The sequence below is a fragment of the Labrenzia sp. R5_0 genome, from assembly GCF_017743835.1.
In the GTDB taxonomy this organism is placed as follows: domain Bacteria; phylum Pseudomonadota; class Alphaproteobacteria; order Rhizobiales; family Stappiaceae; genus Roseibium; species Roseibium algicola.
In genome coordinates, this window is record NZ_JAGHRK010000002.1 from 1,026,130 (window position 1) to 1,083,800 (window position 57,671).

A 57,671-nucleotide genomic window follows, 5' to 3' on the forward strand; every position below is an offset into this window, starting at 1 on the left:
CTCCAGAATCTCGGGTGTTTTTCCGGGCTTAACAGCTGGAACGTTTGTCGCCAAGCCGCCCTGTGCACAATGCGCTGATTTAAGGGCTTGTTAACCATCTTCGCACACAGTCTGTTCAGATCTCCAGGAAGGAGCTGCCATGGCAAAGGTCGGAAACTACGTCCAGCGGGACTACCACAAAACTTTCAGCACGAAGCGGAAGTCGACTTGGTCTGACTACAACAAGGCCTGGAACGGGCGCCGTCAGGCGTCGTCGCAGAAAATGCAGCAGCTTCGGAACCTGGCGTCCACCTTCGCGACCATCAATACGCAGGCAGCTCAGACGAACACGTTGTTTGTCATGCAGAACCAAGGCCGGCTGGGTGGTTATGCGAACCAGACAGCCGCGATGGCCCGCATCAACGTACTCGTCTAGATTTTCCCGGCTAAACTGCCGGGCAAAGGCCCGGGAAGATGATATTTTCTCGAAAAAAATTACGTAGCGTTTTCTGCAGAAACGCGCGTTAAGAGCTTGTTCATTCCTTCGGGAGCTATGCTGTTTCAGTCTTTTGAAAAGGCAATCGCATGGCTAAGGTCGGCAACTACTTCCAACGAGATTATTCCAAACGTTTCAGCTCCAGTCGCAAGGTGTCCCTGGCCGACTACAACAAGGCCTGGACGAAGCGGCGTCAGACAGCCGCAAAGCGTATCGACCAGCTGAACAACCTCGCTTACGTGATGCAATCGATCAACACGCAGGCCTCTCAGGCCAATTCGCTGTTTGTCCTGCAGAACCAAGGCCGGCTGGGCACATACGCCAGTCAGACCGCCGCCATGGCCAGGATTAACGTGGTCGTCTAGCACACCGGGCATGACATCATCGGGCGTCCAACAGAGCCTTGTTGAACGCACTGATGATTGCCCCGCCTCAGATCGAACCGATTGTCTTGAGCTTGATCCGCGGGTGAACTTCCGCCTGGCTCATGATCGTCGTATGGGCACGGAAACGCTCGACGATGGAGCGAACGAACGGCCTGGTCTGCGGGGATGTCAGCAACACGGGAACCTCGCCCTGCTGCGCAGCCTGCTCAAACGCATCGCGGACCCTGCCGACGAATTCCTGCAGCTTGCTGGGTTGCATCGCAAGCTGGCGGTCGTCCCCCTCGCCGATGATGGATTCCAGGAAAGCCTGCTCCCATTGCGGCGATAGCGCGATGAGCGGCAGATAGCCGCCGGGCGCCAGATTGGCGGCGCAGATCTGCCTGCCAAGACGGGTGCGCACGTGCTCGGCAATGGTGTCCGTGTTGCGGGTCATGCCGGTTGCTTCGGACACACCTTCCAGAATGGTTCCGAGGTCGCGAACCGAAATCCGCTCGCCCAGGAGGGTTTGCAGCACACGCTGGACACCGGACACGGTGATCTGCGACGGGATCAGGTCCTCGACCAGCTTGGCCTGCTCGCCCTTCAGCTCCTTGAGCAGCTTCTGCACGTCGCCATAGGTCAGCAGTTCGCTGATGTTGGCCTTGATCGTCTCGGTCAGATGCGTGGACAGAACGGTTGCCGGATCCACCACGGTGTAGCCACGCAAGGAAGCATCCTCGCGATACTGGGCCTCAACCCAGGTTGCCGGCAAGCCGAACGTCGGTTCCGTGGTGTGCGTGCCCGGCAGCTTGACCTGCCCACCTGCCGGATCCATGACCATGAAGTGGTTCGGGTAAAGCACGCCGCGGCCGGCTTCTACTTCCTTCACCTTGATGACGTAATCGTTCGCGCCAAGCTGAATGTTGTCGAGGATGCGCACCGGCGGCATGATCACGCCCATGTCGCCCGCGATCTGGCGGCGCAATGCCTTGATCTGCTCGGTCAGAACATCGTTGTCGCCCGTTGCCTTGCCATTGATCAGCGGCAACAGGGCATAGCCGAGCTCGATCCGCAGTTCGTCCATCTTCAGGGCGTCGGTAATCGGCGGCTCTGGCGGCGGCTTCGGCGCAGCTTCCACGGCCTTGACCATCTCGGCCTTTGCCGCGGCCTTCTTCTTCTTCGACCCGACGGAAAAGGCCAGGTAACCGGCAAGACCTGCAAGACCGAAGAACGGGACCATGGGCATGCCTGGAAGCAGCGCCAGGATCACCATAACCGCGGCCGACATGCCAAGCGCCTTCGGATAGCCGGTGAACTGGCTGGTCAGCGCCTTGTCGGCAGCACCATGCACACCTGCCTTGGAAACAAGGAGGCCGGCTGCCGTGGAAACGATCAGTGCCGGAATCTGGGAGACAAGGCCATCGCCGATGGTCAGCAGCGTGTAGTTGTTGGCGGCCTCGGTAAAGGTCAGCTCCATCTGTGCAACACCGATGAAGATGCCGCCGAGAATGTTGATGAAGGTGATCAGAAGGCCGGCAATGGCGTCGCCGCGCACGAATTTGGACGCACCGTCCATGGCCCCGAAGAAGGCACTTTCGTCCTCGAGCGCCTTGCGGCGAGACTTGGCCTCGGCTTCGTCGATGAGGCCTGCGGACAGATCCGCATCGATCGCCATCTGCTTGCCCGGCATGGCATCCAGGGTAAAGCGTGCCGCGACTTCCGCGATACGGCCGGAACCCTTGGTGATGACGACGAAGTTCACGATCACCAGGATCGCGAAGACGATGATCCCGATGACGAAGTTCCCGCCCATGACGAGATTGCCGAAGGACTGGATGACGTTGCCCGCCGCCGCAGTGCCTTCATGCCCGTTTGCCAGGATAAGCCGGGTGGAGGAAATATTGAGACCCAGCCGCAGCATGGTCGCAATCAGCAGCACTGTCGGGAAGGACGAGAATTCCAGCGGCCGCTGGATGAACAGGCCCGTCATGAGGATCATGACGGAAAAGATGATGGAGACCGCCAGGAACGTATCCAGCATCATCGGCGGCATCGGCAGGATTAGGAGCGTCAGGATGACGAGAATGCCGGTCGCCAGACCGACGTCACCCCGGCGAAGGGTATCTACAATCTCCTGAAGGACGGGGAAACCTGCAAGACCGGTGGCCGCGGCGGGCGCAGCCGTCTGCTGCTCCGCTGCGGGGCCTTCCGGTCTGCGCTGTTCGCCTGCTGCCGTGTCCGACATTTGTGGTCTGGTTTCCTGTAACCGCCGCCCGGGTCAATCAACGGACGTGGCCTTCGTTATGGTTCCTGCCGGTGCGATCAGGCCCGGGCTTCGCCCGGTCCCGGAACGCTTATTCCTTCATCGGTATATTGATTCAGCTTGTTGCGCAGCGTCCGGATTGAAATACCCAGAATTTTTGCAGCATGTGTCCGGTTGCCCAGGCAATGATCCAGCGTGTCGAGAATGAGATCACGCTCGACATCGGCAACCGTGCGTCCGACGAAGGATCGCGTCACGGCTTCCGCCGTCTGTGCCGCCCGCTCCGCAGCGCCCTTGGAGACGCTCAGCGGCGTGCCGTCCGGCATGCGGATCGCCTCGACGCCGATTTCACCACCCGAAGCCAGCAGCACCGCGCGGTGCATGGTGTTTTCCAGTTCGCGCACGTTACCCGGCCACGGATTGGACATCAGTGCCTGACGGGCCTCGACGGACAGTGGCCGAACCGGCACACCGTTGGCTTCCGAGTAGTGCTTGATGAAGAACAGGGCGAGTTCCATGATGTCCGCCGGCCGCTCGCGAAGAGCCGGCAGCTTCAGGTTCACCACATTGAGGCGGAACAGAAGATCTTCGCGGAAATGGCCCTGACGCACGCTTTCGGCAAGATCCCGGTTGGACGTTGCCAGAATGCGGATGTTGACCGGAACCGGGCGCGTGCCGCCGACGCGGTCGATCACTCGCTCTTGGATGGCGCGCAGGAGCTTGGCCTGCAGGCGAACGTCCATTTCCGAAATTTCATCAAGCAGCAGCGTTCCGCCATCGGCTTCCTCGAACTTGCCGATCCGACGGGCAACGGCGCCGGTGAAGGCGCCCTTCTCGTGGCCGAAGAGTTCGGATTCCAGAAGATGTTCGGGAATGGCCGCGCAGTTGATCGAGATAAACGGCTTCGAGGCCCGGTTCGAGCATTTGTGCACATGGCGGGCAATGACTTCCTTACCCGTGCCGGATTCACCGGTGATCAGCACCGAAGCATCGGATGGCGCGACCTGTTCGGCAAGTTTGACCACCGATGCCATAGCATCGTCCCGATAGATCAGGTCGCCGCGTTCCTGGGCAACTGCCGCCAGAACGGCTGCGATCAGCTCCGGATCGGGCGGCAGCGGGATATATTCCTTTGCGCCTGCCCGAATGGCAGACACAGCGGCCTGTGCATCCGTTTCAACGCCGCAGGCCACCACCGGCACATGCACGCGTTCGTTCTGGAGTTTCTGGATCAGCCCGGCAATGTCGAGATGAACCTCGACCATCAGGAGGTCCGCTCCGCGCCCGGACCGAAGCACCCTCAAGGCACCTTCGATATCGTCCGCATGGGTGACCTGGGCCCCGCCCTGCATCGCGATCTTGGAAGCCGTCGTCAGCTGACCGCCGAGCGTTCCGACAATTAACAGCCGCATCCGTTACTTTCCCTATCGATCCGTCTTGATGATTTCAGTCATGGTCACGCCGAGCTTGTCTTCCACCAGGACGACTTCACCGCGGGCGACCAGCCGGTCGTTCACGTAGATATCGATGGCTTCCCCCACCTTCCGGTCGAGTTCCAGAACCGTTCCGGATGCCAGTTTCAACAGGTCCGAGACATGCATTCTGGAGTGCCCCAGAACGGCGGAAATGCGCACGGGAACATCGAACACGGCCTCAAGGTCAGCCGCGGACTGCGGTACATGCATTTCGCCATCGTCGAGCCGGCGCTGCGGCGCCTCGAGCTCGTCGAGCGGGATATTGTGATCTTGCTCGTCGCTCATGCGTCAGTTTCCTTTTCCGCCGACGTGTCGGAGGTTTTGCCTCGTCTTTCCGCGCTGCGCCCTCGCAGGTAGGAACGAATGCTGGCATCGATTTCGGCTTCGATCGCCTTGCGGTCGCGTCTGATACCGCCGTCGGCCCACTCGATATGGCAATCGCCGCGGCCGATTTCCGGCTCGCCGAGAATGACCAGCCGCCCTTCGAAGCCCTTTTCGTGAATGATCGGATCCACCTGGGCCTTCAGCGCCTCGACATCCTTCTCAGCGATGCGGATGACGAGATGCGGCGCCTTGCGCAGCGGTCCCAGGCATTCTGACACCAAAGCCACCGTCTCGGCCAGCGGCTGGCGTGCGATCAGATGGGCACACAGACGCCTGGCCACAAGAAAAGCGAGACTGATGGCATCTTTCTCGCGTTCCGCCACCTGCCCGTCCAGGGTCTCCAGCACCCGCGAAACCGCTCCGGCCAGATGATTGACTTCCGCCGTAAGCAACGTCTCCTGCTTGGTCTGCAGGTCCTGAAGCGCCTTCACCCGGCCTTCCTCGAAAGCCTGGGCCCTTGCCTTCTTCAGCAATTCCTCATGCTGGGCGACCGGAATCATCGGTATCTCCGGCTCGACGGGAGCGACCTCTTCCGGCTCTTCAGGCTCGGAAAAGTCGACGTTGAACAGAAATTTCGATGGGTTGGTCATGCGTCCCATTCTGCTGTAAGTGCCTGCCGTTTGCCGCATCAGTAGATAATTTCATCCTCGCCCTTGGACTTGGAGATCATGATCTCGCCCTTGGCTGCCAGGTCCTTAGCCTTGTTCACCATGCCGGTCTGCGCTTCGTCCACGTCGCGCAACCGCACGGGTCCGAGCGCATCCATGTCGTCCTGCAGAAGCTTTGCGGCGCGCGACGACATGTTGCCGAAGAAGAATTCCCTTGCCGTATCCGTGGAGCCCTTGAGCGCAATGGCCAGGGCGTCCTTTTCGACGTGCCTGAGCAGTGTCTGTGCACTGGCTGCGTCCAGCTTCAACAGATCGTCGAAGGTGAACATCAGGGTCTTGATGCGGTCGGCAGCTTCCCGGTTGTCCTCTTCCAGCGCAGCCAGGAAGCGCGCTTCGGTCTGCCGATCGAAATTGTTGAAGATCTCCGCCATCATCTCGTGGCTGTCGCGCCGCGAGGTGTTGGTGAGGTTCGACATGAATTCCACGCGCAGCGTCTGCTCCACCTTCTCCAGAACTTCCTTCTGGACGGCATCCATGCGCAGCATGCGGCTGACCACTTCCAGCGCCAGTTCCTCCGGCAGAATGCCCAGCACCCGTGCGGCGTGGTCGGAATTGATCTTCGACAGCACCACCGCGACCGTCTGCGGATATTCGTTCTTCAGATAGTTGGCGAGAACGTTCTCCTGCACATTGGAGAGCTTCTCCCACATGTTACGCCCGGCCGGACCGCGGATTTCCTCCATGATGATGGAGACCTTCTCGCCCGGCAGGAAGCTGGCCAGCAGCCGCTCGGTCGCATCGACGTTCCCTGTCAGCGATCCTTTGGAACTAACGCGGCGCACGAAATCCTTGAACAGGTTCTCCAGCATGTTCGGCGTGACCGGGCCGAGGTTGGCCATCGCAGCCGAAACCTGGCGCACCTCGATCTCGTCAAGCTTTGCCCAGATCGGCGCGCCATGGGACTCGCCAAGCGCGAGAAGCAGAACGGCTGCCCGTTCCGCTCCCTTCAGCTCGCGCTCTTCTTCGTCCGCGCTGACCTGCAGCTGTTTCTGGAGTTGATCGCTCACCGTCAGGCCGCCTGTTCATCCAGCCAACCGCGAACGATGGTCACCGCTTCGGTCGGATGGTCCTTGATCATGTCGCCTACCTTGGCAATCGAGCTTGCCTGCATGGCCCCTTCCTGCTTGGCCTGTTCCAGCCATTCGATCACGAATTCGTCTTCAGCCGATTCTTCCTGTGGCACTTCCGTCTCCACTACCAGCGTCCCATCCGGACCGATCATCAGCTCCTGAGGTTGCTTTTCTTCCGGTGTCACGATGCGGCGCAGCAGCGGGCGAACCACGAAGAGCAGCAGCATCACGGCAATCAGGAACAGCACACCCAGCTCGGCAAAACGAATGATGTCGTTGCGGGTGAAATCGAACAGGCTGTCACTTTCAGCCAGCAGGTCGTCCTGCGGCGGCAGGGCGAACTGCAGGTTCACGACTTCCACAACATCGCCCCGCTCGGCATCGAAACCGACTGCGGAGCGCACCAGAACAGCGATCCGGTCCAGGGTTTCCTGGGCGCGCGGTGTATAGGTGCTGCCGCCATTGCCGTCCGGCTGGTAGGTGCCGTCAACCAGCACCGCAACGGACAGACGCTTGATCTTGCCAGCTTCGACAACTTCGGTCCGGGTCGAGTGGGAAATCTCGTAGTTGACGATTTCCTCGGTAATGGACGACGTGTCGCGCTCTGCCTGCCCCTGACCAGCATCGGCGTTCGGAAGCTGGTTGGCAACTGTAACCTGCCCGTTCCGGGACACGGCGGAAGAAGCTTCTTCCTTGGACTGGGTCGAACGCACCACCTGCCCGTCCGGATCGAAGGTCTCGGTGGTCTCCGTCAGGCGATTATAGTCGACTTCCGCGTTGACGCGAACCCGTGCCCGCCCAGGGCCGACGACGGAGTTCAGAATTTCCTCGATCTGGTTGCGCAGCCGGCCTTCGACCTCGACAGTCCGCTCCTGCAGCGAATTCGTCATCAGGCCGTCTTCGTCGTTGCCCGCGCCGGAAGCCAGCAGACGGCCGCTTTCGTCGACAATCGAGACACGGTCCGGCTCAAGTCCGTCAACCGCGGTGGCAACCAGATGCTGTACCGCGCGGATTTCGCCCGGGCCGAGAGCACCACGAACGTTCAGCACGATGGACGCTGACGGCGGACGACGGTCTCTCTGGAACAGCTGGCGCTCCGGGATAACCAGGTGAACGCGGGCGGCGCGGATGCGGTCGAGGGAGCCGATCGTGCGCGACAGCTCGCCTTCCATGGCGCGCAGGTGATTGATGTTCTGAACGAAGCTGGTGGCGCCAAGAGTGTCTGAACGGTCGAAGATCTCGTAGCCGATAGAGCCGCCGGTCGGCAGGCCTTCAGCGGCAAGCTGCATGCGCAGGCGGGCGACCTGCTCGTTCGGAACGAGAATGGAGGCACCCTGGCGGGCGATCTCGAATTGCACGCCCTGGCTTTCCAGCTGGGAAACGATCGATGCGGAATCCTCAAGGGTCAACTCATTGTAGAGTGTCGTCATCTGGGGTGCCGTCACCCGAAAGATGATGAAGGCGAAGACGCCGACGAGGATGGCGGCAACTGCCCCCATTGCAGCAATGCGTGCCGCCCCCAAGGTTCTGATGAATTCTACAAGTCCGTTCACGAATGCCCGCCCGCATTTGAAACATGCCCCTGCCGTTATTATTGGAGTCGGCTGGGCACGCCACACCTTCGATGGGCAAAATTTGCCGCCCAGGTGGTTAACAAGTGGTTAACAAAACCTTTCCAATAGGGGCGGATCGGCGGGTTTCCGCCATTTCGATTAATGCAAACTGCAACTGAGGTGGGGAAAAACTGCCTACCTCATTAATTTTTGGATAAGTTCCGTACGGACAGCAAGACAAATAAAAAGGCCGGCAGAGCCGACCTTTTGATTGCGCCCCAACGGCGCATTGCAGAAACCGTGTTCCGGGTCAATTTCGATATTGCTGGACCCGGGTCGCTCGAAGCCCGGCAAGACCGTGCTTTTCAATCGAGCTTTGCCAGGAGAGGAACTCCTCAACTGTCAGAGTGTATCTCTGGCACGCTTCTTCAAGGGACAACAAGCCACCGCGAACTGCGGCAACCACCTCTGCCTTGCGGCGGATGACCCACCGCTTTGTCGAAGTCGGAGGCAGGTCCGCAATGGTAAGCGGGCTCCCGTCCGGTCCGATGACATATTTTACACGCGAACGAATGTGTTCGGTCATTGTACTCTCACACTAACCATGACCAAGGCTGATTTGAGACTACAAGATGACGCTTAACAAACGCCTAAAGCAAAATTGTGTTTTTATTAACTATAAAATCTAAATTTAGTGAATGATATTTAGGATTTCGCAAAGATAAAGGGTCCAATTCTAAATAGTATTATATGAATTCGTTAACCATATTTACCTGACCGTGCAATTTGCAAGGCAATTCGATTAACCTGAAAATTGCATCCCTCCTCCGGCCACACTTCATTCTTGTTTTTTGTGCCGGCAAATGTCCCGCTGATTACGATCAGCCCCTTGAAACATCGAGAAAACGCGAAAAACCGCCCGGGAGGCATCCGGAGCGGTTTTCAAAAAATGTGAATGTGTGGCTGATCAGGACGGCCGGGCGACCGATACCACGGAACTGACCGGAAACTCCTGGCTGCCAACCTTCAGCACCGCTTCGCCGCTCGACCAGTCCACGCTGTCGACGATGCCCGATACGGTCGTCTTGACGGTTTCCGGCCGGCTGGAGGCGTCCTTCACATTGAAGGAGATGGTGTAGAGCCCGTTCACGGCCTGCTGGCCGGAATCAGTCTGCCCGTTCCAGTAGAAGGTGCCGTCGCCTGCTGCCAGCTCGATGTCGCCGCTATAGACGATGGACCCGCTGGTGTTGCGGATCTCGAAGGTGCCAGTCGCATCTTCCGCCACATTATAGCTCCAGCTGGCCTGACTGCCCGACAGGGTCGTCGTGGAAGCATCAGCAGTCACTTCATTGCCGATATAGCTGACGTAACTCATGCTCTGGTTGCTCGTCAGCGAGGCAATGATTTCTTCAAGGTTCTGGTTCTGCTTGATGGCCTGCTCGACGCTCGAATACTGAACCAGCTGATTGGTGTATTCGGCCGAGTCCAGCGGATCCAGCGGATCCTGGTTCTGGATCTGCGTCGTCAGGATGCTCAGGAACAGTTCGTAATCGGCGATGAGGCCGGCCTGGCTGGTTGCCGAGCCGGTCTGCGACGATGCAGAGGAAGTTGGAGAAACGGTTGTCATTTTTTCACTCCTGAGGCAGCAACTCGCCCCGTTACACTTTCATGTCCAGGCCGCCGCGCTGTTCCGCGATGGTCATTCTGACAATGTCTTCAAGCATCGGATCGGCTTCCGCGGAAACCGTGCCTCCGCCACCATTCGAGGCCGGCTGATGTCCATCCCCTCCCTGTTCGGAGCCGAACTGCTGGCCGCCGTCCTGTCTCAGGGAGAATTGCAGGTTGTCTGAATCCGGGTTGAGCCCTGCCGCTTCCAGCGCGCGCTCCAGGCCGCGCTGATCACGCAGGAACATGTCCAGCGTCTCCGGCCGGTCGACACGCAGATGAGCCTGGACCTTGCCATCGTGAGAAACCTTCATCTCAACCTCGACCCGGCCGAGCTCCGGCGGGTCGAAACGCATCTGGAACCGGGTCTGACCGTCCTTCAGATTGCGCGCAATCTCTGCGGCCACCTGGGTAGCCACCTGGCCGGACTGGCTCTGGCTGGGCGCCTGCAGGCTCTCGGTCCGCATTGCCCCTGCCAGATCACCGCCGCGTACCGTTGCCGCGCCGAACTCGCCGGAAATGCTGGTGTGCTGCAATTCAGCGGGCATATCCGCTTCGTCAGCCGCAATATTCGACAGCGCCGCAGCAGCGACAGGACCAGCCAGGGCCGCGCCACGCGGCTCAGGTCCCGTTTGCTCCGCGCCCTTGGCAGCAGGTCCGGCAGCAGCATCTTGCGTATTGCCTGCCCCCTGCGGACCGGAAGCTTCACCCGTGACCGGCTTGACGAGACCCGTACCTTCCTCGGCAACAGGTTCACCAGCCAGCAACTGTTCAGACGACACCGGCTGCGGCGTTGCCTGAACCGGCTGCTGAACAGGAACGGCACCCGCATTCACGGCGGCAGCAACCTGCGTGGTGGCCGCGCTCATCGCGGTTCCTGCCTGTGCGCTCGCCTCACCCGTTTGCGTGTTCGCCGTTACCGGCTGGGCTGACGTCTCACCATCCACCACGGGTGCGGCAGGCACTGCAGGAACCTGCGTGCCTTCAGATGCCGCAGCAGCCTTGGCGACTGCCGAGACAGACGCAGCAACAGTTCCGGCAGGCGTTGCCGCGGCAACCTGGAGACCAGGCGCTTCACCAGCCCCCTGCCCCGGCGCCTGACCGCCAACCACCGCGCCGGCCTGCATATTTGCCTGGACAGGCAACGTCACAGCCGGCTGCTGGCCGGCTGGCTGAGCAGCGGGCGTTACCGACGCCCGGAATTCTTTCGGCAGTTCGCTCTGCCAGCGGCGCTCTGTCGTGACAGGCGCTGGCCGGGCAACTGCCGCCTGCGCCTCCGCCGCTGTAGCAGGTGTTGCCTGCCCGGCTTTTTCAGGCTGCGCGGCACCTGCCTCAACACCGTTCAGCGCGCCGGCAAAGCTCGGTGCCGTAGCCGGCGCAGAACCTCCGGAACCTGCACCAGCTCCAGCATCTGCCGCGGGAACAGGCGCAGCCCCGTTTGCGGCACCAGCTAAAGGCACCACTGGAACGTTGCCTGCAAGACCTGCGCCTCCCGAAAGTGCGGCACCGGGCACGCCGGCATCGGCAGAGGCGGGCGTGATAGCCGCGCCTTCGCCAGCAGGAGCCGGAACACCAGGTGCAACAGGAGCGACCGGCGCAAATTCCGCAACCAGGGCAACGTCGGCGGTTTGCGTTGCCTCATCTCCTTCAGAGGGAAGCAGACCCTGATCCGTATCACCGGGTTGCCCCGCGTTGAGCGGCGGAGTGCCGGCCACGATATCGCCGGAAAGAAGAGGATCGGTAACCGGGACCGTCGGATCCACCGCAATGGTGGGCGCAAGTTCGCCTGTCACCACAGCGGTCTGGATCTGCGCGGCAACCGCCCCCGACTTCACCGGATCGGCCGCCCGGCCGGCCTTGGCGGAAACCACGGCACTGACCTGACCCTTGTCTTGCCCTACGCCCTTCGCGGCGCCCTGCCCCGAGATCGAGTTCAGCTCGTCGGCAAATCCGTTTGCCTTGCCCCCAACAGAGGAAGCAGCCGCACCTGCAGAAGCCTGCCCGCCAGCAAGTGCGCTGCCCGCACCCGCTGCCAGCGCCCCGGCAGAAACATCCGTTGTCAGTCCAAATGGCAGCACGCTTGCCCCCAGATCCCGGCCCGCACCGGCGGGCATATTTCGTCACCGGAATAGAAAGCAAACATCGGGCCAAACGTTAAACCCTGTCAGACCCCTTGATTTTACTCATCTTTTTCAAAGACGAAGTAAAACCACCTCCGGTTTCGGGCGGCAAGCTTTGCCGGTCCGGCAAAGCGTGCCTGCCATGCGGGGGAAGCAATTGGCAGCCGCTCTCCTTATCTGTATAGTGCCGCCAACTTTGAATAGGGCCCTTGATCGCCGCCCGCCCGGCAGGGCGTGGAAGGCTCGGGACGGACAACCGCCCCGCCTGCGCGATCGGCCAAAAACTTCTGGAAGTACACTGGATGCGAAACAGTCTGGATCTGCCCGGCCGCCCGGAAGACACTCGCGTTGTCGTCGCCATGTCCGGCGGGGTCGACAGCTCGGTCGTGGCCGCCCTGATGAAGGCCGAAGGCTACGACGTCATCGGCGTCACCCTGCAGCTTTATGATCACGGCGCCGCCGTCAGCAAGGCGAAGTCCTGCTGCGCGGGCGTCGACATTCATGATGCCCGCCGTGCGGCCGAAACTATCGGCATTCCCCATTACGTGCTGGATTATGAAAGCCGGTTCAAGGAACAGGTCATGGACCGTTTCGCCGACAGCTACATCGCCGGCGAAACCCCGATCCCTTGCGTCTCCTGCAACCAGACGGTCAAGTTCACCGATCTCCTGAAGACCGCGAAGGATCTTGGCGCCGATGCACTGGCAACCGGCCACTATGTCCGCTCCGCCCAGCAGGGCAACAAGCGCGCGCTTTTCCGCCCGGCCGATCTTGACCGCGACCAGAGCTATTTCCTGTTCGCCACCACGCAGGACCAGCTCGATTTCATCCGCTTTCCGCTTGGCGGCATGCCCAAGTCGAAGGTGCGTGAGCTTGCAGCCGAATTCGGCCTGACCGTCGCCAACAAGCCGGACAGTCAGGACATCTGCTTCGTGCCCAACGGCGATTATGCCGAGGTCATCCGCAAGCTGCGCCCCAATGCGGCCGAACCGGGCCAGATCGTCCATATGGACGGCCGCGTGCTGGGTGAGCATGACGGCATCATCCATTACACCATCGGCCAGCGCCGCGGCCTTGGCGTTGCCACGGGCGATCCGCTCTATGTGGTGCGCCTCGACCCGGACGAGCGCCGTGTCGTCGTCGGCCCGCGCGAGGCACTGGCGACCCGCACCATCCTGCTGCGCGAAATGAACTGGATCGGCGATCAGCCGCTGGACGAAGGCGACGAGATCGAGCTGTTCGCCAAGGTCCGCTCCACCCGCCCGCCGGCACCGGCAACCTTGCGCATCCTGAACGGCAAGGCGTTCGTGGATCTTGCCAACGGCGAAACCGGCGTCGCCCCGGGCCAGGCCTGCGTCTTCTTTGATACGGATGACGAAACAGCCCGTGTTCTGGGCGGTGGCTGGATCCACAAGACCGAACGCACGGGCGACTGGGCGATCGATTTTCCACAGGTCAAAGCCCCGGTTTCCGCGGCCTGAGGCCAGACAAAAAACTTTGCGGCCGGACGCCAATTCAACGCTTGACGCCCGCCCGCCGCCTCACTATAAGCACCCCACGTCGCGCGGGCCACCCAGGCCCGGATCGCACGGGATGGCGGAGTAGCTCAGCCGGTTAGAGCAGCGGAATCATAATCCGCGTGTCGGGGGTTCGAGTCCCTCCTCCGCTACCATTTTTCTCAAAGCCCCTTCCAAATTTAGCGCAGACTGTGGTCACAGCGCCTTTTCTGAGTAACGCGCGTTCAATGCGTTGATCAGGTTTCGAAAATATTCTCGAACGCTGTCACCGTCGATGGTTTTATGGCTGTCTACATCCAGAAAGAAGGATACAGCGTCCAATACGCAACGAAAATTCATGTCTTCAGAAGATTTTGCAGTGTCGTTCACACCCAAAACAACATCAAATTCCTTCAGAGGAAGGCTTATTACCAAACAGCTGTCAGACTTACCCCTAAAATAGTCCGCCTCCTCTCGCGTCATTCCAGGCAAAAAATCTTGAGCCTTTTCAAGATTAATAGCTCCGTCTATCAAAAAATCCGGGCCCGAGAGAAAAAGAAAATTGGGAGTCCCATCGAGTTCAGTCGAGTAATCTCCGTAGAGCAAATATACTTGTATTACAGACTTCATAAAGCTTTGAACGTGTTCATCCTCAATATGACCCGATGCGCTTATTGGTCTGATTGAACCGCTCTTCTTTTCCGCCCCAATCCCTGTTGATGTGAAACTAAGTAGTATTCCCAGAACAAGAAATGCTTTAACGCCCCCCAAAAAGCTTGCCATAGATTAAATTCCCAAAACATCTATTTCTACATTTGGAATTGAAACAAACGACATCTCGAGTCGGCTAGTTGATCGAACCTTTGCCACGGCACTAACACCTCGTGAAGCACGGAACGTGTCACCCATTAGTCCGGAATGTTCTACTCCCTGTGTCATGGGTTGGACCGCTATGTAATCCCCGTATCGAGATCGCAACATGATCACAGACTTACTCTGCTCGCGGCCAGCAAAAGCGCAATAGCAATTTCTCAGCTACTTGTGGTCAGGCATCGCAGCCAATGGCTTGGTTTCAAAACCACCGAATTGATCAAAACCCATTTCCCATCAGGAACTACAAACGTCCTGGGAGGGACCGACTGGAGACGGTTTGTTCGTGACGGTTGATCCGAGCGAAGCAGTCATTCACGTGTACCGCCCTCGCTGGCGCTTCCGGCCCACAGCGGTCGTCAATACCTTTTGTTTCAATGGCTCCCGCGCGCCTCCATTTCGGACGTAAGCCATTCCGCTTCTTAACCTGCGAGCTGACATTGCGACAAAGCTCGCCGACGATCTAATCAGTTAAGTGTCCTATAGGTTGAGGCCCGCGTGAAAGGCTGGGTTTAGACTGTAACTAAGGTTTTCCTTGGTCTTAGCCTTGGTCACGAGCACCGACAAAAGTTTCATGTCGTAATTTACGTCATATACAAAAGTGGGCGCCGAAGCTCCGTGTTGTACGCCGAGGAAGCCATAGTAGAGTAAAAAATCAACTACCGAGCCGAGCTTTTCGGCAACGACCCCAGCGTCCATGCAGATTTTCTCGAGCTTTGCTTGATCGAATAGCGCGCCTTCTCCAATGAAGTGATATAGCAGGTTGGTATCTTCACCAAGAATGTCGGTGAGCTCCTGATCCGCCTCCGTGATTAGATCAAGTGAATAGCTCTTGAGACCCTTTTCGAGATCTTCTATCTCTATTTTCTCGTGTTCCAGACCGACTGCAAAGCCTCGACAGTGAGCCACAAGCTTTATCAGGTTACGCGGGCGCATCAATGAACGATCAATCAAGTATTGAGCCGTCTCTTCCCCCGCATAGTGGCTGACGCAAATGCTATTCCAAACCTTTGCGAAAGAGGTGTCGGGTGGCAAAACACCGTGAACGAGACGCTTACGCAACATCTCTCGGAGCAGGTCAGGATCGTGCCAGTCCAAAACGGCCCGACTTTCTTTGCCATAATCGGCAGAAGCCTCTACCAAGAGCTGATAGACGTCGTTCCGGACAAAGGCGATGCAGTGGAAATCATGATCGTTGGACTGCATCTGCCGTTGCACCTTGCGGGCAGCATCGATGAGACAGCGCAGAATTGTAACATCGTCGTCGGTCAATCCATGGGCGGACCAGCCTTTGTCGAGGTTATCGAAGAGGACCCAAACGCTCTCCTTGAACTCTAGATATGAGGAAAGCGCTTCTCTAACATCTCGGATATTGTGTTTATGAACCAACTCCGTGACTTGCGCAGACGTAAGGCGTTGTTCTTTCGTATTTCCAAACCTCTCCTTGAAGGCATCCACTAGTGAACGCGAAATGTCGAGAAGCCGTTCAGAAAAATCCCCTTCAGCGGCGTCGCCAGACTTGTAGACCTCCTGCAAACGCAGATAGGGTTCGTATAGGCGACCGTCACGCAAGTACTTTCTCTTGTCCTTTTCAAGCAGCTTGTAGCAGATCTCTAGGTAGAAAACGTATTCGAACAGTGCAGTGATAAGGTGGGTCCTGGCACCTTCGGCCAGGTAATCCAGCACGTCTTCCTTGAGCCGTATAAGCTGGTAACCTTCCGGCTTTAGATCCACCACGATGTTGCGGACATTGGCTCGTTTCTCATTTCGGACCTGAGAGAACAAAGCAGTCTTCCCTGCTCCTTTGCGGCCCACTACCAAGTTGACCTCTCCCCTCGAGGCGCGGCCGTACTGGTCTGTGCGGAGATAATATTCTCCGAGTGTCTGAAACTCGTTCTCAGCGATCGCGTCGCCGATGCTGAGTTCTGACAAGAAGTTTCCCTTTGCGATAGGCAAAGAGTCGTCGCTCTGCAGCCTCTCGGTTACGTCGAGCGCAAACTCCGCAATGTGATCGGCTATGTCATCCGGGTGCGAAAAGGTTTTTACCATGTCGCGCACGTCTAGTGGTGCCGGACCGTTCGGCGGCTGCAGGATCAGTGTCACCTTGCCCAATCCGAAGGCCATGCCCGCGACAAATGCCGCACGGATATTGTGCACCTCGGCATCGTCGAAACTCGCCGGCAGGAGCGGCACGATCACGCCCAGGCATGCAGACACATCGTCGACCGCCTTTACGGCCGAAAGACGGGATTCTTCTTGTGGTATAAAACTCTTGTACCCCAATCGGGCTTTTTTCACCCGTCCCCAAATCGCAAGCATCGGTGCGTTGGAAACCGGCGTGTTGAGCACATACACCGGCGCTTTGCTGTTAGGCGCCTTATTCAGCGGCAGAGGTCGGTCAGACTGCGTATTTTGCAAGATACCGGCCAGTGTGTCGCCCTCTGTGTAGGACTGGAACCCTAAGGTGTCGAAAATGCCAATACTAGTAATTAAGGCGGACTGACGGCCGATGTTGCTATCACGAACCAAATGTACTCGCTTCCCGAGGCCAAGTGCATAGCCAATCTCAAAAGTGACATTGAAGTTCATCACTGTAACGTCAGCCAGTAACATATCAGAATCTGCGATTTGTTCGAAGATAGGATCTGTAAGTGGTCTGCCGCTGATATCGTTTTCTTCCCACAGATGAATATCCAGCTCGCGCCTGGACAACGCGAGCTTTGCTTTAGCATCGTGAATAGCGTTTACGGCGTCTGGCTCGCTCGAAGGATAAGCAAAGAATGCTTTGACCATCTTTACCCCTAACTTGTTCTGCCTCAAATCAAGTTTGATGTAAGTAGAAAGCTAGTAGCATTCTTGTCAGCCGACAAAGAACAAAACGGAAATTTACCAAATTGTTGTGGACGCCAATAGTAGGTGGAGCTGTACGGAACTCCAAGAGCTCGTCTTGTGGGACAAGTACTCCCAGATTATGAGAGCACAATTGCTCAGTGCCATTCATCTGCGAAGGAGATGGTCACTCAGCGGCGACTATCTTGCTCACCTCCCCGAGACCCAATCGTCCCGTTCCGGACCCTTCCTGTCGTTCATTCCGACCGCAGCAAACATCCGCTCCCCGCCCACAATAGACCTACGCTCGTCGGCACCTGACAGCAGCTCAGCAATTCAGGCTGAAACACTGCCTCTATAGAGACCGCCCCCGCCATCCGATTGGACTCTGAAAATTGTCAAATTGGATATGTTGGCCAGACCAATTCCTTTCTAGCGTTCACGCAACAGCCGACTGTTCTCCTGATGCTCCTGGATCCTTCAGGCAGCGCCCCCTTTTCAATGGACCGAACATGCAAGTGCTTGACCGCGTTGAACTCTACCTTGTGAAAACACCCCTGCCCGCGCAACATGCGCCGTCGTGGATACCTGGAACGATCCGGACCCATGTCTCCATGTGCATCGTCCGGTTCATCACCGATGACGGTGTTGAAGGATGGAGTGGGTTTCCGGCTGCGGGGCGTGAGCGCGCCGGGCTGGGCGACCTCTTGGCCGGTCTCTTTCTCGGCCAGGATGCAGGCGATATCGAAAGGCTTTCCGAGCGCATCCAGATCATGGCGGCGGGTGGCAATTTCAACTGGTGGCTTGAGCCTGCCTTCTGGGACATCAAGGCCAAGAGTGCGGGCCTGCCGCTCTACAAGCTGCTTGGCGGAACGGATGACCGCATCAGGCTTTATGCTTCCTCCGGCGAGCTTCGGGACCCGGGCGCACGGCGCGAGGAAGCCGAAGCCCGGCTTGCCGAAGGGTTCGACACGATGAAAATTCGTGTCCATGACTTCGATGAGGCCGTTGATATCGACCATATCTCGGATATCGCCCGTCACATGCAGGGACGGATGAGGATCTCGGTCGACTGCAATCAGGCCTTCCGCCTGACCCAGAACGGCGATGCACCGCTCTGGTCGCTGGACAGGGCCAAACGCTTTGTCGATGCCGCCGCGGATGTCGGCCTTGCCTGGGTGGAAGAACCGCTGTTTGGCGAATGGCACGAGGAAATCGCCAGACTGACCACCTATTCGCGCGTTCCTGTCGCCGGTGGCGAACTTCATGTCATGGGCTACAGGGAACTCGCCCGGATGATGAAGATGGGCTGCTACAATATCTTCCAGCCCGATGCCATGTGGGCCGGCGGGATTACACAGTGCCTCAAGGTTGCCGCGCTCTGCAGGCAAGAAGGCATCAGGTTCACGCCGCATTGCTGGTCGAACGGCTTCGGTTTCATTGCAAATGCGCATGTCTTTGCCGCCAGCGGCTTTGCCGGTGAGGAGCTGTTTGAATATCCGATCTCACCACCGGGCTGGACACCGGAAGGCCGCGACCAGATCTTCTCGCAGCCGTTCCTGCACGAAAACGGCTGGTTTGCCATGCCGCAGACACCCGGCCTCGGCTTCGAGATCAATCAGGAAACCCTTAAGAAATACGGGCAGTGCTTCTTCAAGGCCAGCCGCAACTCCACGCACTGGATGCCCGAAGCGCTGCCTGCTCCTTAAAGGTCTCCCCTACGTCTGGTGGGCGCGGCTCCCTCGATCTTCGCCCCGAAGGCGCAGGACAGGTTTCTGCCACCTCGGTGAGGAAAACCTCCCGCGCGGAAGCATCAAGCCGAACCGTGCGTCTTTGCATGTCATGTCCCGAGGCGCTGATGAAAAGAAGCACCGCACGGCAGGTGCCGGAGCGCGCCTGTCAATCTGCACAATGGACCGGCGTGCAGGCATGAAGTAACAATTCTGGGTAGAGTTTGCCGATAGCCCCGGTCCTTGCCTCAGTCACCAACGTCGATCCTTGACGCCGGGCGGGAACGGGGCCCTTGGCAACCTGTGTCTGTCATGCGGGGAACGATGCGAAGCTGGGCCTGCCTTCTCTGTCTTGCAACGCTGCTTCTGGCAGCCTGTTCGACGTTGAACACGGACTATCCGCGCGTCGAGACGAGTGCCTTTACGGCCTATCGCAGCACCTCTCTGGGCAGCCTGTTCCGGGCCGCGGAAAAAAGCCATCCGGGCAGATCGGGTGTCTCGCTGGTCACGACAGGGCGCAACGCCTTTGCCATCCGCGTGGCCATGACGGAGCTCGCCGAGCACAGCCTCGATCTGCAATACTACATCTGGGATGCGGACCAGAGCGGGCGCATCCTCGCGCAAGCCCTTTTGCGCAGCGCGGATCGCGGTGTGCGCGTGCGTCTTCTCATCGACGACATCAATGTCAACGGACGCGATGAAATCCTCGCCAGTCTGGACGCCCATCCGAATATCGAGATCCGGTTGTTCAACCCCTTCGTGAGCCGGTCCTCGCGGGTCTTCAACCTGATCGGTGACTTCGACCGCCTGAACCACCGCATGCACAACAAGCTGATGATCGCCGACAATGCGGTTGCGCTTCTCGGCGGGCGCAATATCGGCGACCACTATTTCGACGTCTCCGAGGAATCCAACTACCGCGACCTGGACATTGCCGCGGTCGGCCCGGTGGTGCGGGATGCCTCGAGCGTCTTCGATTATTTCTGGAACAGGGACTGGTCGGTGCCTGTCGCCGCCAGCGTCAACCGGACCTTTGGCGAATCCGACCTGGAAATGGCCCGGGTGAAACTGGAAGAGACCATCGACACCGAAGGATATCCCTATCCTTTCCGCCAGAGGGTTACTGCCGTCCGCCAGTCGATGTCCTCGCTCACAAGGCAGCTGGTCTGGGCACCGGCCTTTGTCGTCTGGGACGATCCGGCCGATTTCATCGCGGGAAAAAGCGGCGGCAAGATCCTCAAGGCACTTGTCGGCAAGGTGGACGGGCTCAAACGCGAACTCCTGATGGAAAACGCCTATTTCGTTCCGACGCAGGCAGGCGCGGACAAGCTGAAGCAGCTTACGTCGCGCGGCGTGAAGGTCCGCGTTCTCACCAACTCGCTCGGTTCAAACGATGTGGTTGCGGTTCACGCCGGCTATTCGAAATACCGCGCGGAACTTCTGGAAGCCGGCATAGAGCTGCATGAGGTCAGGGCCGATTCCGCCAGGGTCCAGCAAACGCTCTTTTCGACAGACTCCAAGGCCGGGCTGCACACCAAGGCCGCAGTCTTCGACGGAACCTCGATATTCGTCGGCAGTTTCAATCTGGATCCACGATCAGCCAACCTCAATACGGAGATCGGCCTCTACGTGGAAAGCCCCGAACTTGCCCGCAGGCTGACAATGTTCCTGAATGAAGGCGTTTCGCTGAAAAACAGCTACCGGCTCGAACTGGACGACAACGGCAGGATCCTCTGGAAGAGCGAAGAAGATGGCGAGATCGTCACCTTCACCTCCGACCCGGGATCGACACTGGGCCAGCGCTTCACCTCCGGCATCATCGCAACGCTTCCCGTCGAAGGTCAGTTATAGGGGGAAAGGGGTTGCAGGCCCCACTCTGCCAACCGCCCAGCCCCTGTCGCTTCGATACAAGCTGGAAACGACGCAGGCGTTTGGCACTTCAAGCGATCTCGAACCCTGCGCACAGCGCGGTGTTGGCGACATGGCTGCGCATTGCGGTTCGGGCGGCTTCCGCGTCGCCCTTGCGCAGTTCGGCAACGATGACCCGGTGCTCAGCCAGCGAGGCCCGCATGCGCAGCGGATCCGTGATCGGGATCGGCTGGCGCTGGGTTTCCGTCAGAAGTTTCCGGACCTGATCGTAAAGGCCCGCGATCATGCGGTTCCTGCACCGCCGGGCAATCAGGTCGTGAAACTCCAGATCGGCATCCACGTTGCTAAGGAAGTCACGATTGGACCAGGCCTGTTCCATCAGGTCGGTCAGTTGCGAGAGCCGGTCGAGATCTTCCTCCGACAATCGCCCCGCTGCATGAGCCGCAATCTCGCCTTCAAGGACAAGCCGGGTCTCGAAAACTTCCTGCAGGGAATGTTCCTCGGCGAACTTCCAGTCCGACATGGTCTTGCCCGAACCGGTGCCGACGACAAACGTCCCCCTGCCCGCTTCGGTCTTGATCAGGCCGATGGTTTCAAGGGTCAGAAGGGCTTCGCGCAATGAGGCCCTGCTGACACCGAACTCTTCCGACATTTCCCGCTGCGAAGGGATCTTCTCCCCGCTCTTGAGCGCTCCGCTGAGGATCATCTCCTGAAGCTTGCGGGCGATGCTCTGCGGAACCGGCGTACGTGTAATCATTGTGTCTTTCATGGTTCGTACGGCGCGTGTGCCGTTCTGCCTTCTTTTAGCCCGCCGAAACGCGATCAGCATCATTTTAACGCTTGCATCCCGTTTGATCGATCTGTTTACTGGTCTAACTGGTCAGACCAGTCATACCAGTTAGACCAAGAATAATCACCAGGGGAATAAAATGTCTCTTCACTCCTTCATCAAAACGGCTGCAACCGTAGGCTTGCTCACGTTTTCCTCCATGACCACCGCCATGGCCGCAGACCTGACAGTCGGCGCCAACATCGGCAACGTTCCGTGGGAATTCCAGGATGAGTCGGGCAAGACCGTCGGTTTTGAAATCGATCTTGCAACCGAGGTCGCAAACAGGCTCGGCAAATCGATCGAGTTTGAAAACATCCCGTTCAACGGGCTGTTTTCCGCGGTCCAGTCGGGCCGGATCGACATGGCGGTGTCCTCGATCACCATCACCAAGAAGCGTCTGGAATCGGTCACATTCGCCCAGCCCTACTATGACAGCGACCAGTCCCTCACCGTTGCCGCCGACAGTGGCCTGAAATCGGTTGCCGACATGAAAGGCAAGGTCATCGGCGTCGACACGGGCTCTACCGGCGACATCTGGGCCACCGAAAATCTGGAGAAATACGGCTTTGGTGAAATCCGCCGCTACGAAGGCCTGGCCCCGGCCATGCTCGACCTGACGGCCGGCCGTATCAACGGCTACATTAGCGACATCCCGGCGCTGCTTTATTACACCAAGGACAAGCCGAACCTTGCGGTCGTCGAACGCATCACCACCGGCGAACAGTACTCCATGATGTTTGCCAAGGACGCGGAACTGGCAAACCAGGTGAACGACGTCCTGTCCGAACTGAAGAAGGAAGGCGTCGTGGCTGACCTGCACGAGAAATGGTTCGGCTCTCGCGCCGAAGAAACCACCTCGACAGTCACCATCCTCGACATGCCCAAGCTGTAAGCAAAGCACGCGCGGGCCGCCTTCGGGAGGGCCCGCGCCTTCCCTGATTCCAGCCATTCTTCCGGACTTTTCATGGACCTCTTCGAAACGTTCTTCAACGTTCCGGTCTTCATCCGAACGTTTCCGCTCCTCATGAGCGGCCTTGTCGTAACCTTGCAAATCGGGGCAACCAGTATCGTTGCCGGCCTCGTTCTCGGGCTTTGCCTTTCCCTTGTGCGCATGTACGGCTCACCCTGGATACGTGTACCGGCCGCCATCTATATCGACATCTTCCGGTCAATCCCGCTGCTCGTACTCCTGATCGTCGTCTACTACGCCCTTCCATTCGTCGGCATCAGACTGTCACCATTCCTGTCCGCCACGCTCGCGCTGACGCTCGTGTCCGGTGCCTATACCGCAGAAATCTTTCGGGCGGGCATTCAGGCGATTCCCGCCGGACAGTTTGAAGCCTCGCGCGCGCTTGGCCTGTCCTACAAGGACATGATGGTCGACGTCGTGCTGCCGCAGGCCATCAAGATCGTTATCCCGCCACTGACGAACAACTGCATCAACGTGATGAAGGACACCGCATTGGCCTCCGTCGTTGCCATGCCGGACCTACTCAAACAGGCAACACAAGCCCAGGCCCTTGCCGCCAACCCCACGCCCCTGATCGGCGCTGCCATCATCTATCTCGCGTTCCTGTGGCCCCTGGTTGCCCTGGTCTCGCGCTTTGAAAACCGGCTCGGGCGGAGGAATGCGTGATGCGAAACATCATCGAAATCGAGAACGTTACCAAGCACTACGGCGCCTTTGCCGCGCTCAGCGACATAGACCTGGCGATCGGCGAAGGCGAGGTCGTCTGTGTCATTGGCCCGTCCGGATCCGGCAAATCCACGCTGATCCGATGCATCAACCTTCTGGAGAGCTATTCCGACAAGGGCAGCATTCGGGTCGACGGCATTCCGGTGCAGCCCGGACCGACGCTGGGCCAGGTCCGCGCCGAGGTTGGCATGGTGTTCCAGTCGTTCAATCTTTTCCCGCACATGAGTGTCCTGAAGAATGTGATGCTGGCCCCCATGCGTGTGCGCAGGACACCGGCTGCGGAGGCTGCCACGAAGGCCCGCGAACTCTTGGCCCGCGTCGGCATTGCCGAACAGGCAGACAAGTTTCCCGGCCAACTGTCCGGCGGTCAACAGCAACGCGTTGCCATTGCCCGCGCACTGGCAATGGAACCCAAGGTGCTCCTGTTCGATGAACCGACCTCGGCGCTCGATCCGGAAATGGTGGGCGAAGTTCTCGACGTCATGCGCCAGCTTGCCGGAACCGGCGTGACCATGGTCGTGGTCACCCATGAAATGGGCTTTGCCCGCCAGGTGGCCGACAGGGTGATCTTCATGGATGGCGGCAGGATCGTGGAAACCGAGACGCCGGCGCAGATTTTCGACACCCCGAAAGAACAAAGAACCCGCAATTTTCTAAGCGCGGTCCTCAACCACTGAATTTTACTGCCTTTGCTGGAGCCAACCATGCCAAACAATGCACAACTGGACATCGCCTGGGTCCGGGATCAATTTCCGGGACTGAAATCGGACTGGGTCTTTTTCGACAATGCCGGCGGATCGCAGATCCTCAACCAGGCAGTCGAGCGGATCAAACAGTTCCTGCTCGAAAAAAACGTTCAGATCGGCGGTAGCTACGAAGTTTCGAAGGCCGCGGCGGCAGCTCTCCTGGAAGCGCGCAAGGCCGGTCAGCTTCTGGTCAACGCCTCCCGTCCTGAAGAGATCGTCTTCGGCCATTCCACCACCGTGCTGATGCAGAACCTTGTCGAATCCATGCGCCGCCAGTTGGCGCCGGGGGACGAGGTGATCGTGAGCAACGCGGACCATGAATCCAATATCGGCCCCTGGCTGCGGCTCGAGGAATTCGGCATCAAGGTGATCTTCTGGCAGCTCGACAAGGACAGCCTGACCCTGCACCTGGATGATCTCGGCAAACTGATGAACGAACGCACCAGGCTCGTTGCGGTTCACCACGTCTCCAACATCCTGGGTGAAGTCAATCCCGTTCGCGAAATCGCCGATTATGTGCATCACAGAGGTGCCAGACTGTGCGTCGACGCGGTCGCCTATGCGCCGCACCGGGCGATCGACGTGCAGGAACTGAACGTCGATTATTACATCTTCAGCCTGTACAAGACCTTCGGCCCGCACATCGCGATGATGTACGGCAAATACGACCACCTTCTGGAGCTGGACACGCTCTACCACTATTTTTACGGCAAGGACAAAGTCCCGGGAAAACTGGAAGCAGGCAATCCGAATTATGAACTTGCCTATTCGCTGACAGCCATCACTGCCTATCTGCAGGAACTCGGGAAACGATGCGGAGCCCCTGCCTCGTCAGAGCCGCGCGCCCTGATCGAGACCGCCTTTTCTGCCATCGCGGCGCAAGAGATTGCCTTGACCCAGCGCTTTCTCGACTGGGCGAAGCAACACCCGGACATCACGATTGTCGGGCGTGACACGGTTGGAAACGGCAACAGGATCGCAACCATCAGCTTCACGGCAAAAGGCTGGGCGCCGGAGGCACTGTGCCGGAAGATCGACGAATACCATGTTGCGATCCGCCATGGTGACTTCCATTCCCGGCGCCTGATCGAAGACCTCGGGCTGGCCGAAGCCGGGGGCGTCGTGCGCCTGTCCATGGTCCATTACAACACGCTTGAAGAAGTCGATCGCCTGACCAACGCCCTGGATGAAACCCTCGGTCAAGAAGCGTCCGGAACAGCACCTGTGAAAGCATCGGCATGACGGTACACTCTTTCGACACAGTGGTGCGCGGTGGCACCATAGTCACCGCAGCCGATGTCTATCAGGCAGACATCGGCATTTCGGATGGCAAGATCGTGGCAATCGGGCGTGATCTGCAGGAAGCGGCCACCACCATCGACGCGACCGGCTTGCTCGTGATGCCGGGCGGCATCGACAGTCACGTCCATATCGCGCAGCCGTCAGGCGAAGGCATTGTCATGGCGGACGATTTCGAAAGCGGAACAAGGTCGGCGCTTCTTGGTGGGAACACGACGGTAATGCCTTTCTGCCTTCAGCAGAAAGGCGACACCCTGCGCGAGGCGTTGAAGGGATATCATGCCCTCGCAGAGGGCAACTGTTTCACCGACATCAGTTTTCACATGATCGTCTCCGACCCGACGCCGCATGTGCTTGGCCAGGAAATGCCGGCACTTGCGGAAGAAGGCTATACGTCGATCAAGGTGTTCATGACCTACGAAGGCCTGCGCCTGCGTGACGACGAAATCCTGGCCACGCTGGACGCGGCCAAACGCTCCAGACAGGTCGTGCTGGTTCATTGCGAAAACGAAGATGCCATCCGCTATCTGATCGGACGGCGCGAAGCAGATGGCGACACCGCCCCGTACCACCACGCCACGTCTCGCCCGATCGCGGCAGAGCGAGAAGCAACACACCGGGCCCTGTCGCTGGCCGAAATCGTCGATACCCCGATCGTCATCGTCCATGTTTCGAACCGCGAAGCGATGGAGGAAATCTCGCGTGCAAGGCTGAGAGGCCAGAAGATCGCCGGTGAAACCTGCCCGCAATACCTCGTTCTGACGGCAGACGATCTGGATCTTGAGGATTTCGAGGGTGCGAAGTTCGTCTGCTCGCCTCCTCCCAGAGACAAGGAAAGCCAGGACGCCTGCTGGTCCGGTCTGGAAAACGGCGTGTTCGACCTTTACTCTTCCGACCACTGCCCGTTCCGGTTTGACGACCCCGGCGGCAAGAAGACCGAGAAGGGAATGCAGTCCTTCAGATGGATCCCGAACGGCATTCCGGGCGTTGCGACCAGACTGCCGATATTGTTCTCCGAAGGCGTCAAGACCGGCCGGATCGACCTCAACCGCTTCGTTGCGCTGACGTCCACCAATCACGCCAAGCTGTATGGTCTCTATCCGCAGAAAGGCACCATCGCGGTCGGTTCGGATGCCGATCTGACCCTGTGGGATCCGGAACTCAGGAAAACCATCACCAACGATGACCTCGGCCATGGCGCCGACTACACGCCTTACGAAGGCATGGAGGTGACCGGATGGCCCGTGAAGGTTCTTCTGCGCGGCGACCTGGTGATGGAAAAAGGTGTGCCCGTTCTTGGCAAGGGCCGGGGCAGATATCTTCCCCGTAAACGGAGCAATCTGATCAACGGCGAAACCAGCCTGTAAGTCCTGCCCGGCATCATCCGGCGTGTCGCTGTTGGCGGCTGATGATGCCGGGCTACAAACCGGAAAAAGAAACGCAGACCATTTCACCCGGGAAGGGATCTGGATTGACACCGACGGTCAGGTCGGCGAGGATTTTCAGATGATCCGAATGTCTGCTTTAGCCTCCCGGCTAAAAAGGCGGCTCCTGCCTGTCGACAGGCCGCCTGATCAGTTAGTGGGTGATCCGGACGCCCCGTATATTTTCCGCTGGCGCTTGTGGCCGAAGAACCCGCTCATCAACGCGTATTTACACAATGTCGTACGGGCTGACGACGAGGCAGCCCTGCACGACCACCCCTGGCCGAGCGTGTCGATCATGCTGGCCGGCACGATCGATGAGACTTTCGCTGCCCGTAAAGGCGAGAAGGTGCGCAAACTGCGTGCCGGAGATGTCGTACTCCGTAAATCCCGCTTCGCGCACCGTCTGTCTCCCGTCCTCACCGAACCGGCCTGGACCCTCTTCATCACGGGGCCGCGCGTGAGGGAATGGGGCTTTCATTGTGCCCAGGGCTGGCGAGACTGGAAGACATTCGTCGAGGCCAGAAAAGGTGGCAAATACAACGGCTGCGACGATCCATAGGATTATTCGGAACGCGTCTCGTCCAGAATGACATCGGTTCCGGCGCAACCGGTTGCCCGCTGCAGGATCAGCTCATGAATGCATTGGGCAACATGTGCGGGCGGAAGCCCGGCGCCCCCGGGCTGAAGCTGCAATTGTCCCGGTATGACGGTGTGCAGGGCAATACCCAGCCCCTCCACCTCTGGCCGCAGGGCCTGGCCGAACGCGATCATTCCCGCCTTGGCTGCGCTGTAGACAACGGCTTCACTAACGGGCCGAAGACCGGCAGTAGACGCGATCTGCACGACTACGGCGTTGTTTGAAAGCTTCAACGCCGGAATGGCGGCGTGGGTAAGAAGGATGGCGGACTGAAGACTGGTTTCCAGCACGCGCAGCAGCAGCTCCGCTGAAGACGGTGCGAAGGGCCGGAACCCATATGCCGCTGCACCATGGATCAGGACGTCGAGCCCGCCCATTGCAGTTGCCGCCTGCTGGACAACAGTTTCGGGTGTGGTTTTTGAAGAGAGATTTGCTTCAATGATGTGGGCGGTTCCGCCCCTGGCGTGTATCTCATCCGACAATTGCCGAAGAGACTCCGCACTGCGCCCAACCAGGGCAAACTCGAATTCCGGGCTGGCAAGGCGTTCGATCAACGCTCGCCCAACCCGACCACTTGCGCCTGTCAGCAAAATTCGTGACATGCGTTTATCGGTACTGATTCAACCGGGAAGCCAAAACGGCAGACCTGGTATCAGCGACCTGTGGTTTTATCCTCGTCGCAGCCAAATCCGACCACACGACCTGCTTCTTGCCCCGTCAACTGGCGCGGCGTGGAGCCGGCAAGTGCAACGGTTTCCGACGGATCAACAAACTCGATGTCGGCTTCAACTTCGGTATTGCGCTCGATATTTGCTTTCGCTTCAGACATATCTAGTGCTCCTTGTTTGCAATTTGCAGTTTCAATCCTGCACTCATACCTACTAGATTGTCCAGAGCGATCTCGCGATGTGGTGAATTTTCTGAAAGCGACTTCAGCTGTCAGGCGGCGATAGACTGATAATCTGCAACCGGAAACGATCAACAGGAAGACTGCGTGTCGAAGGCAACTGACGGGTTCGAATTTCAACGGAAGCGGCACGTTTTGGCGTGGATGCCGATATCGCGGGTCTCTGCATGACATCGAGACCAGTGCAATTGGCCGTGATCAGCATAGCCGGCTACGGGTTGGCTCTCCTGACGAACCTGCTTCTGTCCAATATGCTCGGGACAGAGCTCTTCGGAGACTATCAGGTTGCATTCGCCCTCTTGTCGCTGCTGGCCTCCCTGTCACTGTCCGGAACGGATATGGTGGCTTCGCGCTACCTGCCCACCATGCGCAAAACGGTAAACCTCGAGGGTATTCGGGCATACTGTGCCTGGAACCGCAGCCGGATACGCTTCGGCTTTTCAATCATCCTGGCAGTCTATGCAGTGTTTCTGGCAATCGCACTTGCCACACATCTGGCCGATTACAAGCGCTTCGAAGAGTATCATCTGGCTTTTCACAGTATCTGGATTGCCCCGATTGCCGCACTTTCGCTTCTGACCGACCGATATCTCGTCGCCAGCGGGTACCCGCGAACCGGGAGCATCCTGGGCTCGCTGGCCCTTCATCTTGTGCTGCTTTTCTGTGTCGCCGCGGCAGTGTACGGGCTGCGGCTGTCCGTCTCGAGCAGCAGCGTCATGATCGGTATCCTCGTGGTATCGTTTGTGTTCCTGGGGTTCCTGCATGCCCTCATCTTTCGGACCGTTGAGCCCGAGATTTACGGTGCATGGTGGACACCGGCGCGGGGCGCCTCCGCCGAACACCACAGGGCCTGGTCACGGACCAGCAATCGAATGCTGATCATGCGGGTCAATTCACTGATGTTGTGGCACCTCGACCTCTTCATCGTCGAAATCGCCTCGCCGAACGAAGCCGCCACAAGTTTATATGCTGCAGTCCTGCTGGTGGTTCGCATCATGCAGCTTATTCCGACCACCATATCCTTCATGATCCGCCCGTTGTGCGGTGCTGCCGCCGACGACCGGTCGCAATGTCCCAAATTGCAAAAGGCAATCAACGAGTCGAATGCCGTCGTCCTGGGGATCTGCTCTCTACTCCTGGTCGGGATGCTAATCGGCGGACATTTCATTCTGAATGCCTTTGGCCCTGGGTTCTCCGAAGCAACGACTGCACTCGCGATGGTTGCTGTCGGAGCCTTCATTGAGGCCTTGACGCGGCAGTCTCTCGTGATCCTGCAGACCATGGGTCACGAACAGGTCGCGACCCGCATCTCGACAGTCAGTCTCGTTATCGTGCTCGGGGGCGGGTTCATCGCCACCTACCTCTTTTCATACAACGGCATGGCCGCCGTGACCGGTTTGGTCTTGGCGGGCAAGGGTTTGATATCCTATGCTTTTGCTCGAAGGCGGCTTCCGGAGATCCGTCCTCTGAGCGTCATTTGAAACAACGCGGAGGTGTGATGATGAAGACAGACAATCCATATCAACACTTGATCGAGGCCCTTACCCCACCTTCTGGCGAAATAGATTCATTCATCGAATTGGGCAGCATTCTGCGGTCACTCGATCCGCAACGCATAAATGGCCTGTTGCTGGATCTGCTGCACGTTGTGCGCGAACGCGGCAGCTTGCCGGCACAGCGGGAAGGCAACGTCTACCTGTGCCGGACCGATCAGTTCAGCCTGATGCTGCGCTTCAGTGGACAAGGTGGCCGGCAACCGGTCTACACCGCCAACGAGTTTGATGCCTTCGTGTTGAACCTGTCACCAAATGATGTGCACATACCGCGGCTGGAGTGCGGGCTGGATCGCAACAACCTTCATCAACGCCCGCCCAGCCTCAAGCGCCAGGACAGCGACCTCGTGCTGAAGGCACATGACGTCTATGACGCCCCGGCGTTCGGCGACATCATCGACATTGCCGCCGCCACGCCGATCGCACCGTTGTTGATCGTGCATTCCCCGCCACGGGCCCACAGCACCTGGACCTTCGACCGCGAGACACTGGAGCCACTGCAGCAGGTCAGCACCGATCTGCATGCCTCGCGCATGCAGATGGTTCTCCAACTGCTTCAGGCCATGCAACAGATCGATGGACTTGAAGAACCGCTGGCCAAAATGGTGCATTCGAACATGGCGGGTTTTGCACGCTGGGATGCCTTGAAGCTGCTTCATCGCTGTGCGCCACAGCAGGCTCTCACCGCTTTGCACCAAATGGCGCACAGTGACCGCGATGCGTCGCTTCGCGAAGCGGCGCGAGCAACTCTTGCAAGAACGATGGACGGGGATGCGGCATGACCGAGACATATTTTCCCGAAGGGAACGAGACCCTGACGCTTGATCAGTTCGTTGAAAGGCTGGAGGCATCCGGCATCGTTCCGGATCTTCGCGCCTCCCGCTACACTCCGGAAGCAATGTCGCGCGTTGCCGAATGGATGGCTGCATTGGCACGCGATCCCGATGTGCTGCGCGGTCTGCTTGTCGATGGTCTGGCGGATTTTCTGAACTACCAGGTCGACAACGATTTCAAACCGTCAACCTTGATGCTGCACAAGGGCGACGGGTATTCCCTACGTGCCGTCCTGTGGATGCCGCCAAGCCCTCAACATCCCCCCGAAATCTTTTCCTATTACGAAACCCATGATCACAGCTTCGATTTCTTCACGGTCGGCGCTTTCGGTCCCGGGTACCGCACCCAGTTGTACGACTACGAATACGAGAACGTGCGCGGCGTCCCGGGAGAACTTGTTCCCTTGAGGTTTCAGGAGGAAACCGGGCTGCCGCCAGGCAAGGTGATGTACTATTACGGCAGCCGCGATATTCACACGCAGCTCCCGGCGCCCTCGATCTCCGCGTCGATCAACCTGCTCCTGCCCAAGACATATCCGGCGCACCGCCGGCAATACGAGATGACCCTGGAAGAAACGCCGGAAGGTGTCTTCGGCAAACTCATTGCCGGGAATGTCGATCGACAGGCGCAGGAGCGCGCGTTGTTCGAAACAGCAGCGGCGATGGGGGACACCGATCTTCATGAGGCCTTGCGCGACATTGCAAGACATCATGACACGCCGCAGGTGCGGGCACTGGCCTGGCAATCCCTGTTGCCCAACAGCAAGCATCTCTCCGAGGATGTCGACCTGGTCCGCGACGATGGAGATCCCCACGTTCGCGCCGCCCTTTCGCAGTGGGTGTAGAGCGCTGAGATTTACCAGCCTGGCAAAGTGGTGCCTGCGCCGCTTTGCCAGCGACCATCCGAAGCCGTGCAGGTTGGGAAGGATCAACTCCCTTTGGAACAGGTCGGAAAGTGTGGTAATCGCCAGCCAAACAACATCGGGAATGCACCATTGAGCGAACTGACCGTAGCGGAAGCAACGAACCGCGTTTATGAATCCCTGCAGGCCGACAACGAAGATATCGACCTGCATATCGCAGCTCTCAAGGAAGCGTTGAAACGCGAGGGCCAGAAGGAAGCCGTTTTTGATCCGGCAAAGCTCGTCCAGAACAACCGCTCCGGACGCAAGCTCATGCAAGCCTACTTTCGCCAGCGCGGCGTGAAGGTCACCTTCGCGGCTTCCTGACACGAAGCTGCCATCGGCCTTCCTGCCTCACTGAACCCTGTATCGATGCTCCGGACGTCCGACCGGGTAATCTCCACTGGAGCCGCCGCCTTGGTTTTCACCTGTAGGCGGCGGCGCCCTGCGAAGTCTCCAGACAGGTTTCCACCTCACTCGAAAACAGTACTGCTCTGTTCCTGTTTTCTCAGGTGGGCTTTCTCTGCATATCGAGCGCCGCTCGTAAACAGGTACCGTTTCGCAACCAGGGAAATCGCGAACACAAAGATCAACAGCGGCACCACAATGACCATGAGGGAGCCGAGCCCGTTCGCAAGTTCGCCTTGCGAAAGAAGAAACCATACGAACACCCCGGTAGTAATTACCGAAATGGCCAGTTCAACAAGCGCCATCTGAAAAGCGGCCCGCCAGGCGAAACCGCTTTCGGGGACGATTTCGTACTTTTTGTAAAAGTGTCGCCCTGCGTCGGTTGCAGCGCCAATTATGGCACCGATCTGGTTCACCGAACCGCCCACGCTGATGCCGGTTAGCGTTTCCAGAATGACACTGAAAATAGCCAGGGCGATCAACAGCCCTGTGTACACCAACGCAAATCTCACCAATCCAACAGTTTTCTGCACAATGGCCCCCAGGACTTGAAAACACTTTTTTGATAGCGCCGGGACAGGCAAGGCATACCCCATGCGGTCCCGCCCCGGCATTCCATAGTGGAGAATTCCGGCGACGGCCGTCCGGCTTATAGAAGCTAAATCTTAAGTTGTAATTTCCAGAACCACTTGCATTGACGACAAATGCGTATCCGGTGCTGCATCTTGGGGAGTGTCTCCAACAGGGCACACGTACCTGCCTGAAGTCTGGACCACGTCATCAACACGACACTTAACTTGGAAAGACGCAGTTTCTTGCTTCTTCGGCTATCGCGTGACGAACCTTTTGCTCGATCTGCTTGCGCTCCGGACCCTTGATACCTTGCTCATCCAGAAACATTGAAAGGATGCCAGTGGCCCTGTTTGCCAGGAAGTCAGCTCTTTCCTGGCTACCATCAATCGTTGTATCGAAAACAGAAAGCGCTGCATCCATTGCCGCAGCTTCACGGTCCAAGGGCCTGGACACAGTCGTTGCCGGGGTGACATCTGAATTTGTTGTAGAACCGTTTCCAAGTTCGCCAAAGCGCCTTTCTATCTCTGCATCGAATGCCGCCCAGGTTGCTTCCCGTTCGGCCGGTGTCATTCGATTTTTCGCTTCGGCCCGCGCAAGCAGGTCAACCATGTCCCGCCGCACCTGAACCAGCCCGAATGTTGGCCGGACTGCTTCATCGAAATCCGCAAGGCCCTTTTCCAGCCAAGCCGCTGCATCGAACGGATCACCGGTTTCGGGATCCCTGGCTTTGGCGGAATGCATTTTTTTCCAGAAGCCCAGCAGCCCAGTCATCAAGCAGCCCCATCCATCAACGCCTCAGGAGGTTCAAGTCCGATCTTTTGGTCCCGGATATTCCTGACTTTTCGAAGATATTTCAAAGTCCGGGGAACCTCTCCCAAACATCGAGCAGACCCATGCGTTTTCCTTCGTCGACAAGAGTGCCTGCAGCGGCGAGCTGGCCGTCAGGCATCCGCAGAAGATCATGATAGACGAGGTTGGCGCCCCCAAAGTGGGCAATAGGTTCGAGCTTGTGATTCAGGAATATGACGTAACCCGCATCGACCCCGTCGCTTGTGTCGCGAAAGGCCACGGAGACCGCGATCGTGCATTTTACCGGATCGAGAGAGTTCGTCCGTTCCTTGCAACTTCCCTCCATGTCCATCAGGTAGCTCGAGCCGCCTTTGGCGCTCACGAACGCCCGGCTGGTAGTTGGACTGGTTACAACAGCATCGTTTCCAGCTTCCTTGGCACGCCGGACATGCACACCGTAAAAGTTCTTCAGTGGCCAGAGACCGTACACGTTGCTGACGGCATCTATCAGACGGGCACGACTGACCGGCCCGCTATCTCCCTCTCGCCTCCAACGCCCGTTCGGGTCTTCCAACTTAGGCGAAAAGATGCTTGCTTGACCGCGCTTGAGAATGTCCCCTCCCTCGACTATTGAGAAATGGGTGGCGGTGTGATCGCCCAGAACAGCGAAGAAGACCTCCCTTCCGCTGACTTGACCGATGGAGACGCTGTCCAGACGTGCGCCTAGTGTTGTTTGCAGCGTGGAAACCCGGCCGTTCTTGACCACGTGCAAGAGCACACCACCGTCATTGGGGGCTTTGGCAACAGTGACCGAAAAACCGCCGGCACTGTCTCCGGCAACTGGCTCCGGACTTGCCTTGGTTCTTTCGCTCGTCAGTAGTTTGCGCTTTTTGTCCAGGTCGAAAAAGTCAATCGGTCCGAATGCTCCGGTAAAGACAGAGTTTCCTTGTTCTGCAGGCCCGGTAATGCCGCGATACTCCCTGTCCTGAGGACGGCCGACTTCTACGATGTTCGTGGTGCGGTTGGTGCTTGGATTAACGATCGTGACGTAGCGGCTGGTGTCACTGTTGCCCAGCATCGATAAGGAGCTAGAGCCTACTGAATTGAGGCCATAGAGCGTATGAATACCCTGGCGGAGATCACCATTTATCCGTTTCGAAGGCAGAAGCCTTTGCGACTTCGCCCATTCGAGAGCAGTGGAAGGTGCTTGTTGCGCAAAGGCATTGGAACCAAACAAAATAAATGCGGCCGCAAAGGCGCCGGATATTCCAATCTTCATGTACTCTCCCACACTTGGTGCAGGCAGAGTCAAGATTGAACCTGACGCCTCGTCAAGTAGCTTTTCCTCAGGAATGGGAGTGGGACGGCAGGAACCTGCTTGCAGTGCCGTTCACTGCTAATCACCAGGCTTACAACACAGATTTTGGGTGTGATGCCAAACGTGTATTCCTGGTGGCAGCGGTTCACGCAGGTCAACTAGCAGGGCACGGACACGAACGTCCGGCGACCGTTTCCGTCAACGACCAGGGCGGTCAAGGCACCGCCATGAACTGCTCCCGTATCGATACCTGTAGCAAACGGAAACATAGCCGGCCCTTGCATGAAGGGATTGTGGCCAAAAATGACGTGGCCGAAACGGCCCTCATAACTGTCTGCCCAGAATGGATCACCAGCCGTTTCATGCCCTTGAACCAGGAAAGCACCGGTGTCGGCGCTGACAAACCGCGTGCGCAGTATCTTGCGAAAGCTGCGACGGTCCTTGCCTTGCAGCTCAAGCGCTTCGTCCAGACTGCTTGGAAACGCAAGCATGTCTCCGGGAATACCGCCATGAACGGCAAGAATGTCATGCGCGTCCAACCGAAAAAACGGTACAGCGCTTTCAAGAAAGGCGACATCTTCCGGGGCGAGCTGAGCATTCAGGGACGCCAGTTCGCCGTTTCCAGCTTCCTGCTCCGCCGCAACCGTGGGGCGGACAGCCAGATTGACACGATAGCGCGCATGCAGATCTTCATGATTGCCCTCGATGAGAACGATTTCGAAGGCTGCCTCATTCTTCATTTGGCGGACCATGCGCACAACGCCGGCAGCATCGGGACCCTTGTCCACCAGATCACCCAGAAAGACGACCCTGTCGCCGGCATCGGGAGCAAGCTTTTCAATAAGCGCAGCCAAAGCTTTACTCATGCCATGAATATCGCCAATGAAGATGTGCCTGTTTGCCATGGTCTGACAGGTATAAAACGGCGCGTTTCATTTCAATACCTTGCCTGAACCACGCTCTTGCCGGACCACCGCGTGGTACACAGCCGGCAGCTCCAGGTGCCTCGATTGTCCGATCATACGGTCGGACGCACGCCTGGAACGCCATCTGTCCGAGCACGTTCAGATCAATTGGACGGAAACACTTCAAAACGCCACGAAAATATGTTCATTTTGCCTCGATCTTGAAGCCTTATTTCAGCCCAACAAATACTGATGAATGCATGACATCGAACAACAATAATCGTTTGATATTCTGGGCTGAATTTCCTTTCCGTTTTCTCCGTCGAAGCCAAAAGAGGTTTGGATGACTGTACTCATTACCGGCGGTGCCGGTTATATCGGCTCGCATTGCTGCGTGGCTTTTCTTCAGGCCGGGCACGACATCGTTGTGGTGGACAACATGTCCAACGCGAGCCAGGTCAGTCTCGAGCGGGTAGCGGCCATCACCGGTGCGAAGGTATCTCTGGAAACAGCCGATATCCGGGATCAGTCGCGGATGGAGGAAATCCTCAAGCAGTACCGCTGTACGGCGGTGGTGCATTTTGCCGGCCTGAAAGCGGTTGGTGAATCCACCAAGATCCCCCTCGCCTATTACGACAACAACGTCGTGGGAACCCATCGCCTGCTGTCGGCGATGGCCAATTGCGGCGTGAAGCAAATGATCTTCTCGTCCTCGGCGACCGTTTACGGCGACCCGCAATTCCTGCCCCTGACCGAAGATCACCCGACGAGCGCCGTCAATCCCTACGGCCGCACCAAGCTGATGATCGAGGAAATGCTGCGCGATGTCGCCGCCAGCGACCCCTCCTGGCGCTTCGGCATCCTGCGCTATTTCAACCCGGTCGGCGCGCATGAAAGCGGGCTGGTGGGCGAAGATCCGCAAGGCATCCCGAACAATCTCATGCCGTTCATCACCCAGGTCGCGGACGGTCGCCGGGAGGAGCTTTCGGTATTCGGCAACGACTACGACACGCCGGACGGGACCGGCATCCGCGACTACATCCATGTCATCGATCTGGTCGAAGGCCATCTGAGGGCACATGAAGTGCTCGGATCAGGCTCAGCCCCGTCCAATTGTTTTGCGGTCAACCTTGGCACCGGCAACGGCTACAGCGTTCTGGAGATGGTCAAGGCATTCGAGCGGGCCTCCAACAGACAGATCCGCTACTCCATCGCTCCCCGCCGGGAAGGCGATGTGGCACAGTGTTTCGCGAACACGGAATTTGCGGAAAAACTGCTCAACTGGAAGGCCGAGCGCGGCCTTGAAGACATGTGCCGCGACACCTGGAACTGGGTCTGCAAGAACCCGCGCGGCTACGAAACCGTCGCCTGACCAGGTCTGACGCCTGACATGTTTGAGCCGGCAAGCGAACTTGCCGGCTCAATTCATTGGCAGATGCCACTCGTTTCTAGGCTGAAGTGTTCTGAAACACTCTCACGGTGCGGATGCTGGTTGCAGCTCCGGCAACGTCGCCATCGTTCTTGCCGGCAAAGGGCGCGACCGCATTGCTGAGAAGCAGCAGCGCTGGCGTGTGAGCAAAATCGTTGGGTGCGTCAAAGACTTCCATGTCGTCGACATAGAAACGAAAGCCCTGCCGGGTCCAGAGCATCCCATAGCGGTGAAAGGTGTCGTCCAGCCGGATGTGCGCCCGGTAACTTGCGGCAAGCACCTTCTTTTCCGGGCGCCACCGGCGGGCTGAGACCTGAACGATGTTCGGATATTTGACTTCGGCCACATCCAGTTCGAAATGTGTGTCGCCCTCCGTCTCGCGATCGGATATCAGCCAGAAGGCATTGTTGACACCGGCCTCGCGCGCGATGCGCATCTCGCACTCGAAATAGCCGTAAGTCTGGCGGAAGGTCCGGGTCCGAACGTAGCCTCCCGTGAAAGGCCGTTTCGGATCGGCCTGATGGCCGAGTTTGAGGTCGAGTTCGCCTTCCCGCATCACCACGTTTTTCGGGTAGCGCATGGTCGGATGACCGTCCCCTCCGATGCGCATGCGGTCCCAGGTTTGCTGAAACCGGTGGAGGTCGTCGAAATCATCCTGGAAGGTCAGCTGCCAGTCGCCGTCCATCCGCTGCAGAGGGGCAGGCAGGTCGTTCGAGGTCAGAGCCAGCAAGCTGCGGGGCGACGCAAGAAGCGCCGCCCCCGCCATGCCACCGGCTGCCGCGCCGGTCAGAAACCGGCGACGGCTCAACACAGGTCCGGGTCGTGTCATGATCCCGCGAACCGGTCAGCTCGCCAGTTTCGCGCCGGCGTCCGGCGATGTCTTCTCGCGAAGCTTCAGCTCCAGGTTCCACGCGCGGCTGCGCAGGGTCTCGATCTCGCTGGTCATGAAATCGACCTCGCCCCGGAACCAGTCGGTTACTTCCTCGGTCGTCTGGTCGATCTTCACAAGGTTCGGCTTGACCAGCGGCTGCTCAGGCGGCGAGGCCACCGGTTTTGCGAGCACGTGGTTGAGCCCGTTTTCCGTCAGGAAGCGATGGTACTCGGCATAATTCAGCCGGTAGACATGCTGAACCTTGGAGAAGTCGGCACTCTCGAAGATCTTTTCCAGGTTGATCGGCATGTAGTCTTCGATCTCGACGGAAGGGATCGCGAACAGCGTCGACAATTCTCGAATGCGGGAATCGTAGGTGAAGAACACGGCGGGAATGCCCTGATGCAGGCCGATGACGTTGCCGTGGAGGCGGAAGCCGACCAGAACGTCGACATTGTCCCGCGCATCTGCCGCCCATTCATCAACGTCGAAGAATGCCTGCATCCGCTCGCTCATCAGCGCCTCGACATCCTTGTCGCCCTCCAGATTGTACTTTCCGAGGATCGAACGGATGTGCTTCTGCTTGGCTTCGCCGGTCTCGAAAATTGCCAGCGTTTCCTCGCGCTCGCCCTGGGAATAGAGACGATTGGCCGGCCGCTTGGCCACAGCCTCGATGAGCGCCCGTTGCATGCGGTTGGTCTTGGTGGCGTTGGACGCATAGTCGGCGGAAAGATACTTGTTCAGCGTCAGGCCGACACGAGCGTTGGCCGGATCCAGCGGCTTGATCTCGATGGACGGCCTCAGATTGCGGTAGAAGCTCGGGCAGCCGATGATCCGGATGTTCTTGATGCCGATGTCGTTGAAGACCTCGGCGCTGTAGACACCACGTACGCCGATCGTTTCGCATTTGTCGGCGATGATCTTCCAGGCCTCGATGCTGCCTTTCGGCATTTCCAGCTTCTTGTATTTCGCCGCCTGGGCGCCGACACCCACCGGGACGATCGGTCCCTTGAGCTTCTTCAGGAGCGGAATGACATTGCCGATATCAACCGTCTCTGTGAGGTAGTTGGATCCGCGAATGACGGTGGCGTCATAATCGTCGGTCGGCCAAAGTTTCTCGTCGGCCGCATGGGCGAACTGCACGTTGGTGATCTGGTCGTAGGCAAGCGCCTTCAACATCGCGTCATAGACGAGAACGTCGCCCGTGTTGATCCCGCCGCGTGCAAAGGTCGACAGGGGATCATCGATTTTCAGGAATGCCGACTTGTTGCCCGGCTTGACGGCAGCGCCGCCGTTGAGAACGAAGAGCTTCTTCATGTGAACTGCACCTTTCAAAAATGTGGGCTCGGGCCCTTCGATTACCGGACGGACGTCTGACGTCCGCGTTGCTGCCAGAGCGTTGCTCCGTCAGCGGCACTCCCCCGGACGGTCGTTTCGGATGAACTGGAAATCTGCGCCACCGGCGCCTTGGTTCGGCGGATGCTTTGCAGGCGATCCGGGAACCAGTTGTGCAATTGCCGCAGGAACGGCTGCAGGCTCTTTTCCCAACTGCGCTCTGCACTGCGCTGCGACGCGTTGGTCGAAAGGGTTCGAAGCAGCCTTTCCGACTTTGCCAGTGTTTCGAGCGCGGTGATCAGATCATGGGTCACCACGCCATCGTCAGAGGAGCGCAGCAACAGGCCATCAACCTTATTCTCGATCAGCTCGCTTACGGCCCCCACATCGGTGGCGACAGGCACACAGCCAAGGCGTTGTGCCTCGATGATCGTGAGCGGCGCACCTTCCCATCTGGACGGCAACACGAAGGCATCGGCCCAGGCCAGCAGTCGGCTGAGCCTTCGACTGTCATAGATCGGCGGATCGACGCGGATACCAAGTTCGGCAAACCGCTCCTTCCAGGAACCGCCTGCCCCGGCGTCCATGACGTCGGAACCGACAATGCGCCAGTCGATGTCGACACCCTTGCGCTTCAGGGCACGAGCAGCAGCAAAGATCCGCTCGATGCCTTTCTGCCTGTCCAGCCGGCCTAGGAACACAGCCCGCAGGCGGCCATCGCGGTCTTGCTGACGGTTGTCCGACAGCCGTTTGGCCTCTTCCGGCGCCATTGGGTAACCGGCGGCATTCGGAATATGAAGCAGCTTGGCAACAGGCACGCCCATGCCGTGCAGCCACTCGGCCATGTCCCGCGAGCAGGTCAGCACGCTGTCGTAGATGTGCTCATAGGCAAGCGTCAGATAGGGATGGCCCGCCGGACGGCCGAGTTCGGAACTGTCCAGCACATGTACGTAGTTGACGACCTTGACCCCACGCCGGCGAAGTTCGCCGAAAATGGCATTGGCCGGGGCAAGCTGGTTGTTGATCACCACATCAAGGCCGGACAGGAACCCGAGAACCTGTTCGGCCCGCGCGTTTTCGTCATGCCCCATCAGCAACTCGTGGCCGGAGAACATGTTGGGACCACCCCACAGAGGATAGTCGTCGGCCAGAAAGTTGATGGTGTCGAACACCCCGTCGTTGTCGGAGATGTGGTTGTAGACCGGCTTTCCGAACACATAGAGGTGAACCTCGCACCCGGCTTTTTTCAGAACCCGGGCAGCCGCGTAGGCAACCTTCTCGACACCGCCGAACGTGGCGATCGGCAACAACAGACCGACCCTGAGGGGCGCGCCCTCACGGCCAAGACGCGGCATGATCGGGGCTGCTCCCGCACTGTGTCGCAGCAGCTCGAAATACTTGCTGCGGTTCGGGAAGTAGGCAGAACGCCAGATCCAGCGTTCACCGGGCCCGTGGCGATAGCCGGACTCGCGCAGGGCCCCCAGCGTGGCCAGAAGGCTGTTGGTGGCAGACAGGGCGGTGCCCTGAATGTCTTCCGCCGAGAACGGCCCACGCACGACGACTTCGGCTATCTTCGGTGCCGGATTGGCCCCTCTCAATGTCCGGATCCAGTCGTCGGACTTGTCCTCGACACATTGCTTCATGATGTCGAGCGAGCACATCCAGCCAAGCGGCTTCTTGGCAAGTTCCTTGCCTTCGCCCAGCTCGTTCACCTCGATCGCCAGCCGGTCCTTGTCGCTTTCGAACCGAAGCGCGACAAAATGATGGGACGCCGACAGGCGCTCGGTCAGCCACAAGACGTTGTGCAGCAGACCGCAGCTTTTCAGCGCGTCCCTGTGTGCCGGCGACATCCACAGCCAGAACGGAGGCACACCGTAGGTTTCCGGTTCGGCCTGCGCTGCCCAGAAGGTCTTCACGAATTCCTCGATGCTGCGCTTCTTGTGCGCAACGACAGGATCGGTGAAGAGATCGACCAGGTAGGTATCTGCTCCGAATGCGACGAACCGTGGTGCTTCCTCGTGCTCCCAGCCAAGCAGCGTCTCGGTGGAGAACAGCTTCTTGTGCTTGTCCTTGATGTATCCAAGGATGCTGTCACGGGTTCGGTTGGAATCGCGCAACATGCTTTCGGCGCGCTGGCGGTACTCGAAGCCGAAGAAGGGATAGTTCGCTCCCTTGAAGCCATGAGAAATCGCCTGCAGCCAGAAATCCCAATCCTCGAAGCCGGACTTCATGCTCTCGTCGAAACGAACCCCGGCGTCGAGGAGGGATCTGGAGACCAGGCTGCCGGCCTCGCAGATATTGTCGAAGGTAACGTGCAGAAGGCGCGAATATTCCGCCGTGTAGTTGCCGTTCCACTCGATCCCGAACTTGTCGATATTGGGATAGACCCAATCCACACCATCACTGGATTTCATGAAGTCGAGAAGAACGCGGATCGCCGAGGGTGTGATCCGGTTGTCGGCATCGAGGAAATAGACCGCTTCCAGATCGGAGAAGCTGCGCAAGGCAAAGTCGATGCCGTAGTTGCGCGCAGAACTCAGACCGCCGTTGGCCTTCCGCAGGTAATAGACATTGTCGTAGGCGAGCGCATAGGCACGCCCCGTTTGCCCCGTTTCGGGAAAGGGGCAACCATCGTCAACGATCACGACCGCGATGTTGAACGGCGCCTGCTGGGCCAATGCCGCGTCGATGGCTTCGGTCAAAAGGACCGAGTGCTTGTAGACCGGAATGACGATGGCGACCGTGGCCGAAGCCGTGCCGGAACCGCCGAACTGTGCGTAACGCACATTCGGCAAGCCCGGTCTTGAACCAGTGTGCTGGAGCATGCCGGCCTACCCGCTCACGACAGCGCGGAAGTTGGCGAATTTCGCCCAGGCAAAATCGTTACCGGTCGTTTCGTTCATCCGGGTGGCAAAATAGACATTCTGCCAGACCCCGATCCGCTCGCCTGCAAAGGCGCTCAGATGTGCCGTCTCGCCGTAACTGACGGTTTTCCAGCCGGAAAACGCCTCGCCGACGGACTGTTCACGCTCTCCCTTGAAGAGCGCCTTGGCCGCGCCAAGGTCCTTGGCAACCACAATGGCGAAATCGATATCGGCGGCGCGGCTGTTGTCGATGAACGCCTTGGCAGACATGCGGATCACCTGCGGCGGACAAGCTGCCGGAAGTTGCCCGATGGTCATGCCTTCCGCAGGCGGGTGACAGCCGATGGCGCGTTCCGTCGGCAACGGCATGATCGCTTCGAAATCGAAGGACACCTCATCGGAATTGGCAAGGCTTGCGTGTTCCAGGATGCCCGGGGCGATCGGCATGTCGCGGAAGCCTTCGTCCAGGTTCACCTGTTGCGACTGCGCCGGAATGTAGTTGGCGTGCGGCGGCATGGAAACGCCCGGAATGCCACCCCACACCTGAAGGGCGAGGCTGTTCTTGAGGACCGACAAGCCGTTGGCGGCATCGCGCACATGGAACATTTCCACCGGCTGCAGACCACCGACGGACAGAAGCGGTACCTCGTCCTCGGTCTCTTCAACCTGCATGCGGAATTCCAGCGTTCTGCGCAGGCCCGCAGTCGAGCGCGACAGGCCGAAGATGTTCCAGCCCGTGGACAGATCGCCACTGGAGAAATGCCAGGTATCAACGATCCTCTGGTCCTCCAGCGTCATCAACTGGGCACGCAGCTTGATGTCGGGACGGCTGCCGGTCTGTTCGACATGCACCGCCACTCCGCTGACACCGGAACTGGGCACCGGCAGAATCTGGCTGACACCATCGACGGAGGCACTTGCCAGCACATTCGGATTGAGCGGGTTTTCGGCCGGTTCGTTGCTGAACAGGAGATCCAGCGGCTGCAGACCATGCCGGTTGAGGAACGCTTCAAGCGCGGCAAACCGGTTCTGCAGGTCGTCGTTCAGGCTGCGAAGTGTCTTCAGCTCCTTGCTGGACAGAACCAGGCGCCGTGCACCCGATTTCACATGATCGGCAACCAGCCCGACCATCGAGGAAACAGCCTCCACTTCACCGCCACGACCCCAACCGATAACCGGTGGCAACTGAACCACACCGCGTTGCTGCATCCATTTGTGCAGTTCGTCCTTTGCATCCATTGCAGCCGGATCCACGATCATGGCCAATGGCAGAAGCGGCGCTTCCGACACCTGGTACCGACCTGCGCTCTCGTCGGAAAACAGGGCGAAGTCGTCCTCGACACCCTCGAACCAGACCGTCTTGACCGCCTCGAGCAACGGCCCGGGAATGTCCTGCCTTGATACGCCCACGACGATCAAGGTCAGCTCCTTCAGCAGCAGCATCTCACGCGTAGCGTTGTGAACGGGAAACGTGTCTTGTGTAGCCACGACTGTCATGCAAGCCCCCATCTGAACTGTGAAGCGTCCCCCTGCCGGAGATCCGCTTGCTCAACTAATATACATGCACAAGATTTATGTTTGTTTGTGACAATAATGCGGCGCAACATAGAATTATGTAAATATATTTATCTACTTATTGCTTTTCACAAAATATAGATGCATTTCTATCGCAATATTACTCAAATAATACGAATAAAATACTTCAAAATTCGAAATGATATTCTTATCAAATCACATGAGAGCCACCACCTTCCGCTGCTGCACCGGCGCACGCTCCCGCATGACATGCGGCACATTGTTTTCGCTCAGGAAGTCACCCATGGCGTAATAGGTGGCCTCATAGGCCCGGTTGAACCGGTCAAAGAGGCCCTGATCCCAATAGTCGCTCAGGCGGAACACCTTCTCGCTGAAGACGTCGAAGCTCGGGATTCGGAACGTCTCCGCAAATTCGCGCGTGCGGCTGTCGTAGGTGAAATAAAGCGCCGGGACGCCATTGGCCAAAGCCATCAGGTTGCCATGGAGGCGATAGCCGAGCACCAGGTCGCAGGCTTTGACGCAGGCATCATAGTCCGCAACAACGTCGGAATAGAACATGGAGTTGCGGTAGAGGCACTCGATGTCGTCGTCCAGATACCACTCGCCAACCCAGGCATTCTCCCGAAGCGAGGAGATCGCCTGGTCCTTTTGCGCAGGCGTTCCAAGTACCAGCTTCTTTTCCTCCAGCTCGCCTTGCGCCATCAGAACGGTATCGAAGCGTGCCGCAACCGACTTGATCAGGTCGCGATGGAACGTGAGATACTGCCGGATATCCCTGGCGTATGCCGGCGACACTTCGCGCCGCACGGTCAGGCCGACTTTCCGGATACGGTCGATCTCGGGCAGCGTGATCCTCAGACCGGGTTCGTTGTGGCGAAATGCCGTCGGGCAACCGATGATCCGCGTGTTGGAAATTCCGATGTCTTCCAGCACCTCGGCGGTGTAGGCACCGCGAACGCCGACAGATGTCGTCGAACCTGCAATCAGGCGCAGGACATTCTTCGTGGCATCCGACAGCACAAGCTTGCCGTCCACCGGCGCCTGGGCACCAATTCCGAAAGCCAGAACCGGAAGCCCGAGCCGGCGCAGCACCTGCTCCGCCATTTCCCAGTCCATCTCGCCGTGAATGTAGTTGGACCCGCGCAACACGACATAGTCGAATTCATCCCGCAACCGGTCGACTTCCGCCGGGTTGAATTCACGGATCGTCAGGGTTTCGAGCCTGTCGTACTTCAGCAGTTTCAGCGAGGAATCGAAAACGAAGGCATCGCCGATATTGTGATAGTGGTTCAGGTTGCGCTGAATGTCCTGATGGCTGTACCAGCGGACATTGTTGTGATCGTAGACTTCGCCGGACGGTATCATCACCAGAACGCGTGTCATTCCATATTCCTTTGTCTTCTCAGGCGCTTTGCTTGAGGGTACCGGGACGAGACGCGAGGCCGCCATCTAGAACCTCGCGATAAAGGGTCACGTGCTCGCCGGCACTTTCGAGATGCGTTTTGGGTGGCTTGATGCCCGTCCGCAGACGCTGCCACAGACCCGGATCGCGCAAGGCCTCCGCCATGCGGTCCGCCAGGTCTTCCGGGCTTGCCGGCCGGGCATGCAGACCGTCGACCTTGTCGCGAACCTTTTCGGCCATGCCACCGATGCCGCTACAGATAACCGGACGCCCATGGAAGAACGCTTCCTGGATGATCACAGGTGAGTTCTCCCACCATACGGACGGCATCATCACCCAGTCCGTTTGCCGGATCAGCGACGGCATATCCTTGTTCTGGTAGCTGCCGGCGAAACGCACGCGCGATCCGGCCGCTTCCAGAAGCTCTGAAATTCGACTGCGAAACGCTTCGGGCTGACGTTCCAGATTGCCGCCATGAATGGTCAGCGTGGCATCTTCCCCCCAGATGCTTTCGGGAACTCGCTGGACTGCATCCAGAAGTACATCCACCCCCTTGTAGGGCGTCATCTGGCCGAAGAACGCGAAACGGTTCCGCCGGCCACCGGCTGCCACGGAACGTTGCGCCGCCTGTTCGCTCACGTTCAGGCCGTTTTCGATAACGGTCATCTTGTCCGCCGGCAGCCCCCAGGCGACATAGCGATCCGCCAGGAAACGGCTGGGCGAGATGTAGCCATCGGCAAGCCCGAGCATGGACTTGATGAACTGCCGCCGGCGCAGGAAACTGGCCGGCGAAATCTCCGGAAAGCAACCGTTGCAGGCAATCGGCGTGGCCGCCTCGCAGAGTTTGTGGCCACCAGCTTTGACCATTTGCCCATGATGATGGCAGATGGACAGGAACTCGTGGAAAGTCACCAGAATGGTGGCGTCCGGCAAGGCGTCGCGCACCGTGTAGAGTGTCTCTAGCCCGAAGCCGATGAAATGATGGAAATGCACCACGTCCGGACGCAGGGTGCGCACAAACCGCCGCAGGTCTCTGTGCAGGTCTCCGGTGTTGCGGTTGGACACCAGGAACGGGTCGTAGTCGTCAGCGTGAAAAAGCAGCTCGTCATCGGCGTCATCGACACCCATCAGCGCGGACTGGCCGTGCCGCGGATAGCCGTCACCAACCCGCGCCAGGAAGAACGATTGTGTTCCCGGCAGGGCCTTCAGACCCTGGTGCAGATTGTAGGAAGCCACTTCCGCTCCGCCGAGTGACAGTGTCGGATGGCCGTGAGAAATGACGAGCACGCGCAGAGCCGCGGCCTTGGAAGGTGTTCTTTCCTCGTGAGCAGCCGTCATCGGATATCCTCTGCCAGGTCAGCAAGAAACGGAGACCAGGTTCGCTCGAAACTGCGGCGATCGAGTTCTGAAACCAGTTTTTTCCAGGACCGCTCTCCCGGGCGACCGTCCTCGGCGTGGATCATCTCCACCTGAGGCACCCAGAGCGAACCGATGCCCGACAGTTTCAGCCGCAGGGCGGCATCGAGCCCTTTCTCGTCCGTGCCAAGATATTTCCTTGAAAAGCCTCCCGCTTCCGCCAGGGCCGATCTCGGCAGCACACAGCAATCGAACGGTGCCGCGGCAACAGGGCTGACATCTGCGCCATGAAGTGTCCGGCGCGGGTAACCGAGATAATGCTGCTTCAACAGATAGCGGCCGTCTTCCGGCTCGATCCAGGCGCCGCCCCATCTGATGGTTTCGTCTTCATAGAGCAGCGTGGGCGCTGCAATACAGGTAGCATCCTGTGCCTGAAACGCCGCAAGCAGCGGCTCCAGCCAGCCCGGACCGCGCGGCAACACGCCGGAAGACAGACAAACAACCGTCTCAGCCGGTGAGGCCTCGACGCCCGCCTGAAGCGCATCGAGCGCGTCCTCGACGTGGTCCGCCAGCACCAGGCGGACGGCGAGACCGTAGAAACCGGCAAGTTGCCTGAAGTCTTCAACCTGCTCCAGCGCGTCACCCTGCGAGGCAACCAGGACCACCGGCGCGCTCCGCAACAGCGGATCAAGCGCACACAGCGACAGCAGGACACGTGATTTCTCGAAATTTCCGTCGAGACCGATCACAAGGGCGAAAGCGGCGTTTTCATCCACTACCCCGAAGTCGATCGTCTCGACGATGGCTGGTTCGGGCGCATCATTGGCCTGCAACACCGGCAGAAGATGGCGCTCCAGAAAATCAGGACGGAATGCCGTTGCCGGATCCAGCCCGGAAAGAAGTCGCCTTAGCGCGGAGCGCGGCGAAGCCCTGCCAAGCGCCAGCGGAGCAAAGGCGGACCTGCCATCTTTCAGCACGATCTCCAGATACGTACCCTCGGTGCCGGCCATTTCCTCGGCAGGTACATGAACAAGGAACCCGTGCCGTTGCAGTGCATCCGGCCCGTTCAGAAAGGGTGACAACGTTTCGAAAGCGCTTGTCACGTCGGGCCGCAGCTGCGTCGTCCAGCGCGTGTCGAGGCGACAACTCATGCAGCCCGAACGCAGGAAGACCGTTTCGACACGGTCTTCCGGATTGAGCAGCCAGCCCGACAACAGGACGCCGGCCCGATCCAGTGAAGCGCTGAAATCGATACCGACACGAACCGGGACGTCGAGCTCGCTAACCGTTTCCCGGCCATCGAACCGCCGGCCCGCCAGCTCCAGCCGGGCCCTGCCGTCACCCGCGGGGGAGAGCTTCGGCAGAAGGGCCCGTATGTGGGAGGGAAGAGCCCGGGCCGGCGGCATCGTCCTGTGTTCATGAACCTCGACCACGCTCCATCCGGCGCGGCCACGGAAGAAAACCTTGCGAAGTTGCGCGGTATCAAGACTTCCCTCGACCTCGAGCAAACCGGCAAAACCATGTGCCTTGCCACCGGTGTCCTTGCGCTCGAAAAGACTTCCGGCCAGCTGACCGAGTTTCAATGCGCCGTCGAAAACAAACACCCGGCTGGTTCCCACCGGCATGCCCTTGGCCCACCCCTGGAGGTAGATATCTCCGGCGTCGAAGACACCCAGAACCTCGATGAAACCGTCGCGTCCTGCGACAGCATCGACAAGTCTGGCGGCCGTCTGCATTGCCTGAGGTGTGGTTCCCGCGCCAAGCAATGCCTGGACCAGGCCGTCAACGATATCCGGCACCGATTGAGGTGACAGCTCACCGACACTGTTGAGGAAGCTCTTGAGATCTTCTGCCTGGTGCCTGACGCCATAGGGGTAGGCATGCCCCTGGCTGCGGATCGTCACCCGGTCAGGCCGGGTGGCAGAACCTGGCACCGGAGACAGGATTGCGATGAACGGACGTTTTTTGCCCGAAAGCCCGTTTCCGGCTGGCAGCACCGTCACCGTGCAGGGTACGACCATCTTCGGGTCTTCGTTGAGGATAGCCGGCACCCCGCCGGCAAAGGCTTCCCCCACCCCGGCGATCAACAGCGTTTCGCGGTCGAGGTTGACGTAAAGAACCGAATGACCGTCGAGTGGAACCTGCACCCCTGCGCTCCCCTGCGCCTTCAGCGCGGGTGCCTGCCGCTCCGCTCTCGCGGGCAGCTTCTTCACGCCTTCCAGGGTGACGACAGGCTCCATCGTTGCTTACCTCCAGAGACCGCCTGCGGCGGCAAACAGCATGCCCCCGACAAACCCGAGAAGGATCGCCAGCAGCAGGATATGAACCTTGAGGTTGTTGCGGCTCTTTTCTCCAAGGACCTTCAACCGGTCATCGAACCCCTTCAGCGTCGTATCGAAACGCAGCAGGAAGACTTCCAGTTCCTTGACCTTCTGGGAGAGGTCGCCCTGGCCGTTTTTCAGAAGGGACATGGCTTCGCCAAGTTCGCCCTCGTTCGATGCCAGCGCATCGATCCGCTGCACCGTCTCGCGCAAGACCGCCGTTGCATCACGCTGGCCAACAGCGCTTTGGCGCTGCGCCACGATCAGCCGGTCGACTTTCTCCATCACCACTGCCAGAGGCATGGCGACGGCAGCTTCCGCGGCGCGTTCTTCTGCGCTCGGGCGCGGCAGCTTCAGTTGCGCTTCCCCCTTGGGGGTTTCCGCCACAACAGTCAGACCGCCAGGTGCTGCGGCAACGGCCTGGGGCAACTCGATGTCGAACGCATAATGGCCGTCGCCGATGCCGTTGCGCTTCAAGTCGATGCGCTGGGTTTCGGCAACCTTGCTGAGAACTCGCTCACCGTCGTGGAAGACGTGGATGGTCATGCGGTCGCTCGGGCTCGACGCATCCCAGGCCCAGCCAAGCAGCCGGCCGTTTTCGAATGCATCGACACGCCCCTGAAGCCGCGCGGAAACGGCTTGTTCCCTGGCCTCAGCAACAGCTTGCGGCGGCTTGGCGTCCGATCCGGGCTTTACCTGTTCAAGAGGGGTTACACTCATTCCGTTTTCCTCAGGCAGCAGGTTCACGCGCCGCGGTTTGCGGGTCGGCAAACAGGCGCAGATATTGTTCGGCAACAGCGCTGACGGACGGCGGCTTGCGGATGTTGGCTGCAAGTTTCCGGTACTGCGCGGCATCTCCGGCAGCTGTCGCCATCGCGATTGCAAGGCCGACCGGATCGTTCTTGCGCACATGCAGGCCATCGACGCCGTCCCTGACGGCCTCGGCCATGCCGCCGACACCGCTGGTGATCACCGGCCGTCCGTGCTGCTGTGCTTCTGCAATGACCAGCGGCGCGTTTTCCCACCACAGAGAAGGCACGACGACCCAGTCGACGGGTTCCATGAGACCGGCGACATCATCAGGTTTGTAAGCCCCCAGGCGCTGCACTCTGGGTGCGGTTTCCTCGAACAGCTTTTCGATGCGTTTGACGAATTCCTGGTTCTGGAAGGGAGCACCGCCATGGACCCGCAGCTCGAATTCCATGTCCTTTTCCACCAACAGCTTTGCCGCCTGCAGCAGAACCTCGACACCCTTCCAGGGGGTCAGGTTTCCGAAATAGCCGAACACGGTTTTGGGCGTGTCGTCAGCCGACCGGCTCTTGGCCGGTACCGCGTCCGGCCTGCCATTTCGAATGATCCTGATTTTCTCCGGCGGCAGGCCCCAGCGCACATAGACGTCACACAGAAACGCGCTTGGAGATACGAACTCGTCGACGGCTTCCAGATGCGTCTTGATGAACCGCTCGCGCAGACGCATGTCGTTCGGCTTTGCTTCGGGCAGGCACTTGCACAGTCCTCCCGACCCAAGCGCGGCACAAGCTTCGTCCGGGCTTTTCATCAGGACGCCGTCGTTGGCGCAGATCGCGTAATAGTCGTGCAGCGTCATAACGATGCGCACGTCGGGCAGCACCCGGCGGATAAGAACCGGCAGTTCGACACCGAACAGCAGCAGATGGTGGATATGGACCACATCCGGCCGGAAGCTTTCCAGCAGTGTCCGCATGTCCGGTACAAAGGCTTGCAGATCGATCTGGCTCATGTTGAACCGGTCGAAATGACCAGCCCACATCAGCAACTCGTCACCGCTGTCGCTGATCGCCTGAAAGCTGGTACCCGGATGCGGCTCGCGGTGCAGGTGGTTGGTCGCACCCACAAACAGCGACTGGTGCCCGGCCTTGCGATAGGCCCTTGCCAGGTCAAGCGCGACCGTCTCCGTCCCGCCGGGGTGAAGATCCGGATGATTATGCGCGAAGACAAGGATCCGCATCAGGACACCCCCCGCGACGTTTTCACGGCAACGAAAAAGTCCTGGTAATGCGGAGCCCCGTTGCCGCCGCGCCAGTGCCCGAACCGTTTCAGGGCGATTTCGAATCCTGCCGTCTCCAACGCCCTGTCGAGGAAACCATCATCGAAGGCGACCGCTGCGAGCGGCGCTTGCGGGTTGCCGTACCAGGCAGGCCCTTCGCCGTCGCGTCGGAACACGACACGCGGGATCAAGCCTTCGCCGCGGTCCGGCGCAATCACGAAAGCCGACAGAAACAACCTGCCTCCCAGCTCCATGAGGCGCGAGATTTCGCGGAAATAGGGCAGGATCTCTTCCGACGGCAGATGGGTGACCACCGATGTCATGATGGCAAAATCGAACGAACCGTTGGCGAACGGCAGGGCAATCTCCGTGCCGCGGATATAGCCGTCGGGATTGTAGAGAGCGTTGGCGATATCGAGATGCATGAACCGGAAATTGGGGTAGACCGACCCGATGTTGCGCGTGCACCATTGAATGCCCGCCGATGCCGGATCGATACCCACATATCGGGCGGTGTCCGGATCCAGATACTGGGTCAGGGGCACTGCCATCCGGCCAATGCCGCAACCGACATCAAGCACCCGCTCATGCGCGCGCAAGCCCCCAAGGTCGATAAAGTGGCCCAGAAACTCCGTGCCGATGGCAAGATAGTCACCATCTCCGACGAAGTTGTCCTCGCTCGGGGGAACCGGCAAGAACCTGTTACGGCCGATGTAACCTTGCAGGTCTGCAATCCGCTCACTGCCGAGTGGGGATGTGACCAGACTGGTGGCATCCTTGATGAGAACCGGCGAATTCATGCACTCAGCCCTTTTTCACGCCGCTCCGCAGCTTCCATCAGGGCAACGATGTCGTCCTGCCAGCGGGACTGGTGGAGCCAGCGATTGTATTGAGAGGCGACACCGCGCGTGTAGTCTTCGTTCTTGCGAATGGAAACACGCTCGAAATGGTAGAGTTCGACGTCGCCCAGATAGTAGATCTTGCGATTCAACTTGCGGAGTTTCAGGCACAGGTCGCTGTCTTCGTAGTCACCGACGATGAAGTCCGTCGTGAACCCTCCCACCGTCTCGAAATCGGCTTTCGACAGAACGAGGCAAGCACCGGTTACCCCCGGCACCTCGCGGGAGGTGCTGGCTTCCGGAAACTGACGCGGGAAACCCTTGTAGTAGTGATGGTTGAACCAGCGGCCCTTGTCGTCCTGGATAAACTTCAACCCGGCATGCTGAATGGCGTTGTCTGCATAGAGCAGCTTGCCGCCTACTGCCGCGACCTGCTCGTCCATCATCAGGCTGGCACAGAGCTGTTCGAGCCAGCCGGCCTCGACCGGCACGACATCGGAATTGATCATCGCCAGATAGCGCCCGCGCGCCGCTTCCGCACCTGCATTGCAGGCAAGCGCATAGCCGCTGTTGCGTTCCATCACGACGAGTCGAACGGGAAGGCCATAAAGAAGATGGAACCCGGCGAGCAGGTCCTCCACATGGGTTACCTGCTCGGGAGAGTCGAGCACGAAAATCACCTCGGCGTTCTCCGCCAGCCAGCTGTCGGCGGAAAACGCTGCGAGCTGCGCCTTGATGAACTCGAACACCTTGTAAAGCGGGATCACGATCGACACGGTCGGATCGGCAAGCGGTTTGCCGAACAGAACTTCGGACGGTTCACCGACTGATTGCCGGAAACGCGACTGGATATCGGACAAGACATTCGACAGGCATGTCGCCAGAACCTCGTCGCTCGCATGGCGCGGTGTCACGACGGAAAGCGCCTTCGCCCTCGTGTCGGGAATGTCACCCGGCTGCGGTGGCGGCACCAGCAGTTCCCGCTCACCCGATGCCAAACGGACTTCGAACCGGGGCTGCAGATTGTGTTGAAGCGCCCTGCCGACCGGCGCAAACGCGACAAAGCGCTTTATCGCGTAACCGCCCTGGGTTTCCGGCAGAACGCCATCGAACGTGTGTAGCTCAAGCGCAACCGGACCGGCGTCACCGGCAAGAATATCGAGCCCCTGATAGACGCGGGCGGGATCGCGCAGCCAGCCACCGACCAGGACACCGGCTTCGCAGGCGACAGCGGTTTCCACTGCACAGAAGGAGCCGGTCTCTGACAGCGAGCCATGACGGCGCGCCGGCAAGGGATCGCTCACCTGCAGGTCCCGTATGGCCGCACGCGCCTCATCGGATTTGGCGCCGACGTCCGACACCAGGTAGTCCCGCACTTCCGGCAGCTTGCGCGAATTGGTAGCCCACCATGCACCGACAGTGCGCTTCACGTTGTCGGTAGCCAGTTTCCGGATCGCCAGACCCCAGCTTCCGGACAGCACCAGAAAGCCGTTGGCAGGCGGCTGCGGCATGTCGACGGCACCGAGGAACAATCTGCTCTTGCCGCCATTGTAGGGCGTGTTGCACGTTCCGCTGTCCAGCCGCAGAACCCCCGTATCACCGATCACGACCGCCGTTTTGATGTCGGTGCTGTCGCTGTTGATGAGGGTTTCCAGCAACCGGACGGAACCGATGCTCGCGACAGCATCCACAACCGGCGGCGCATCGTTGACGGAGCGCAGCAGCTCTCTTGCAAAATTGACGAAACTGCGGGAACGCCCCAACCGGAACATGCCGGACCAGGCGCTCAGGAAAGTCGTGACGAAAACGGCGCAGGCGGCCTGACTGAGGCCGTTGGTAATGGCAAAGGCATCGGCGGCAGGACCAGGCTTCGCGGCGTCGACAGAAAGCGTCGCCTCGGACCCGACCGCGCCGGCGCTCAACTTCAGACTGAGCCTGGTTTTTTCCTTCAGCGAAACAGCCCATACGACACGCGACCGGCCATCAAGCCGGTTCAGCCGGACACTCGCAATGGAGCCGAAGGACTGACCGCCCTGCTCCACAAGCCGGGGCGCAGCATTTACCTGATGCGCCGGATCCCAGACAAGAAGAAGAACCTCCGGCGTAAGTTGGAAGTAATGCGGGGACTCAAAGTCCGCCTCGGCGTATTTGCCCAGGGTCTCGAGCATCTTTGTCCATCACTGTTCTAAGGCCTGAGTTGCGGACGGCCACAGGCCAAAGGCCGGTACCCGGGCACACGGACGACCGCGTGCCCGGGTGCGGGATCATCAGGAAACGACGATGTAGCCGTCAGGATTGTCCTGAAGATCGTCGGCATCGACGTTGTTGAGCGTGACGGTATCGCCGTTGCCGAGATCGATAACCGTGTTGTTGCCGACCTGGGTCGCCCGTGCGGCGACATCGGCAGCAGAGGAAACGCCGGTATCGTTGATGTTGCTCGAGATCTGCACCAGATCGCCGACCTGGAAATCCATGACGATGTCGTTGCCGCCACCGCCGGAGAACACGAAGACATCGTGGTCGCCACCACCGAACATCAGATCGTTGCCGGCACCGCCGTCAATGATGTCGGTTCCTTCGCCACCGAAAATGATGTCGCCGCCGGCACCGCCTTCGATGTAGTCGGAGCCGGCTCCGCCAAAGATGGTATCGCTGCCTTCACCACCAAGAATGACGTCTTCGCCACCTTGCCCGAAAATCTTGTCGGCACCCTCTCCGCCGACGATCAGATCTCCACCTCGGCCGCCGAAGAGGAAGTCGTCCCCTTCATTGCCGAGCAGAACATCCGATGAGCCCAATCCGAATATGAAATCCTGAGCATTGGTACCTTGCAGGAAATCCTGAAAAGCACTGCCTTCAATCGTGGCCATGTAGCTAACTCCTGAAGTTCGCCTCGTTACATTTGACGCCCCGCGAACCGCGGCACACCGCACTGCACAAACCCCGTATTTTTGCAGCGCGAGAAGTACAATACACAATTACTAATCTCTTCAAAGGGACGAATAGTGAAAAAAATAAGGCAATATTTTGAAGGAGATAAACTAATTCTACTTTTCATTTAATAGTAGTTCGAAAATACAATTCCTTTACGTTTATTTTATTTCGAAATTCAAAATAAAATCAATGAAACCACATGATCCCCCATAGATTGAAATCCAATTTCTGCGATTTTTCAGATGCTTGAAACCGCCCGCACTTCATGCAGAAACAGCACTCAACCGCCTCGCCGGAAAAATGAACGACATGGTAGTTTTGCAACGCACTAATCGCGCTAAAGGTGCAATTTTCGCACTGCACCAGGAAAATGCCTCTACGCTCGGACTGGACCGGGGCTTCGAAAAAGCAACGGGCGGTCAATGCCGCCCGTCGTTAAAAAAATTTGTTGGAGCACAAAAAAATGCGCTTCAGTCTTCCCGGAAAGCTCGATCAAGGCTTTGCGTGATCGGCTCGAGCAGATAGTCCATTGCCTTGCGAGCACGCCGGATAATCAGGACTTCCGCCGGCATGCCCGGGTAAAGCGTCAAGGCAGGCTTGCCGTCCAGCTCTTCGGAACGAACCTGTGCGCGCACTATGTAGAAGGCCGCTTGTGTCTGAGGATCGACGGTCTGGTCGGCAGCGACATAGGTCACCTCCCCTCCCAGCGGGCTGGTGTTCTGCCGGTCATAGGCAGTCAGCCGGATGCGTGCCTCCGAGCCGACACGAACGGTATCGATGTCGTTCAGGTTCATCCGAACCTCGACAAGCATCTTCTCGTCTCGCGGAACGATATCCATGATCGCCTTGCCAGGCTCGACCACCCCTCCCGGTGTCCTCATCTCGATGCTGGAGACAATACCGGCCTGCGGGGAATGGACCACCAGCCGGTCGAGGACATCCTGCGACGAGATGATCTGTTCGTTGGTGAGGTTCAGTTCAAGCTGAGCCTCGAGGATCTTTCCGGCAATGTCGCTTTGCCATTCCTGTTCGGCCTGCAACAGGGCAACTTCCGCCCCCTGGCGCGCCTTTTCCGCACGCGCCTTCTGGGCCTCCAGCTCACCGCCGTCGCCAATCATCTCGCTCAGTTCCAGCTGAACTTCGCTAAGCATGGCTTTTGACGTGAACCCTTTCTTCTCCAGACCACTGAGGGCGTCGACACGCTCCTCAAGCAGCTTTCGCCGGTGCCCGGTAGCTTCGATCTGGGCCTGATTGGCCTCGATCTGCGCCACATACTGCTCCATCTCCTTCTGCTGAAAGGCGATCTTGCCCTCGTAGACCTGACGGCGTTTTTCGAACACCCCCTGTTCGGCCGCCACCACTTCGGCGATCAGGGGTTCGCTGCTGTTCTTGAGCTCTTCCGGAAATACGATTTCTTCCGACAGATCCCGCTCGGCCCTGAGCCGGGCCAGCCTTGCCAGCAAACTGGTCCGTTTGCCATGGAGCTGCGCCAACTCGGCACGTGCGCGTGTGTCGTCCAGCTCCACCAACGGCTGGCCGGCATCCACGAAATCCCCTTCCTGCACCAGCAACCGGCGCAGGATCCCGCCTTCCAGATGACTGATGGTCTTGCGCTTGCTGTCGACAATTACCTTGCCGGTGGCAACCGCCGCACTATCGAGATCGGCGGTAAATCCCCAAAGCAGAAATCCGCCAAAGCCGATCGAAACGGCCAGAGCTGCCGCCAGAAGCGGTTTGCGCAAACTTGGCGGGCGCGCATCGTCCGCCTTGAGGGCGGCCATCCAATAAGCCTGGCCTGCTCCGGTCGCCGCCTCGGACGAAGGTGTGGCAACCGGCGGCTTTGCCTGCTCGGAACGCTCGCTCATGCCACTTCTCCACTCGTCGGCAGGGCACGGGGTGCGGCAGGTGCCGGCAGGCGCCTGGAAATACTGCTGACGACATCCGTCCGGTCACCGAACTGGCCGATCCGGCCATCTTCCAGCACCAGTATCTTGTCGGCCGCCTCCATGATTGCCGGTCTGTGCGCAATGACGATGACGATGGCGTTGTCTTCCTTTGCCTGCGAAATAGCACGCAACAGGGCAACCTCCCCTTCCGTATCCAGGTTGGCATTGGGTTCGTCGAGCACGAGCAGGCGCGGCCGTCCGAACAGCGCACGCGCAAGGGCGACACGCTGCTTTTGTCCGCCTGACAGGGTGTAACGGTTGTCACCGACGGGCGTATCGTAGCCGAGTGGCATCCGGCCGATCATCTCGTGAACGCCGGCGGCACGAGCCGCATCGATCACCATCTGAGGATCGGCATCATACATGCGCGAGATGTTGTCCCGAACCGTTCCATCCAGAAGAGACACCGACTGCGGCAGATACCCGACCATCGCGCCAAAGGATGCCCGCTCCCACAGATAGGCGTTGTGCCCATCAAGAAAGACGCCGCCCGTCGTGGGCTGAAGAACACCTACGAGCAGACGGGCCAGGGTCGACTTTCCGGCTGCCGACGGGCCGACGATGCCAAGAACGTCACCGGGTTCGAGCGTGAATGAAATGCCCTTGATAACAGGCACCGGTGCGTTGGGCGGCGCATAGACCAGCTTGTCGATCTTGAGCGATCCCTGGCTGGGCGGGGTCGGCACGGTCTGGCGAAGCGAGGAGTGGTTTTCCAGAACCTCGCGCACCCGGCCCCAGGCGGTTGAAGCGAACACCCACTGGCGCCAGTTTTCCGTGAGATTGTCGAAAGGGGTCAGCAGGCGCCCCATCAGGATACTTGCTGCGATCATCGTGCCGGCAGTCACCTCTCCCTTGATGACGAGATCTGCGCCAAGTGCCAGAACCGCGATCTGCATGCCAAACCGGAGGCTTCGCGTCAGCGCGTGGATTGCCTTTCCGCGCCGGCTTCCCATTGCCATCAGTTCCGTGGCATGGAGCTGCCCCTTGCGCCAACGGCGCGTCAGGGCAGGCATCAACCCCATTGCCTCGATCGTCTCTGCGTGACGAAGCGTGGAGGCGATCGTCGCGACATTCTGCAAGTTGGCGGTGTTCGCTTCCTTCAACAGCGAGCGTGTCGTCATGTCGGACAGGAGGTTGAGCCCGATCAGCGTAATC

At 59.0% G+C, this 57,671-nt stretch carries 48 protein-coding genes and 1 tRNA gene (1 of these 49 running past the window's edge); 17 read left to right on the top strand and 32 right to left on the bottom strand.

What is annotated here, in order from left to right; translation table 11 throughout:
• Positions 1-139: 139 nt before the first annotated feature.
• Together J7447_RS13625 and J7447_RS13630 are read left to right on the top strand one after the other, a co-directional pair.
• Positions 140-415, top strand: coding sequence for a hypothetical protein (locus tag J7447_RS13625; protein ID WP_022998149.1), 276 nt, complete (start codon positions 140-142; stop codon positions 413-415).
• A gap of 149 nt (positions 416-564) precedes the next feature.
• Positions 565-840 carry a hypothetical protein gene (locus J7447_RS13630; protein WP_022998150.1) on the top strand — a complete coding sequence of 92 codons (276 nt, stop codon included), beginning with the start codon at positions 565-567 and terminating at the stop codon, positions 838-840.
• 67 nt (positions 841-907) lie between these two features.
• On the opposite strand, the gene flhA is transcribed toward J7447_RS13630, so the two are convergent.
• From flhA to J7447_RS13675, 9 genes are all read right to left on the bottom strand, one after another.
• Positions 908-3,085: a flagellar biosynthesis protein FlhA gene (gene flhA / locus J7447_RS13635; protein ID WP_022998151.1), complete on the bottom strand. Its 2,178-nt coding sequence runs from the start codon at positions 3,083-3,085 to the stop codon at positions 908-910.
• A 77-nt stretch (positions 3,086-3,162) separates the two neighbouring features.
• Positions 3,163-4,515, bottom strand: a complete 1,353-nt coding sequence (locus J7447_RS13640; RefSeq protein ID WP_055655957.1) for a sigma-54 dependent transcriptional regulator — start codon at positions 4,513-4,515, stop codon at positions 3,163-3,165.
• A gap of 12 nt (positions 4,516-4,527) precedes the next feature.
• Positions 4,528-4,863: a flagellar motor switch protein FliN gene (gene fliN, locus J7447_RS13645; protein WP_022998153.1), complete on the bottom strand. Its 336-nt coding sequence runs from the start codon at positions 4,861-4,863 to the stop codon at positions 4,528-4,530.
• Entirely contained in the window at positions 4,860-5,552 is a 693-nt protein-coding gene (locus J7447_RS13650; RefSeq protein WP_208984228.1) for a FliH/SctL family protein, read from the bottom strand. The genes fliN and J7447_RS13650 overlap by 4 nt, the downstream gene beginning before the upstream one ends.
• 38 nt (positions 5,553-5,590) lie before the next feature.
• Positions 5,591-6,637 (bottom strand): flagellar motor switch protein FliG, encoded by a 1,047-nt coding sequence (fliG, locus tag J7447_RS13655; RefSeq protein ID WP_022998155.1) that lies wholly within the window; start codon positions 6,635-6,637, stop codon positions 5,591-5,593.
• 2 nt (positions 6,638-6,639) lie between these two features.
• The gene (fliF, locus tag J7447_RS13660; protein ID WP_031268276.1) at positions 6,640-8,253 is read right to left on the bottom strand and encodes a flagellar basal-body MS-ring/collar protein FliF; all 1,614 of its coding nucleotides are present in this window, start codon (positions 8,251-8,253) and stop codon (positions 6,640-6,642) included.
• Positions 8,254-8,563: 310 nt separating this feature from the next.
• Complete coding sequence (locus tag J7447_RS13665) at positions 8,564-8,839, bottom strand: DUF1153 domain-containing protein (RefSeq protein WP_022998157.1); 276 nt, start codon at positions 8,837-8,839, stop codon at positions 8,564-8,566.
• Positions 8,840-9,220: 381 nt separating this feature from the next.
• The gene (locus J7447_RS13670) at positions 9,221-9,880 is read right to left on the bottom strand and encodes a flagellar hook capping FlgD N-terminal domain-containing protein (RefSeq protein ID WP_022998158.1); all 660 of its coding nucleotides are present in this window, start codon (positions 9,878-9,880) and stop codon (positions 9,221-9,223) included.
• A gap of 31 nt (positions 9,881-9,911) precedes the next feature.
• Positions 9,912-12,032, bottom strand: coding sequence for a flagellar hook-length control protein FliK (locus J7447_RS13675; RefSeq protein WP_209169847.1), 2,121 nt, complete (start codon positions 12,030-12,032; stop codon positions 9,912-9,914).
• 308 nt (positions 12,033-12,340) lie between these two features.
• Between J7447_RS13675 and mnmA the strand changes: the two genes are divergently transcribed.
• The gene (gene mnmA / locus J7447_RS13680) at positions 12,341-13,519 is read left to right on the top strand and encodes a tRNA 2-thiouridine(34) synthase MnmA (RefSeq protein ID WP_035909942.1); all 1,179 of its coding nucleotides are present in this window, start codon (positions 12,341-12,343) and stop codon (positions 13,517-13,519) included.
• Between the two features lie 114 nt (positions 13,520-13,633).
• Positions 13,634-13,710, top strand: a tRNA-Met gene (locus J7447_RS13685).
• A 40-nt stretch (positions 13,711-13,750) separates the two neighbouring features.
• On the opposite strand, the gene J7447_RS13690 is transcribed toward J7447_RS13685, so the two are convergent.
• Positions 13,751-14,317 carry a hypothetical protein gene (locus J7447_RS13690; protein WP_209169848.1) on the bottom strand — a complete coding sequence of 189 codons (567 nt, stop codon included), beginning with the start codon at positions 14,315-14,317 and terminating at the stop codon, positions 13,751-13,753.
• A gap of 567 nt (positions 14,318-14,884) precedes the next feature.
• On the bottom strand, positions 14,885-17,197 hold the full coding sequence (locus tag J7447_RS13695; RefSeq protein WP_209169849.1) for a hypothetical protein: 2,313 nt from the start codon (positions 17,195-17,197) through the stop codon (positions 14,885-14,887).
• A gap of 548 nt (positions 17,198-17,745) precedes the next feature.
• Here J7447_RS13695 and J7447_RS13700 point away from each other — a divergent pair.
• Positions 17,746-18,942 carry a mandelate racemase/muconate lactonizing enzyme family protein gene (locus J7447_RS13700; RefSeq protein WP_209169850.1) on the top strand — a complete coding sequence of 399 codons (1,197 nt, stop codon included), beginning with the start codon at positions 17,746-17,748 and terminating at the stop codon, positions 18,940-18,942.
• A 345-nt stretch (positions 18,943-19,287) separates the two neighbouring features.
• Positions 19,288-20,814: a phospholipase D family protein gene (locus J7447_RS13705; protein ID WP_209169851.1), complete on the top strand. Its 1,527-nt coding sequence runs from the start codon at positions 19,288-19,290 to the stop codon at positions 20,812-20,814.
• A gap of 88 nt (positions 20,815-20,902) precedes the next feature.
• On the opposite strand, the gene J7447_RS13710 is transcribed toward J7447_RS13705, so the two are convergent.
• Positions 20,903-21,589 (bottom strand): FadR/GntR family transcriptional regulator, encoded by a 687-nt coding sequence (locus tag J7447_RS13710; protein WP_023003353.1) that lies wholly within the window; start codon positions 21,587-21,589, stop codon positions 20,903-20,905.
• Positions 21,590-21,761: 172 nt separating this feature from the next.
• Here J7447_RS13710 and J7447_RS13715 point away from each other — a divergent pair, with 172 nt between their 5' ends.
• The 6 genes from J7447_RS13715 to J7447_RS13740 all read left to right on the top strand — a co-directional run bounded on the left by J7447_RS13715 (position 21,762) and on the right by J7447_RS13740 (position 27,391).
• A complete protein-coding gene (locus tag J7447_RS13715; protein WP_209169852.1) occupies positions 21,762-22,556 on the top strand; it encodes an ABC transporter substrate-binding protein in 795 nt (264 codons plus the stop codon).
• 72 nt (positions 22,557-22,628) lie between these two features.
• The gene (locus J7447_RS13720; RefSeq protein WP_209169853.1) at positions 22,629-23,300 is read left to right on the top strand and encodes an amino acid ABC transporter permease; all 672 of its coding nucleotides are present in this window, start codon (positions 22,629-22,631) and stop codon (positions 23,298-23,300) included.
• Positions 23,300-24,037, top strand: a complete 738-nt coding sequence (locus J7447_RS13725) for an amino acid ABC transporter ATP-binding protein (protein ID WP_286189135.1) — start codon at positions 23,300-23,302, stop codon at positions 24,035-24,037. Before J7447_RS13720 ends, J7447_RS13725 begins: the two co-directional genes overlap by 1 nt.
• Before the next feature lie 27 nt (positions 24,038-24,064).
• Positions 24,065-25,348, top strand: coding sequence for a cysteine desulfurase-like protein (locus J7447_RS13730; protein WP_209169854.1), 1,284 nt, complete (start codon positions 24,065-24,067; stop codon positions 25,346-25,348).
• Positions 25,345-26,772 carry a dihydropyrimidinase gene (gene hydA / locus J7447_RS13735; protein WP_209169855.1) on the top strand — a complete coding sequence of 476 codons (1,428 nt, stop codon included), beginning with the start codon at positions 25,345-25,347 and terminating at the stop codon, positions 26,770-26,772. Before J7447_RS13730 ends, hydA begins: the two co-directional genes overlap by 4 nt.
• Before the next feature lie 31 nt (positions 26,773-26,803).
• Positions 26,804-27,391, top strand: coding sequence for a hypothetical protein (locus J7447_RS13740; protein ID WP_209169856.1), 588 nt, complete (start codon positions 26,804-26,806; stop codon positions 27,389-27,391).
• Positions 27,392-27,393: 2 nt separating this feature from the next.
• Here the strand turns inward: J7447_RS13740 and J7447_RS13745 are convergent, their stop codons facing one another.
• Both J7447_RS13745 and J7447_RS13750 read right to left on the bottom strand, forming a co-directional pair.
• The gene (locus J7447_RS13745; RefSeq protein WP_209169857.1) at positions 27,394-28,071 is read right to left on the bottom strand and encodes an SDR family oxidoreductase; all 678 of its coding nucleotides are present in this window, start codon (positions 28,069-28,071) and stop codon (positions 27,394-27,396) included.
• A gap of 50 nt (positions 28,072-28,121) precedes the next feature.
• Complete coding sequence (locus J7447_RS13750; protein WP_023003345.1) at positions 28,122-28,298, bottom strand: hypothetical protein; 177 nt, start codon at positions 28,296-28,298, stop codon at positions 28,122-28,124.
• Positions 28,299-28,543: 245 nt separating this feature from the next.
• Here J7447_RS13750 and J7447_RS13755 point away from each other — a divergent pair, with 245 nt between their 5' ends.
• From J7447_RS13755 to J7447_RS13770, 4 genes are all read left to right on the top strand, one after another.
• Positions 28,544-29,857 carry a hypothetical protein gene (locus J7447_RS13755; RefSeq protein WP_209169858.1) on the top strand — a complete coding sequence of 438 codons (1,314 nt, stop codon included), beginning with the start codon at positions 28,544-28,546 and terminating at the stop codon, positions 29,855-29,857.
• A 17-nt stretch (positions 29,858-29,874) separates the two neighbouring features.
• Positions 29,875-30,711 carry a hypothetical protein gene (locus J7447_RS13760; protein ID WP_023003343.1) on the top strand — a complete coding sequence of 279 codons (837 nt, stop codon included), beginning with the start codon at positions 29,875-29,877 and terminating at the stop codon, positions 30,709-30,711.
• On the top strand, positions 30,708-31,607 hold the full coding sequence (locus J7447_RS13765) for a hypothetical protein (RefSeq protein WP_209169859.1): 900 nt from the start codon (positions 30,708-30,710) through the stop codon (positions 31,605-31,607). Before J7447_RS13760 ends, J7447_RS13765 begins: the two co-directional genes overlap by 4 nt.
• A gap of 150 nt (positions 31,608-31,757) precedes the next feature.
• Complete coding sequence (locus J7447_RS13770) at positions 31,758-31,991, top strand: hypothetical protein (protein WP_023003341.1); 234 nt, start codon at positions 31,758-31,760, stop codon at positions 31,989-31,991.
• A 146-nt stretch (positions 31,992-32,137) separates the two neighbouring features.
• On the opposite strand, the gene J7447_RS13775 is transcribed toward J7447_RS13770, so the two are convergent.
• From J7447_RS13775 to J7447_RS13790, 4 genes are all read right to left on the bottom strand, one after another.
• Positions 32,138-32,668, bottom strand: a complete 531-nt coding sequence (locus tag J7447_RS13775) for an ABZJ_00895 family protein (protein WP_209169860.1) — start codon at positions 32,666-32,668, stop codon at positions 32,138-32,140.
• Between the two features lie 196 nt (positions 32,669-32,864).
• The gene (locus J7447_RS13780; protein WP_209169861.1) at positions 32,865-33,254 is read right to left on the bottom strand and encodes a hypothetical protein; all 390 of its coding nucleotides are present in this window, start codon (positions 33,252-33,254) and stop codon (positions 32,865-32,867) included.
• Positions 33,255-33,498: 244 nt separating this feature from the next.
• The gene (locus tag J7447_RS13785) at positions 33,499-34,713 is read right to left on the bottom strand and encodes a hypothetical protein (RefSeq protein ID WP_209169862.1); all 1,215 of its coding nucleotides are present in this window, start codon (positions 34,711-34,713) and stop codon (positions 33,499-33,501) included.
• Positions 34,714-34,910: 197 nt separating this feature from the next.
• On the bottom strand, positions 34,911-35,657 hold the full coding sequence (locus J7447_RS13790; protein WP_353653794.1) for a metallophosphoesterase: 747 nt from the start codon (positions 35,655-35,657) through the stop codon (positions 34,911-34,913).
• Between the two features lie 343 nt (positions 35,658-36,000).
• On the opposite strand from J7447_RS13790, the gene galE reads away from it, so the two are divergent.
• The gene (gene galE / locus J7447_RS13795) at positions 36,001-37,029 is read left to right on the top strand and encodes a UDP-glucose 4-epimerase GalE (RefSeq protein ID WP_023003336.1); all 1,029 of its coding nucleotides are present in this window, start codon (positions 36,001-36,003) and stop codon (positions 37,027-37,029) included.
• A 76-nt stretch (positions 37,030-37,105) separates the two neighbouring features.
• On the opposite strand, the gene J7447_RS13800 is transcribed toward galE, so the two are convergent.
• From J7447_RS13800 to J7447_RS13865, 14 genes are all read right to left on the bottom strand, one after another.
• Complete coding sequence (locus J7447_RS13800) at positions 37,106-37,915, bottom strand: glycoside hydrolase family 16 protein (protein ID WP_168684935.1); 810 nt, start codon at positions 37,913-37,915, stop codon at positions 37,106-37,108.
• A gap of 15 nt (positions 37,916-37,930) precedes the next feature.
• Positions 37,931-39,274 carry a polysaccharide pyruvyl transferase family protein gene (locus tag J7447_RS13805; protein WP_023003334.1) on the bottom strand — a complete coding sequence of 448 codons (1,344 nt, stop codon included), beginning with the start codon at positions 39,272-39,274 and terminating at the stop codon, positions 37,931-37,933.
• A gap of 41 nt (positions 39,275-39,315) precedes the next feature.
• Positions 39,316-42,117 carry a glycosyltransferase gene (locus J7447_RS13810; RefSeq protein WP_023003333.1) on the bottom strand — a complete coding sequence of 934 codons (2,802 nt, stop codon included), beginning with the start codon at positions 42,115-42,117 and terminating at the stop codon, positions 39,316-39,318.
• A gap of 6 nt (positions 42,118-42,123) precedes the next feature.
• Entirely contained in the window at positions 42,124-43,653 is a 1,530-nt protein-coding gene (locus J7447_RS13815) for a DUF6212 domain-containing protein (protein WP_209169864.1), read from the bottom strand.
• A gap of 234 nt (positions 43,654-43,887) precedes the next feature.
• On the bottom strand, positions 43,888-45,075 hold the full coding sequence (locus J7447_RS13820) for a polysaccharide pyruvyl transferase family protein (protein ID WP_209169865.1): 1,188 nt from the start codon (positions 45,073-45,075) through the stop codon (positions 43,888-43,890).
• A 19-nt stretch (positions 45,076-45,094) separates the two neighbouring features.
• Positions 45,095-46,432, bottom strand: coding sequence for a glycosyltransferase family 4 protein (locus tag J7447_RS13825; protein WP_209169866.1), 1,338 nt, complete (start codon positions 46,430-46,432; stop codon positions 45,095-45,097).
• Positions 46,429-48,690, bottom strand: a complete 2,262-nt coding sequence (locus J7447_RS13830; RefSeq protein WP_209169867.1) for a hypothetical protein — start codon at positions 48,688-48,690, stop codon at positions 46,429-46,431. The genes J7447_RS13825 and J7447_RS13830 overlap by 4 nt, the downstream gene beginning before the upstream one ends.
• A gap of 6 nt (positions 48,691-48,696) precedes the next feature.
• Positions 48,697-49,491, bottom strand: a complete 795-nt coding sequence (locus J7447_RS13835) for a hypothetical protein (protein ID WP_145903541.1) — start codon at positions 49,489-49,491, stop codon at positions 48,697-48,699.
• A gap of 10 nt (positions 49,492-49,501) precedes the next feature.
• On the bottom strand, positions 49,502-50,758 hold the full coding sequence (locus J7447_RS13840; RefSeq protein ID WP_209169868.1) for a glycosyltransferase family 4 protein: 1,257 nt from the start codon (positions 50,756-50,758) through the stop codon (positions 49,502-49,504).
• Entirely contained in the window at positions 50,758-51,597 is an 840-nt protein-coding gene (locus J7447_RS13845; RefSeq protein WP_023003326.1) for a class I SAM-dependent methyltransferase, read from the bottom strand. Before J7447_RS13845 ends, J7447_RS13840 begins: the two co-directional genes overlap by 1 nt.
• Complete coding sequence (locus tag J7447_RS13850) at positions 51,594-53,804, bottom strand: glycosyltransferase (RefSeq protein ID WP_209169869.1); 2,211 nt, start codon at positions 53,802-53,804, stop codon at positions 51,594-51,596. Before J7447_RS13850 ends, J7447_RS13845 begins: the two co-directional genes overlap by 4 nt.
• A 99-nt stretch (positions 53,805-53,903) precedes the next feature.
• Positions 53,904-54,506: a calcium-binding protein gene (locus J7447_RS13855; protein ID WP_023003324.1), complete on the bottom strand. Its 603-nt coding sequence runs from the start codon at positions 54,504-54,506 to the stop codon at positions 53,904-53,906.
• Positions 54,507-55,040: 534 nt separating this feature from the next.
• The gene (locus J7447_RS13860) at positions 55,041-56,435 is read right to left on the bottom strand and encodes an HlyD family type I secretion periplasmic adaptor subunit (RefSeq protein ID WP_209169870.1); all 1,395 of its coding nucleotides are present in this window, start codon (positions 56,433-56,435) and stop codon (positions 55,041-55,043) included.
• Positions 56,432-57,671 carry the 3' portion of a type I secretion system permease/ATPase gene (locus tag J7447_RS13865; protein WP_023003322.1) on the bottom strand. It continues 509 nt past the right edge of the window, so 1,240 of the gene's 1,749 nt are visible here — the last part of the coding sequence; its start codon lies off the right edge, out of view; the stop codon is at positions 56,432-56,434. The genes J7447_RS13860 and J7447_RS13865 overlap by 4 nt, the downstream gene beginning before the upstream one ends.

Excerpts from the sequence above, each read along its gene's own strand:
- J7447_RS13625 (WP_022998149.1), top strand. The coding sequence starts at position 140 with ATGGCAAAGGTCGGAAACTACGTCCAGCGGGACTACCACAAAACTTTC.
- J7447_RS13630 (WP_022998150.1), top strand. The coding sequence starts at position 565 with ATGGCTAAGGTCGGCAACTACTTCCAACGAGATTATTCCAAACGTTTC.
- flhA (WP_022998151.1), bottom strand. The coding sequence starts at position 3,085 with ATGTCGGACACGGCAGCAGGCGAACAGCGCAGACCGGAAGGCCCCGCA.
- J7447_RS13640 (WP_055655957.1), bottom strand. The coding sequence starts at position 4,515 with ATGCGGCTGTTAATTGTCGGAACGCTCGGCGGTCAGCTGACGACGGCT.
- fliN (WP_022998153.1), bottom strand. The coding sequence starts at position 4,863 with ATGAGCGACGAGCAAGATCACAATATCCCGCTCGACGAGCTCGAGGCG.
- J7447_RS13650 (WP_208984228.1), bottom strand. The coding sequence starts at position 5,552 with ATGACCAACCCATCGAAATTTCTGTTCAACGTCGACTTTTCCGAGCCT.
- J7447_RS13665 (WP_022998157.1), bottom strand. The coding sequence starts at position 8,839 with ATGACCGAACACATTCGTTCGCGTGTAAAATATGTCATCGGACCGGAC.
- J7447_RS13670 (WP_022998158.1), bottom strand. The coding sequence starts at position 9,880 with ATGACAACCGTTTCTCCAACTTCCTCTGCATCGTCGCAGACCGGCTCG.
- J7447_RS13675 (WP_209169847.1), bottom strand. The coding sequence starts at position 12,032 with ATGCCCGCCGGTGCGGGCCGGGATCTGGGGGCAAGCGTGCTGCCATTT.
- mnmA (WP_035909942.1), top strand. The coding sequence starts at position 12,341 with ATGCGAAACAGTCTGGATCTGCCCGGCCGCCCGGAAGACACTCGCGTT.
- J7447_RS13690 (WP_209169848.1), bottom strand. The coding sequence starts at position 14,317 with ATGGCAAGCTTTTTGGGGGGCGTTAAAGCATTTCTTGTTCTGGGAATA.
- J7447_RS13695 (WP_209169849.1), bottom strand. The coding sequence starts at position 17,197 with ATGGTCAAAGCATTCTTTGCTTATCCTTCGAGCGAGCCAGACGCCGTA.
- J7447_RS13700 (WP_209169850.1), top strand. The coding sequence starts at position 17,746 with ATGCAAGTGCTTGACCGCGTTGAACTCTACCTTGTGAAAACACCCCTG.
- J7447_RS13705 (WP_209169851.1), top strand. The coding sequence starts at position 19,288 with ATGCGAAGCTGGGCCTGCCTTCTCTGTCTTGCAACGCTGCTTCTGGCA.
- J7447_RS13710 (WP_023003353.1), bottom strand. The coding sequence starts at position 21,589 with ATGATTACACGTACGCCGGTTCCGCAGAGCATCGCCCGCAAGCTTCAG.
- J7447_RS13715 (WP_209169852.1), top strand. The coding sequence starts at position 21,762 with ATGTCTCTTCACTCCTTCATCAAAACGGCTGCAACCGTAGGCTTGCTC.
- J7447_RS13720 (WP_209169853.1), top strand. The coding sequence starts at position 22,629 with ATGGACCTCTTCGAAACGTTCTTCAACGTTCCGGTCTTCATCCGAACG.
- J7447_RS13725 (WP_286189135.1), top strand. The coding sequence starts at position 23,300 with ATGCGAAACATCATCGAAATCGAGAACGTTACCAAGCACTACGGCGCC.
- J7447_RS13730 (WP_209169854.1), top strand. The coding sequence starts at position 24,065 with ATGCCAAACAATGCACAACTGGACATCGCCTGGGTCCGGGATCAATTT.
- hydA (WP_209169855.1), top strand. The coding sequence starts at position 25,345 with ATGACGGTACACTCTTTCGACACAGTGGTGCGCGGTGGCACCATAGTC.
- J7447_RS13745 (WP_209169857.1), bottom strand. The coding sequence starts at position 28,071 with ATGTCACGAATTTTGCTGACAGGCGCAAGTGGTCGGGTTGGGCGAGCG.
- J7447_RS13750 (WP_023003345.1), bottom strand. The coding sequence starts at position 28,298 with ATGTCTGAAGCGAAAGCAAATATCGAGCGCAATACCGAAGTTGAAGCC.
- J7447_RS13755 (WP_209169858.1), top strand. The coding sequence starts at position 28,544 with ATGACATCGAGACCAGTGCAATTGGCCGTGATCAGCATAGCCGGCTAC.
- J7447_RS13760 (WP_023003343.1), top strand. The coding sequence starts at position 29,875 with ATGATGAAGACAGACAATCCATATCAACACTTGATCGAGGCCCTTACC.
- J7447_RS13765 (WP_209169859.1), top strand. The coding sequence starts at position 30,708 with ATGACCGAGACATATTTTCCCGAAGGGAACGAGACCCTGACGCTTGAT.
- J7447_RS13775 (WP_209169860.1), bottom strand. The coding sequence starts at position 32,668 with ATGGGGTATGCCTTGCCTGTCCCGGCGCTATCAAAAAAGTGTTTTCAA.
- J7447_RS13780 (WP_209169861.1), bottom strand. The coding sequence starts at position 33,254 with ATGGTTGACCTGCTTGCGCGGGCCGAAGCGAAAAATCGAATGACACCG.
- J7447_RS13785 (WP_209169862.1), bottom strand. The coding sequence starts at position 34,713 with ATGAAGATTGGAATATCCGGCGCCTTTGCGGCCGCATTTATTTTGTTT.
- J7447_RS13790 (WP_353653794.1), bottom strand. The coding sequence starts at position 35,657 with ATGGCAAACAGGCACATCTTCATTGGCGATATTCATGGCATGAGTAAA.
- galE (WP_023003336.1), top strand. The coding sequence starts at position 36,001 with ATGACTGTACTCATTACCGGCGGTGCCGGTTATATCGGCTCGCATTGC.
- J7447_RS13800 (WP_168684935.1), bottom strand. The coding sequence starts at position 37,915 with ATGACACGACCCGGACCTGTGTTGAGCCGTCGCCGGTTTCTGACCGGC.
- J7447_RS13805 (WP_023003334.1), bottom strand. The coding sequence starts at position 39,274 with ATGAAGAAGCTCTTCGTTCTCAACGGCGGCGCTGCCGTCAAGCCGGGC.
- J7447_RS13810 (WP_023003333.1), bottom strand. The coding sequence starts at position 42,117 with ATGCTCCAGCACACTGGTTCAAGACCGGGCTTGCCGAATGTGCGTTAC.
- J7447_RS13815 (WP_209169864.1), bottom strand. The coding sequence starts at position 43,653 with ATGACAGTCGTGGCTACACAAGACACGTTTCCCGTTCACAACGCTACG.
- J7447_RS13820 (WP_209169865.1), bottom strand. The coding sequence starts at position 45,075 with ATGACACGCGTTCTGGTGATGATACCGTCCGGCGAAGTCTACGATCAC.
- J7447_RS13825 (WP_209169866.1), bottom strand. The coding sequence starts at position 46,432 with ATGACGGCTGCTCACGAGGAAAGAACACCTTCCAAGGCCGCGGCTCTG.
- J7447_RS13830 (WP_209169867.1), bottom strand. The coding sequence starts at position 48,690 with ATGGAGCCTGTCGTCACCCTGGAAGGCGTGAAGAAGCTGCCCGCGAGA.
- J7447_RS13835 (WP_145903541.1), bottom strand. The coding sequence starts at position 49,491 with ATGAGTGTAACCCCTCTTGAACAGGTAAAGCCCGGATCGGACGCCAAG.
- J7447_RS13840 (WP_209169868.1), bottom strand. The coding sequence starts at position 50,758 with ATGCGGATCCTTGTCTTCGCGCATAATCATCCGGATCTTCACCCCGGC.
- J7447_RS13845 (WP_023003326.1), bottom strand. The coding sequence starts at position 51,597 with ATGAATTCGCCGGTTCTCATCAAGGATGCCACCAGTCTGGTCACATCC.
- J7447_RS13850 (WP_209169869.1), bottom strand. The coding sequence starts at position 53,804 with ATGCTCGAGACCCTGGGCAAATACGCCGAGGCGGACTTTGAGTCCCCG.
- J7447_RS13855 (WP_023003324.1), bottom strand. The coding sequence starts at position 54,506 with ATGGCCACGATTGAAGGCAGTGCTTTTCAGGATTTCCTGCAAGGTACC.
- J7447_RS13860 (WP_209169870.1), bottom strand. The coding sequence starts at position 56,435 with ATGAGCGAGCGTTCCGAGCAGGCAAAGCCGCCGGTTGCCACACCTTCG.